The following is a 57671-nucleotide window of genomic DNA, read 5'->3' as shown; positions in this document are numbered from 1 at the left end:
CCGTAGCTTCGTAGACGCCCCATCGCCGTCGAAACGGAGCAGGACATTGCTTCTCTGAGGTCCGAGACACCGACCACCGCCCTCACCCGCGGTCCGCTGTCTCCCCCGCGTTGCACTCACCACTCACGCAACCTGGAGGCCTCCATGAGTCCTGCTCCCACCTTCATCACCTGCTCCGACCTGTCCTTCGACTGGCCCGACGGAACGCCCGCCTTCGAGCGGTTCCAGTTGACCGTCGGCCCCGGCCGTACCGGCCTGATCGGGCGCAACGGCTGCGGGAAGTCCACCCTGCTGAAGCTCATCGCGGGGGAACTTGCCCCGAGCGCCGGCCAGTTGGCCGTTGCCGGCACGGTCGGCCACCTTCCGCAGACGGTCACCTTCGACACCGCCCTACGGGTCGACGAGGCACTCGGCGTCCACACCGCCCGGGCCGCCCTGCACGCCATCGAGGCGGGCGAGGCGACCGAGGCGAACTTCGCGGCGGTCGGCGACGACTGGGACGTGGAGGAGCGGGCCCTCGCCACGCTCGACCAGCTCGGTCTCGGCCGGATCGGCCTGGACCGCACCACCGGCGAACTGTCGGGCGGAGAGTGCGTGCTGCTCCGGCTGGCCGCTCTGCTGCTGAGCCGTCCGGACGTCCTGCTGCTGGACGAGCCCACCAACAGCCTCGACCTGCGGGCCCGGCGCCGGCTCTACTCGGCCGTCGAATCCTGGTCCGGGGTGATGCTCCTGGTCAGCCACGACCGGGAGCTGCTGGACCGGGTCGACCAGATCGCCGACCTGCACGAAGGCGAAATCCGCTGGTACGGCGGCAACTTCACGGACTACGAGGAGATGCTCGCGGCCGAGCAGGAGGCGGCCGAGCGGATGGTCCGGGCCGCGGAGGGCGACGTACAGCGACAGAAGCGCGAACTGGCGCAGGCGCACACGAAACTGGCCCGGCGCAAGCGGTACGGCCAGAAGATGTTCGAGTCCAAGCGCGAACCGAAGATCGTCATGGGTGCCCGCAAGCGTGCGGCGCAGGAGTCGGCTGGCAAGCACCGCATCATGCACACCGAGAAGCTGGCCGAGGCCGAGGAACGCCTCGACCAGGCGGAGCTGGCGGTGCGCGACGACGCCGAGATCCGGATCGCACTGCCCGCCACCCAGGTCCCGCCGGGCCGCCGCGTGTTCACCCTGAGCGGGTTGCACCCGGTCCACGGCGGGGCCGTGGCGGGCGAGTGGGAGCTGCGCGGTCCGGAGCGGATCGCGCTGGTGGGGGCCAACGGCTCGGGCAAGACCACCCTGCTGCGCACGATCGCGGGGGAACTCGCCCCGCTGTCGGGCGAGTCGGTGACCCACGTCCCGGCCCGGTTCCTGCCACAGCGGCTCGACGTACTGGACGACGAGCGCTCGGTCGTGGAGAACGTGGCGCGGTTCGCCCCGCACGCGACGAACAACCTGATCCGGGCGCGGCTCGCGCACTTCCTGTTCCGGGGTGCGCGGGCGGACCGGCCGGCCGGCACGCTGTCGGGCGGCGAGCGGTTCCGGGCGACGCTGGCGGCGCTGCTCCTCGCGGAGCCGGCTCCGCAGCTGCTCATGCTGGACGAGCCGACCAACAACCTGGACCTGGCGAGCGTACGGCAGTTGACCGGTGCGCTGGATTCCTACGAAGGGGCGCTCGTGGTGGCGAGCCACGACGTGCCGTTCCTGGAATCCATCGGCATCACGCGCTGGCTGCTGCTCGACGACGGGCTGCGGCCGACGACGGCCGAGGAGGTCCACCGGTCGCTGTGGCACGACTGACGGGCACGACTGACGGGTTAGCGCGGCATGGGCAGTAACGCCCAGGACTTGGTGCCCCCCATCGGGGTGAGCACCGGAGTGAGTCCCCAGTCCCCGCCGCAGGACTCGACCACCGCCGCGAGCAGCCACATCCCGCGGCTGCGCCGGCGCCGGCACTCCTCGCTCGCCTCGGGCGAGGAGTGCGCCGGGTGCTGGTCGAAGACGACGATCCGCAGGGCGTCGAACTGCCAGCGGACTTTGAGCACCATCTCCTTGTCGGGCGTGAACCGGTAGGCACAGGCCACGAGTTCGGAGGCGGCGAGGGACGCGGCGTCGCACAGGTCGGGCAGTCCGTGCCGGTCGAGCAGGGACCGCAGGGCGCCACGGGCGCTGCCCGCACAGTGGGCGCCGCCCGGCAGACCTATGGAATAGCTGAGTTTCTCCGCCCCCGGCGGGGCCTGCCGGAACTCGTGGACCGACCGCAGGCCACGAAGAGTGCCCGTCATCGTGCTGCTCCAAGGTGCTGAGGTGCTGAATGCGTGGATGGCCGTGTGGTCATACAAGAGCTGGAGGTCGCCCCGTGTGAGACTTGCGCTACCGACCGTAGCGCAACGTGGTGCACAGTGCTACTACTTGTACGACGACTTGATGATTTCTCATGGCATTTCCGGACTCGTGAGGCGCTCCCACATGCCCCGGCCGGAGGAGAGGGGACCCGTGCCACCGAGGAGTACGCCGACCGCGCGCCAGCAGCGCCTGGGCTCCGAGCTGCGCAAACTCCGCGAGCAGTCGGGCATGTCGGTGCAACAGGCGGCGGCGCTCATGGGGGTGGATCGCACCCGGATCCCCAACATCGAGTCCGGCCGGATCGCGATCAGCGCCGAGCGTGTCCGCACCCTCGCCTTCAACTACGACTGCCCCGACACGGGGCTGGTCGACCTGCTCGCCTCGATGGCCCAGGAGCGCGACAAGGGGTGGTGGGAGCAGCACCGGGGGATGCTGCCGCCCGCACTCCTGGACATCTGCGAACTGGAGCACCACTCCGTCGGGTTGCACACCGCCGTGACCACGCACATACCCGGACTGCTGCAGACCGAGGCGCACGCGCGGGCCGTTTTCGACACCGCCGACCCGCCGCTGCCCGAACCCGACCTGCAGGCGCGGCTCGCCCTGCGGATGCACCGCCAGCAGGTGTTCGTGCGCGAGGCACCGCCGCTGTACGAGGCGGTCGTGCACGAGGCGGCACTGCGCATGCAGTTCGGCGGCCCGAAGGTGGCGCGGGCGCAGCTCGAACACATACTGGAGCAGTCGGAGCGGGCGCGTACGACCGTGCGCGTCATTCCGTTCACCGCCGGCGGGTTCCCCGGCGCCGGCCAGTCCTTCACCTATGCGGCCGCCACGATCAGCGAGCTCGACACCGTACAGCTGGACAGTTCGCACGGCTCGATGTTGCTGGATTCGCAGATGAAGCTGCTCCGCTACCGGGGCCTGCTGGAGCGGCTGCGCTCCCTGGCGCTGCCGGCCCGCGACTCCCGCGATTTCATCCGCGCCATCGCACAGACCCTCTGACCGGACCGACCGGCCGGCCGGCCGACTGACCACAGAGCCGGATCCGACGAGGAGACGAGAGAACGACATGGGCACGACGACCACGACCGCGACCACCCCGGCGACCCCGTCGACGACGGCCGGCATCACCTGGGACGAGGCATTCTGCAGTGAGGGGGCGAACTGTTTCCGCTTCGGGCGGGATGCCGAGGGGAAGGCGTACATCGGCACCACCGAGTCCGCCGCCTACGTCACCGACTCGATCGACGCGCTCCGTGCGCTGATCTCGGCCGTCAAGGCGGGAGCCGCGGACCACCTACTCGCGTGACTTTGGTCCTTTCAAACCACACCACGCCCCCCTCAAACTGCGCAGATAACGGGACGTAACCGGACAGAGTCACCCTTGGGGCTTGGCTGGTCTTGATGTCGCGCTTAACCTACGACTCCGTAGGCTACGGAACCGTAGGTAATTCGCTTTGCACTCAGGAGTACCCGTGACGATCACCTCTCCCCACCTCGGCAGCTCGGAGGCGTGGACGGACGCCAAGCTGCTGTTCGCGCTGGAAGAGGTGGTCGAGAAGGAGCTCAACCGCCATCTGACGGTCACCAAGGACTGGATGCCCCACGAGTACGTCCCGTGGAGCGACGGCCGGAACTTCCCCGGTTTCTTCGAGGACGGCGAAGCCTGGGACCCGGAGCAGTCCAAGGTCACCGAGATCGGCAAGATCGCGCTCGTCGTGAACCTGCTGACGGAGGACAACCTCCCCAGCTACCACCACGAGATCGCCTCCCTTTTCGGCCGCAACGGCGCCTGGGGCACCTGGGTGCACCGCTGGACCGCCGAGGAGGGCCGCCACGGCATCGTGATGCGCGACTACCTGCTGGCCTCGCGCGCCGTGGACCCGGACAAGCTCGAAGCATTCCGGATGCAGCACATGTCGGAGGGTTTCGAGTCCGACAACCGCCACTCGATGCTGCACTCCGTGGCGTACGTGGCCTTCCAGGAGCTCGCGACCCGCATCTCGCACCGCAACACCGGCCACCAGTCCGGTGACCCGGTCTGCGACCGCATGCTGGCCCGCATCGCGCAGGACGAGAACCTGCACATGATCTTCTACCGCAACCTGCTGGGCGCGGCCTTCGAGCTCGCCCCCGACCTCACCATGCAGGCCGTGCGGGACGTCGTGGTCGACTTCCGGATGCCCGGACACGGGATGCCCGGCTTCGAGCGGATGGCCGCGCAGATGGCGATCGGCGGGGTCTACAACCTGCGGATCCACCACGACGACGTGCTGAGCCCCGTGATCCGCTTCCTGAAGATCATGGACATCGACGGCCTCGGCCCGGACGGACAGAAGGCCCAGGAGGAGCTCGGTCTCTTCATGAACGGCCTGGACTCCGAGGCCCGCAAGTTCGACGAGCGGCTGGCCGCCCGCGCGGCCCGCAAGGCGGCCCGCCAGGCCTGATCCGGCCCCCGCGCCGCGACTGACCGGTTTCCGCTCGCTCGGGCGGGTGACGACGATTGCCCTGGCAGAGCCCCGCTCTGCCAGGGTTTCGCGTCATGACCGCCATGACACCGCTGCAGGTCGAGATCGACCAGCTGGCCCGCCTCACCAACGCCCTGGACACCTCGCTGACCGCCCTGCGCGAGGCCCGGCGGGAGCTGGAACACGTACGGGCCGACCAGCTGGGCACGGCGGACCTCGACGCCGCGTGCGACGGCTTCCAGGACAGTTGGGGCCACGGCACCAAGGAGCTCGCCGGGCGGATCAAGGCCGTACGCGAGGGCGTACGCCGTAGCGCCGCCGAGTACGCGGAGCTCGAAGAGGCCATCCGCGCGGCCTTCCGGCAGGCGGCCGGGTCCCGTGGCTGACTCCCCGGCCGCCGACTCCGCGGCCTCCGACTCCCCGGCCTCCGACTACTCCGCGCTCGGCTTCGACCCGGCCCCGGGGAGCCCGTTCGCGGTCCTGGCCCTGGCGAAGAAGCTCCGCTCCTCTGCGGACCGCCTCGCGGAGACCTCCCGCGTCGTCGACGCCCTGGTCTCCCACAGCTCGGCCTGGCAGGGCGAAGCCGCCACCGCCTTCCGCGCCTCGCTGTCGCGCGAGCTCCCCCGCCACCTCCACGCGGCCCACACCTCCCTGGCGGAGGCCGCGCGCCGGCTGACCGGCTGGCACGACACCCTGGCCGCCCACCGCACCCTGGCCGCCCGCTACGCCTCCCGGGCCGCCGCGGCCACCACCGACGAGGCCCTCACCGACGCCCGCCGGCTGGCAGCCGAGCTGGCCTCGGAGCACTCCGCGGCGGCCCGCCGGGTGGCGGACACGCTGACCGCCACGGCCCGACGGCTGGCGCCGAAGGAGCCCGGGGTACTGGAGTCGGTCTGGAACAAGATCGTCGATGATCCGGCGGACGCCCTCTCGAACGCGGCGGCCATTCTGGGAGCGGCCGGTGCGGCCGTCGCCCTCTTCTTCCCGCCGGCCGGGATGGCGATCATGCTGGTCGCGGGCGGGCTCTCGCTGGCCGCCCTGACCGCGCACCTCGCTGACCCCGGCTTCCGCAAGCCGCTGACCGAGGGTTTCACCCGGGGCAAGTTCGACGCCGCGTTCTGGAAGAACAGCGTCACGCTGCTCGGCGACGGCCTCGGCGCCGTCCCGGGCGTGGCCGCCGTCGCCACGGGCGCGAGGGCCGGTACGGTCGCCGCCCGCGCGGCCATGGCGGTCCCGGAAGCCGGCGCCCTGGCGGGGGTCTCGCCGGGCGCGGGTGCGTTCGCCCGCACCACGTGGAACACGGCGGACGAACTGCGGAAGGTGGAGAGCCCGCTCACCTCGTGGGCCCTGCGGTCCTCGACACCCGAGGTCAGGGAGCGGGTGGGGGTGGCCGTGGCCGCCACCGGAGCGGCCACGGCCACCGCCGACTACACGGGCGACAACGAATCCGTGGATCGCGGCTCCACGGCGGTGGACGGCACCCGGCTCGTCGTGGAGGACGGTCCGACCACGGCCGCGAGGACGGCCCGTCTCTGGACGCTGGTGCAGCCGTGAGCAACCGCTCCGTCCCGCCGATCTGGTTCAGGCTGCCGCCCGGCTTCCACGACCTCGGCCCCGAGGACCGGGACGCCCTGGAGGAGGTCGCCGAAGCCCTGGAGGCCCTGGGCGGCGACTCCGGGCGCGGTGCGGATGGCGGTCCGGGGGCGGATGGCGGTCCGGGTGCGGACATCGGCGCCGGGGCCGGTGCGGGTGTCGGGGCCGGTGCGGGGGCGCAGCTCGGCCGGCTGATGGACCGCCTCGACGAACTCGCCGCTCAGCCCGGCCTGCACCTGGTCCACACCGCGGTCGGCCTCCACCCCGAGGGCCCGGAGACCGTCTCCACCTCGCTGTTCTCCCTCGCCGTGCGGCCCGCCGCAGACGCGGGCGCGGGGGCCGGTGCGGCGCGGGTGGCCCTGGCCCTGGCCCGGTCCGCCCTCGGGAGCGGCTCGACGCGCAGGTACCTGGACCTGGCCTCGGGCCTCCCGTGCGCGCTGGTCTCCGGGGTCCTGCCCGTCGCCGGCACCGACCGGGGACTGTTCCAGGCCAGGGCCGTCACGGCGCATCCCGACGGGCGCCACCTGCTGCTGCTCGACCTGACCAGCGCGGCGACCGAGCACGCCGACGCGTACACCGCCATCCTGGAGGCGGTCGCGCACACGATCGCCTTCGCCGATCCCGCCCCCCGGCCGACCGGGCCGCCGGGTGGTGCCGGGACCTCGCGGATCCTGGAACTGCTGGAATGACGCCGCCGCCGTGCCGAGGGCCGCGCGGCAAGGCCGCCGGGCGGCCAGGGGCGCAGGTCGGTCAGGGGCGTAGCGCGGTCAGGAGCGTAGGGCGGTCAGGAGCGCCGGCGCAGGGCCTGGCGTTCGGCTTCGGACAGGCCGCCCCAGACGCCGAAGCGTTCGTCGTTGGCCAGGGCGTAGTCCAGGCAGGGTTTGCGGCCCTCGCAGGCCCCGCACAGCCGCTTCGCGTCGCGCAGGGAGGAGCCGGGCTCCGGGAAGAAGAATCCAGGGCCCGTCTGGGCACAGAGGGCGAGCTCGTACCAGGACGGGACGGCGGTGACGGTATCGGTATCGGTGGTGTTCATCGACATGCCGCAGAGCCTGTCCGGCGGCGATGGACGTCCGATCAACGCCTGATCAACAGCCACAGAGTGAACGACCGTGCGTGCGATGACTTCGGTACCATGACCGCATGGCAGACGGACGCGTGGAGCGCGGGAACCAGACGCGGCGGACGGTCCTGGAAAGGACGATGAGCATCGCCTCGATGGACGGCCTGGAAGGACTGTCCCTGGGGAAGATCGCCACGGATCTGGGGCTGAGCAAGAGCGGCGTGTTCGCCCTCTTCGGTTCCAAGGAGGAGCTGCAGCTCGCCACCGTGCAGGCCGCCCGGGCCGTCTTCGTCGAGCAGGTCGTACGGCCCGTATGGGACCAGCCCGCCGGGCTCGCCAAGGTGTGGCGGCTGTGCGAGAGCTGGCTCGGCTACTCCGGGCGCCGGGTCTTCCCCGGCGGCTGCTTCTTCTACTCCGCGTCCGCCGAGTTCGATTCGCGCCCCGGGCCCGTCCACGACGAGATCGCCAAGATCCGCGGCGACTGGACGCGGTACATCGAGCGGCTGCTGGACGAGGCCCGGCTGGCGGGCGGGTTTCGCGCGTCGGCCGCGGAGATGGACGTGAACGTCAACGCGGACGCGGACGTGAACGTCGACGCGGACGTGGACGTCGAGCAGCTCGCCTTCGAGATCATGGCGATGATGGAGCTGGCCAACGCGCACTCCGTGCTGCACGAGGACACCACGGCCTACGACCGGGCCGCGCGGGGCATCCTCTCCCGGCTGCGCGCGGCGACGGCCGCCCCGGAGGAACTCCCGGAGCGGCCGCCCGTACTCGTGTTCCCGGCCGCCGGCTTCTCCGCCGCCGACGCCCCGGCCGTCAGCCTCCCGGCCGAGCCGGCTTCGCCGGACCGCTGAGCCGCATCGAGGCGCCCGCGGCCGCCGAACCCAGCGCGGTGAACGCGATCAGCAGGAAGACTCCGCGCCAGTGGTCTCCCGGGCCGGACCCGGTGAGCAGGGCCGCCGTGCCGGCGACGCCGAGCGCGCCGCCGAGCTGGCGGGCCGTCATCAGCAGGCCGGTACCGGCCGCGAAGCGCTGCGCCGGGAGGCCGGCCGAGGCCGTCGTCGACAGCGCGGTCACCACGACCCCGATGCCGAGGCCACCGAGGAGTCCGGCGGGCAGGAAGATCTGGGCGTACGAGGTGGACTCCCCGGCCCAGCCCCACAGCAGCAGGGCGTTGGCGGCGAAGAGCAGCGATCCGACGGTGACGGCGGCCCCTTGGAAGCGGGCGGGGACCCGGCGGCCGACGACGAGCGCACCGCCCATGGCGAGCACGGCTCCCGGTGTGACGCCGAAGCCGGCTTGCAGGACCGAGTAGTTCCAGCGCTCGATGAGGTAGGACGGGCCGGTGAGCAGCCATGCGTACATGGCGGCGCCGAAGAGCAGGGCGCCGATGTTGGCGCGGGCGAACAGCGGGTCGCGCCACAGGTCCCGGTCGACGGCCGGGGCGGGATGGCGGTGCGAGCGGCGCAGCGCGAGGGTGCCCGCCAGAGCGCCGCCGATGACCAGGGCGAGCACCCTCGCATCGGTCCAGCCCCACTCCGCGCCCTGGGAGAGCCCGGCCACCACTCCCCCGATGCCGAGGGCGAGCGCCGTCGTACCGACGGGGTCGGGGAGCCGGCGTCCCGTGCGCGGCTCCCGGGGGATGACGCGGGCGGCGGCCCAGCCGACGGCCAGGCCGAGCGGGACGTTGATGAGGAAGAGCGCACGCCAGTCCCACCACTCGACGAGCAGTCCGCCGATGCTCGGGCCGATGGCGGCGGCCAGTCCGCCCGCCGCCGACCAGACTCCGAGGGCGGCCGCCCGGCGGGCGGGCGGGGTGTGGGCGAGTACGAGGCCCAGCGCCGCGGGGATCATCCCGGCGGCGGCCGCTCCCTGGAGGGCGCGGGCCAGGATGAGCAGCTCGGCGGTGGGGGCCGCGCTGGCGGCGAGCGAGGTCAGGGTGAAGGCGAGGACCGAGCCGAGGAACAGGGTTCGGCGGCCCAGGGTGTCGGCGAGCCGGCCGGCCGCGGCGAGCAGGGCGGCGAACAGTACGGCGTAGGCGCTGACGATCCAGGTCAGGCGGGCCAGCGACACCTCGGGAAAGGCCCGGCGCAGGTCGGGGAAGGCGACGTTGACGACGGTGGCGTCGAGGAAGGCGAGAAAGGTGACGGCACTGGCCAGCGCAAGCACCCGCCCGCCTCCGGGGCCGCCTTCGACCCGTTGCCATCCGGAATCGGGCGCGGAGACCGACTCGGGTGGGCTGACCGCCTCGGGTGGGCTGACCGCCTCGGGTGCGGTGGGTTCGGGGCGGGTGGCGGTCATCGGGTGGCTCCCGCGGCCCCGGTCGGGCCGGCCGTACGGGGCTGCGACCGGGTCGCGCTCAGGAACTCGACGGTGGTCGCGATGACGTGTGGGTCGAGGAGGATGCGGCGGTGGCCGAGTCCGCTCGTCTCGATCAGCCGGGCCCTCTCCCCGTACGCCGCCGCGAGGGCGCGGGACTGGCCGGGGGCCGCCGTGTCATCGTCCGCGTCGTGCACGAGCAGGATCTCGGAGGGGATCTCCTCGGGGTGGTGGCACGAGTCGAAGCGGGGCCAGATGTCGGGCTCCGACGGGAAGAGCCGGCGCTGGATGTGGCGCCGCAGGGCGTCCTCGACGGCCTGGTTCACGCCCAGCATCGAGCGGAACCGCGCGGCGAGGAAGTCGAAGTCCGAGATGGCGCCGATACCTGCGATCCGGTCGGCCCGGATCCCGTCCCGGAGCGCGAAGAAGGTGGACACCACCCCGAAGGAGTGGGCCAGGACGGCCGAGAAATCCCCGTACCGCGCGTGCAGTCGGCGGATGATCTCGCGCTGGCGCAGGATGGTGGTGGCCCGGCCGCCGGACGCGCCGTGACCGGGTGCGTCGAAGGACACCACGGTCCGGCCCTCGGCCAGCAGGGCCTCGATGAACCCGGCGAAGCGCGAGGCCCGCGAGCTCCATCCGTGTACGAGGAGAACCGGCCGGTCGCCGTCGCCCCAGCGGTACGTGGTCACGGGTATCCCGTCCACGACGAGCCGGCCGGTCACGGCCCGGGCCATGACCTCCGCTTCGCCCGGCTTCACCTTCGGCCGGCCGAGCGGCCGCACGAACAGCGCGAACGCCACCCGCCCGACCGGGCCCGGGGCGACCCGGGCGGTGATGTTGAGGGTCGTGCTCAGGAGTGAAGCCGTGGGGTGCATGCCCGGTTCTCCGGATCTCCTCAGGGTGGCCAGACGGCGCTGGCGGGTCAGGGTGATGGAGAGATATTAGCACGATCGTTCGTGTTGTTATGGATGGGTCGCGCGCGGTCGGCCTACCGGCCGGATTCGGGGGGGGTAGCCCCACCCCGGGCCGGGTGGGCCGCAGGATGTCCCCGACCCCCGGCCGCCCCGGATCCTGGTACGGCTCAAGGGACTTCGGCGAACGGGGACAGCACGATGACCGACACAGGCACCGACACACGCGGCACACGCGCAGGCACACGCAGAGGCACAGGCACGGGCAAGGCCACGCACCGGCGCGCGGCCGCCACGGCGCTGCTCCTCGCCCTCGCGGTCACCACCGCCGGCCCCGCCGCGGCCGCCACCGCCACCGCGGGCCGCCCGCCCGCCGGGCCGGTCGGGATCTGGCAGCTCGACGGCTACGGCACCGTGCTCCGCGTGGAGTCCGGACGGCTCCAGGAGTACCAGGTCACCGGAATCAGCTGCCTGCCCGGCGCGAGCGCGCGGCGGGTCCCGGACAGCGGGAGCGCCGCCGCCTACCGCTACGCCACCGAGGACGACGAGGTCCTCACCGTGCGCCCCGGATCGGTGCACGTCGAGGGCTCGGTCGGCGACCGTGCGACCCGCCGCCTCGGCGCCCTGCCCGAGCGGTGCCGCGAGACCCAGGAGCCCGGCCCCGCCGCGGACCCGGTCGCCACCTTCGACGTGTTCTGGCAGACCTTCGCGGAGAACTACCCCTTCTTCGCCGCCAAAGGCGTCGACTGGAACGCGGTACGCGAGAGCCACCGCCCCCGCGTGCACGCCGGCACCACCGAGGACGAACTCTTCGCCGTCTTCAAGGAGATGCTCACCCCCCTGCACGACGCGCACGTCCGCCTCGCCGGCGGCGACCGGCGCTTCGGCGAGGTCCGCCCGGGCACCGTGATGCCGACCCTCGAACTCGAAACCCGCGTCAAGGCGTACATCCAGGAGGTGGACCTCGGCGGACACGCGCCCCAGGAGTTCGCCCAGGGCCGCATCTCGTACGCCGACCTCCCGGACGGCCGCGGCTACCTGCGCCTCTCCGGCTTCGGGGGCTACACCGAGAGCGGTGACTTCGCCTCCGAGAGCGCCGAGCTCGACCGTGCCCTGGAGAGCGTCTTCACCGCCGAGCGCACCTCCCGCCTGCGCGGCCTGGTCATCGACCTGCGCATCAATGGCGGCGGCTCCGACGAGCTCGGCCTACGCCTGGCCGCCCGGCTCACGGACCGCCCGTACTTCGCCTACGCCAAGCGCGTGCGCAACGACCCCGCCGACGCGACCCGGTTCACCCGCCCGCAGCCCCTGTACGTCCAGCCCGCGCGCGGCCCCCGCTACCCCGGGCCGATCGCCGTGCTCACCGGCGGCTCCACCCTGAGCGCGGGCGAGACCTTCACCCAGGCCCTCCTGGAGCGCCCCGGCCGGACGGTGCGCATCGGGGAGCCGACACAGGGGGTCTTCTCCGACGTCCTCGGACGGACCCTCCCCAACGGCTGGGAACTCGGCCTGCCCAACGAGCAGTTCCTCACCCGTACCGGGAAGACCTTCGACGGTCCGGGCATCCCCGTCGACGTCCGCACCCCGGTCTTCACGCAGGAGGAGTTCGACGCACACCGCGACTCCGCCTTCACCACCGCCCTACGACGCCTCCCCCGGACCTAGGTGTATTGATCACGAGCGTTGTTGACACCTGGCAGGTCTTGAACATGGCGAAGACCTCCGGTGTGGTGGGAGCTGTCTAGGAACCCATTGCACAACGGAGGTCTTCGTGTCCCACCGTAATGCCCGGCTGACTGTCTTCGGTAGGCGCCTGCTGGTCGATCGGGTCGCATCGGGACGTCCGGTCGCCCACGTAGCAGCCGAGACGGGCATATCGCGGGCCACTGCCCACAAGTGGGTGCGCCGGTGGCGGGCCGAGGGCGAGGCGGGTCTTCACGACCGGTCCAGCCGGCCTCACAGGACGCCGCACCGGACCCCGGCCGCCATCGAGGCGAAGGTCTGCGACCTGCGTCGGACCCGCAAGCTGGGCCCCGCGAGGATCGGCCCGGTCCCGGGCCTGCCCGCCTCGACCGTCCACCGGATCCTGACCCGCCACGGCCTGAACCGGCTCGCCTGGTTCGACCGCCCCACCGGCACCGTGATCCGCCGCTACGAACGCGACCGCCCGGGCGAGCTGGTCCACATCGACGTGAAGAAACTCGGCCGGATCCCCGACGGCGGCGGCCACAAAGTCCTGGGCCGCCAGGCCGGCCGCACCACCCGCTCCGCCATGGGCTTCGACTACGTCCACTCCGCCGTCGACGACCACTCCCGCCTCGCCTACAGCGAGATCCACCCAGACGAGAAAGCCGCCACCTGCGCGGCCTTCCTCACCCGCGCGGCCGCGTTCTTCCTCTCCCAGGGCATCACCCGCATCGAACGGGTCCTGACCGACAACGCCTGGGCCTACCGCAAAGGCCTGGCCTGGAAGAACGTCCTGGCCGACCTCGGCGCGACCGGCAAACTCACCCGCCCCTACCGGCCCCAGACCAACGGCAAAGTCGAACGCTTCAACCGCACCCTGCTGGACGAATGGGCCTACCTACGGCCCTACACCTCAAACGACGAACGGACAGCAGCCCTGACAGACTTCCTCCACACCTACAACCACCACCGCTGCCACACCGCACTCGACGGCAAACCACCCATCAGCCGCGTCAACAACCCTGCAGGTCAATACACCTAGGGCCTGCCGTCAAACTCCCGTTCACTCCTCGTGCTTCGCGCGGCTCGGCTGGACCCGCTTGGGCTCGCCCGGCATCTTCGGGTAGTCCGGCGGGTACGGCATGTCGCCGAGGCCGTGGTCGTGTTCGTGGCGGTCGGCCAGTTCCAGCGCGGCGTCCAGGGCGAAGGCGTGCTCGTCCATGTCCGCGTGCAGATCTCCCAGTTCCGCGAAGCGGGCCGGCATCGTCACGATGTCGAAGTCGCGCGGCTCCGCCTCGTCCAGCTCGTCCCAGCGCAGGGGTGCGGAGACCGGGGCGTGCGGGCGCGGACGGACGGAGTAGGCCGAGGCGATGGTGCGGTCGCGCGCCGTCTGGTTGTAGTCGACGAAGATCCGCTCGCCGCGCTCCTCCTTCCACCAGGCGGTGGTGACCTTCCCCGGCATCCGGCGCTCCAGGTCCCGGCCGATCGCGATGGCGCACCTGCGGACCTCCGTGAAGGTCCAGCGCGGGGCGATCGGCACGAACACGTGCAGGCCCCGGCCACCTGAGGTCTTGGGCCAGCCGCGCATGCCCAGCTCCTCCAGCAGGACGCGCAGTTCGTGGGCGACCGCGACCGCGTGGTGGTAGTCGGTGCCCGGCTGCGGGTCCAGATCGATGCGCAGCTCGTCGGGATGGTCGGTGTCCTCCCGTCGGACCGGCCAGGGATGGAAGGTGAGGCACCCGAGGTTGGCGGCCCACAGGACGGCGGCCGGCTCGGTCGGGCAGATCTCGTCGGCGGTGCGGCCGCTCGGGAAGGCGATGTGGGCGGTGGGGATCCAGTCGGGCAGGTTCTTCGGGGCCCGCTTCTGGAAGAAGGACTCGCCCTCCACCCCGTCCGGGAACCGTTCCAGGGTCGTGGGCCGGTTGCGAAGGGCGCGGGTGATCCCGTCCGCGACCGCGAGGTAGTAGGCGGCCACGTCCCCCTTGGTGAGGCCGCGCTCGGGGAAGTACACCTTGTCCGGACTGGACAGCCGGACGGCACGGCCGCCCGCCTCCAGCTCGATCGCTTTGCCCGCTGCACCCATGTGCGCCACGGTAGGCGGACCCGCGCGGCCCCGCACACCGAGCGTGCACGGGCGTACCACCCCAGAATCGGAGACATGGATCTGCCGGTCATGCCACCCGTGAAGCCGATGCTCGCCAAATCCGTGTCCACGATCCCACCGGGCATGCAGTACGAGGCCAAGTGGGACGGCTTCCGCGCGATCGTCCACCGGGACGGGGACGAGATCGAGCTGGGCAGCCGCACCGGCAAGAGCCTGACCCGGTACTTTCCCGAGCTGGTGGAGGCGTTGAAGGCCAATCTGCCCGATCGCTGCGTGGTCGACGGCGAGATCGTCGTCATCCAGGGCGGGCGGCTCGATTTCGACCGGCTCAGCGAGCGGATCCATCCCGCCGCCTCCCGGGTGAAACTGCTCGCCGAGACGACCCCGGCCTCGTTCGTGGCCTTCGATCTGCTCGCGCTGGGCGACGAGGCCCTTCTCGACACGCCGCTCGCCGACCGTCGTGCCGCCCTGACCCGCATGCTCTCCACCGCTCGGCCCCCCGTACACCTCGCGCCCGCGACCACCGACCCCGCACTCGCACAGGAGTGGTTCGAACGATTCGAAGGCGCCGGGCTCGACGGGATCGTCGCCAAACCCCTCGATCTCCCCTATCGGCCCGACGCCCGCCTCATGTTCAAGATCAAGCACGAGCGTACGGCCGACGCCGTCATCGCGGGTTTCCGTTTCCACAAGAGCGGTCCGATTGTCGGATCGCTGCTCCTGGGGCTGTACGACGCCCACGGCACCCTCCAGCACGTGGGTGTCTGCGCCGCGTTCCCGATGAAGCGCCGCGCCGAGCTGATCGACGAGCTCGAACCACTCCGGATGCCCGACCCCGAGGGGCATCCGTGGGCCGCCTGGGCCGAGGAGTCCGCCCACGAGAGCGCCCGGCTGCCCGGGGCACAGAGCCGCTGGACCGGCAAGAAGGACCTGTCCTGGGTGCCGCTGCGCCCCGAGTGGGTCTGCGAGGTGGCGTACGACCACATGGAGGGCGACCGGTTCCGGCACACCGCGCAGTTCCGCCGCATGCGGCCGGACCGGGAGCCGCGGAGCTGTACGTACGCCCAGCTGGAGGAGGTCGTCGGCTACGACCTCGCCGAGGTGCTGAGCACGAAGGCGACCTGAAACCCGCCGGCGGCCGGGCTCCCACCGCATCGCACCCGGCCGTCCCGGACGTAAGGTCACAGCCGGGCCGCACCGCACGCCGCCCCGGCACACCGTTCCACCGATTCACCGATTCACCGAAGGACACCCATGAGCACAGCATCCGGCGCACCCACCGGACGCGCCGTCCCCCGTCCCCACGCCGTCGTCGGAGTCGGTGTGGTCGTCGTCGGCCCCGACGGCCGGGTGCTGCTCGGCCAGGCGCACGACGGGCGCTGGGAACTGCCGGGTGTTCATTAGGCAAGTCCCTTGTCGGGACGCTTGTTGTCGGGCTCCGGCCGATGCTGTGGTGCGTCCCGATAAGGTCCCCATCCGCCCCGTATGCGGATGAGCGGAAGCGGATTCAGTGTTGATCGACACGGTGGCATGGATACGGATCGAGAAGGTCACCTGGTTCGCCGCTCGGGCACGGCACCCCGGGAAGGCAGTGCGGCCCTCTGGACGGATCTTGTACTGATCAGGCTGGCGGCGAACAGGAGGACCGCCCCCGTATAGAAAGGGGTTCGCAGTCCGAAGGCGTGGGCGGTGAAGCCGGCTGCCACGGCACCCAGTGCGGTGCCACTACCGATGACCATCTGGTAGGCCATGGCCACGCGCCCCAGCAGTTCGGCAGGCACAAGTGACTGGCGCAGCGACACCGCAGTGACGTTCCATGCCAGGCTCGCCGCTCCGTATGCGGCGATCCCCATGCCGGCTATGGGCCCGGAGGTCGCAGCGCCTGCGGCGGCGGCAGCGATGGCAGTGCCCACAGCGGTCAACCTGAGGACCCGTGGAGTGCCGAAGCGTGCGGTGAGGCGTGGGGTCGACATTGCCCCGACCACGCCGCCGAGCGCGAAGGAGGCGACCAGCAGGGCGAAGCCTAGATCGCTCAGGCCAAGAGTTTGCCGGGCGTAGAGCACCAGGATGGCGATCAAGCCTCCGCCGACGAGGTTGGTGATCCCGGATGCCAGGCAGAGCCGGCGCAGCAAGTGGTGCCGCCAGAGCCACCGGACCCCCTCGGTCGTGTCACGGCGCAGGGCCGTCCACGTCTTCGGTGCCGGCTGGGAACGGGGCTGGAAGTTCCCGCGGAGGATGAATACCAGTGCGGCAGCGGTGGCGAAGGACACCGCGTCGACGGCGAAGGGTAGTGCGGTGGCGATGCCGAACAGCAGCGCGCCCAGCGGCGTTCCGAGCAGAGTGTCGGTGATCAGGGAGCTTGCTTGCAGACGCGCGTTGGCCCGGGTGAGCCCGCTGGGTGCAACCAGTGCAGGGACCATGCCCGCCCAGGCGCCGCTGTAGAGCGTCTGCCCACAGCCGAGCAGGAAGGCGACGAGACTCAGGAGCGGAATCGTCACCATGTCGGCTGCCACCGCCGCGGCGAGCGCCCCGACAAGCAAGGCCCGGGCCGCGTCGACGAGCCACAGGATGCGGCGGCGGTCGAACCGGTCCGCCAGAACACCGGAGAGCAGGCCGAGGAGCAGCCAGGGCAGCTGCTCCGCCAAGGACACCATCGCGATCTGCCGCGGATCGGCGGTCAGTTGCGCCGCGAGGAGCGGCAGAGCAACGAAGCTCATGCCGTCACCGAGGCTGGATACCGTGATCGAGGCCCAAACCCGATTGAAGCTCGGCCCGAGTCGTGTGCGGGGTATCCCCCTACCGAATAACATGAACTAGACTCTGGTTCTGGTTTTGGAAGGTGTCAAGGAGTCAGATGGCTGAGCAAGTCCACACACCACAACAACAGCGCAGCCGGGAGAAGGTGGCCCTCATTCTTGAGGCGACGGCCAGGCTGCTGGAGACGACTTCCTACGACGAGCTGGGCACCAAGCTCATCGCTGCCGAAGCGGGAGTCTCGGTCGGCGTGCTCTACCGGTACTTCGCCGACAAGGAAGCGATCGTCGCCGCCCTGGTCCGGCGCTGGCTTGAGATGGACGTGCGGATCACCGAGCGGATCACCGAGGAGCCCTTGCCGCCGCGCTCGCAGGAGCTGCTGGAGAAGCTGCTCGCCGCCTATGCGGACCGCTTCCGCACGGAGCGCGGCTACCGCCGTGTCTGGTACTACGGGCCGCGTATCGACGCGTTGCGTGCGTACGGCCGGCAGACGGACCTGCAAATCGCCGGGAGTGTGCACAAGGCACTCGTCCGCGGCTATGCGATGCCGGACACCGAGCAGTTCCGGCGACGCGCTCGACTCGCCGTGGAGGTCGGGGGCAACCTGCTCGACCTTGCCTTCCGCGAGAGCGCCGAAGGCGACCCCGAGATCCTCGCCGACGCCGCTCTCATGATGGACCGCTACCTCTTCGCACCGTCTCCCGACTCAGGGTTTCCAGGAATCGGGTGAAGTCGACGTCCAGCTTCGGCCCCTACGCCTCCGGCTGGATACCGAGCTCGTGCGTGGAGTACTCGCCAAACCAGTAGATGTGCTCGGTCAGGTACGGCGAGATGTGGGCCAGATCTTCCGGATCGATCTCTCACCCCGCCTCCAGCAGCTGCCGCACGATCTTCCCCGCCGTACGGCCTGGTGTCGCTGGAAGCCCGTCCTGCCGCTGAACGGTCGAGCAGCGGATGAGATGCGTTTCGCCGGGGTGGCCCTGGTGCGGCGGATTCAGACCCGTGAGCCTGGACGCCGCCGTGCCGGCAGGGTGGTGATGCGTGCGGGTCCGGAGCCCTCATGCACCGCGTGCAGTTCCAGGTCGAGTTCGGCGACGAGGCGACGTAGGGCCGCGGTGATCTCGCGTTCCTTGGACAGTGCGGTCGTGGCATCCGCCAGCTTCTGCTTCAGCTGGGCGTTCTCGTCGGCCAGTGACTGAGCAATCGCAGGTGTGCGCTGTTGGGCTCGAACACGGTACTGGAACTCCTCGACAAGGTCCTTGTGGTCACCGTAGACGACGTCCCGGCGCAGACCAGACTCGCGCAGCAGCTCGGTCACGGTGAGACGACCGGACTCCGATCGCAGCGGGGTGCCTTCCAGGAGGCGGTCGGCGGCTGCTAGGAGCGCGGAGCGTTCGGCGCTGAGGTCTCGGGGACGGCGTGTGGTCATGCCGGAGCTCCTTCGGTGCGGTGCTGCTCGTGGCGGTGGACGAGAGAGGCGACGCGCTCGGCCTGCGCCGCAGCCCGGTCGCGCAGGGGCCTGGGTACCAGTGGATCGGACGCGGTCGCTTCCAGGGAGCGGAGATCTTGCTTGCGTCGGGCGATATCCCGGTCGGTGTAAGCGAGGTTGGTGCAGCTGGACCGGCATTCGCCCTCGTCGGGGCCGACCGGTTCGGGAAGGCCTTGGGCGAGGCCAGAGGCGCGACAAGCGGCTGTCTCAGGGCGCCAAACGCAGGTCATGCCCTCGCCGTGGTGCACCTGGGGGTCCGTACCGGCCAGCAGGCGCGCAGCACTGCGGGGGCTGATGACCGTACGGCCCGGGAAGTCGGCCGTGCCAGTGATTCTGCGGCGGTACTCGTCGGCGGACGGTCCGCTGACGTGCTCGTCTGCCGCGAGCCGCTGGGCGTCATCGGTGATCTGCTCCAGGACGAGCTCGAGCTTCTCGACGGCGACGTCCTGGAGCCACTCGGTGTCCGGTGCGCCCGCGTAGTTGAGTGTCACCTTGGTGTCGACGTGACCGTACTGGAGGGCGGCGGCGATCAGCCCTCGCGGGCGGCGGACGATGAACCGGGCCAGAGTGCGGCGGAAGCGGCTGGCGTTCAGGTTCCCGGCGGGGTCATTGGGGATGGGCGCGCTGCCGTCTACGCGGCGGACGGTCTGGTTCACCCAGGCAGCGAAGTCGGCGATATCCCGGTTGATCGAGTGACAGGTACGGGCGTGCGTTGTGGACGGACGGACGGAGCCCGCGCGGAGCTGCGCCGGGAAGAGGTAGGGCTGGTCGTGCAGGGACTCCAGCAGGGCGATGGCCTCGTGCACGACACCGACGACCACCCACGGGCGTGTGGGTTCGGCTGATTCCGGGGTGTCCGGGGCGCGGTCGTAGCCCTTGCCTCGGTGGCCCTGGACGACGAGCTGCCCAGTCGCCTCGTCCGTGCCGCGGCAGCCGCGACGCAGCGCCAGTACCTCGCCGGGGCGCATTCCGGAGAGATAGCAAACGACGGTGAACAGGGCCCCGGTCAGGCGACGCCACAGTCCGGGCAGCTCCCCGACGCTGAGGGGAGTATCACGCCAGGGGCGTCCCTGGACCTGCCCTGTGATGGCGCCAACCGTACTCTGCGGGGCGACGTCCAAACCCTGCTGAGCCAGCCACCGCTTCTGGGCCAGGCTGAATGCGCCCTTGTCGTCCAGACCGACGAGGCGGAGCACATGACCGTAGTTGATCTGGGAACCGTTGGGGCCAGGGCCCCCAGGCAGAGGAGTGCCGGTCCGACCGCAGAAGTCCGCATAGGTGCGAAGGCGGGGTCCTGCGGTTCCGGAGTAGATGGCTTGGGAGGGGTGCTCTCCCTGGCAGAGTTGGACGTACTCGTGCCAGGCGTCGCGGATGTCCGGACCGATCTGCTCCACCATGAGCAGTGACCAGGCGAGCAGCGCCTCCATCGTGTCGTCGTGGATACGGGGGCGCTTGTTCTCGCCGCTCGCCGCCCGGAGGCCGACGAGCTGGTTGGCGGTGGTCCCCGTCCAGGGAAATCCGGTGGTGAGGCGGCATGGGGTGGGAAGTACGTCACGGAACAGCCAGAGGGTACGTACCGCGCTCAGGGCGTTCGCCTTCTGCCGGGGCGACGTGGTCGTCCCGATGACGTGGCGCACGTAGGCATCGAGGTCATGGTCGGTGACCTCGCCGATCTGCCCGAGGTTCTGGCTGTGCATCCAGTGGGCGAACAGCCGCAGGTCGCGGACGAGCACGGGCATCGAGCCGATTCCGATGTACTCGGCGGACCGCTGGCGTCCGCCCGGCTCCACGGGCTGGGGATGGTCGAGTGCGGCCAAGAGGACGGCTCGGAACTGCTGGCGGAGCGCTTCCGGGAAGACATGCAGGTTGAGGTTGCCGACATCCGTGTGGGCGTCGCGGTGGGCGGGGCGGATGTTCCAGACGTCGTCGCCGAAGTGGGACAGGCGGGCGGTGTCCGTGCCGAGCCTGACGGGCCGGTTGCGCAGTACGGGAACGTCGTCGTCCGGCCAGGGAACGTGGACCGGGATGGCCGGCACCGGAACAGGAAGGTGGGCTGGGTAGGTCATCGCAGGTCGGTCCGTCCGTCCAAGAGCGAGACGATGAGAGCGTGGTGCCGATCGGTGATCGATGCGCGTGCGTGGGCGTGCTCGGCCCCGCTGTAGTGGCTGAGGATGTCCCGTAGCCGGGCCAACGGCGTCGCGTAGCGGGCCGCCCACAGCCGCGGGTCGATGTTGGACCGCAGCGCCTTCAGCTGGTCGTGCAGTGCGATCTGAACCGGAAGGTGGTGCGGCAGCGCTCGCGCGTTCGGACAGTTCAGGCAGGCGTGGAGGAACGATGCCGGACATGCTTCTCCGGCAGGAGCGTGTGGGCTGTCCAGGTGATCCCGGCAGGCGACGACCGCGGTGTCCCGCTCGGCAGCGAGCATGCTCCTCAACGTCTCTGGGGCGACACCGGCCTGCGCGGCCGCCGTGGGCAGGTCCTCGGCCGCCAGGGCGAGCAGACGGGACGGGAGCACGACGACCTTGGCGGCCTCGCGGGCCTTGTCGACTTCACCCTGCAAAGCTTCGGCGACCACGTACTGGCTCTGATCTCGGACGGTCTGGCTGCGGCGCAGGTAATGATCGCGCAGGGTCCGTGCCGTGTGCGACACGGGACGGCGCTGTGACTCCAGAGCGGTCTGACGGACGCGACGCATGTCGATACCGGGAGGCCCGCCCTCCTCGGTCCGGTTGGTGGTGGGGAAACCGCGGGTTCGTGCCCAGCGCTCCACGCGGACCTCCTCCGACCACAGAGAGTTCGGCTTGGCCGGATTGGCGAGTCGTCGGTGGACGAAGGCACCGGGCATGCCACTGATCAGCCGAGCGGGCGCGGTCAGCTCCACCAGGAGTTCATAGACCCGTAGCGGAGAGTGGAACAGCACTTCGTCTCCCGGAGTCCGTTCCAGCATGCTCCGGAGGGACACGGGAAGATCCTCGACCGCTGCCACCCGGTGCTCGCGCTCCGGGCCGCGCCGGGGCTTTCGCTGCTCCACCAGCGCGACCGCCACTTCCTCGTCACCGATGCCGTCCGATCGCTGATGCAGCGCGGGCCACCCCGCGACCGTGCCGAGGTTCTCCGCCGTCAGCACGGACAGGAGAATGGCGAAGGCGGTGGCCTCCTGCTGCGACAACGTCAGCATGCGCATTACCGTGGCTACACCGCCGCACCGCTGGACGGCCGGAGCGCCACCCCCGTCACTCCGGCGGGGCAGGTCGCCGGTCCGCACGAACAGATCCAGGAGCTGGGCCAACTCGGCGTCGTGGCCATCGCCGACCTCACCCGCACGAAACCGCTCCAGCAAACGGGTCCCGGCCCGGATCCGGTCCCGGCATAGGCGGATGTCCCGCCGCAACGCGGTCATGATCTGCTGCCACTCGCCCTCGGGGTACGCCGTGACCTGCTGTGACGCCTGCTTGACGGGCAGCCGGGTCTCGAACAGCTCACGTCGGGCGGATTCGGGGAGCTCCGGGCAGTCGCGCAGCACGATCCGCAGACGGCCCGTGCAGGTACGACGGGTCTGAGGGTCCTCATACCGGGCCATGAAGGCCCTGATGTGCTCGGCCGTGATGTCCGCCGGGCGTCCCGGCGACAGTTCGCACTGAGCGAGGGCGTGGGCGAAGTCACGGACGACCTGGTAACCGGTACGGAATGACGTCGCGCGCTTCACCCCGCTGCGGGCGCCCGCCCGCTCTGCCAGCCTCCGGACCAGCCAATTCCTTACCGGCTCGGCGACCGGCAGGTCGGAGCAGTCGAATCGGACGCTCCGCCCTGTGCTCTCCTCGTGGAACAGCACCACCGCCCCCGACACTCCGTCGGGCAGTCGCTCGGGCGGGGACCAACCGGACGGCGGAAGCGCCGCCCGGCGCCCGCCCCTCACTGCGTTCGCCCGGCCGCGACGGCCGGCCCCATGACCGACCCACCGTGACGTGCGAAGATCCGCACCAGCGTGTCCACCCCTGAACTCTCGTCGTCGTCCAGGAGCGCCATCAGGTACGAGACCTGCAGGCCGGTGAAGGGCTCCAGGTAGTGCTCCCGCGTAGTGTCGGGATGTCGATGCCCAAGCAGCACGGCCAACTGCAGCCAGATGTCGCCGAGCTGTTCGCGGAAGTCCTCGATCTCGTCGGGCGAGAAGCCCTCCAAACGGCGCTCCTCGACGAGCGACAGGATCGAGAACCACTTCAAGGCAAAGGAGTGCCGGCACATGTGGGGCGTCGCCCACAGGGGACACTCGCGCCGCATCTGATCCCGCTGCCCCTCGTTCAGCCGCCCGTTCGGATCGGTCCTGCCCAGCCATGCTTCGGCCACCCGTCGGTTCGCGGCATCGAAGGTGTCTTCCCAGCTGTGCGGTTTCTTCGGTAGGCCGTTCACCGACAGCCACACACACAGCGGCTCCAGGCCCTGCGTCGTCCGGCGGAACAACAGCCGGCGGTCGTCCGGCGCCAGGTCGTCCAGGGCCACTGATTGCGAGCCGCCCGCAGCGGCCACATGCACCTGCCGGGTACGGGGATCGTGGCCGATCACGATACGCACGCCGCTGAGCCGCTCGTACCGACCGTGCCGCTGTGCCCGGCTGATCACCTCGGCTCGGGATCCCTCCAGTGGGTCCAGGTAGCCCTCGACCGACCGCAGTACCTGCCGGGGAATCCAGTACGCCCGGCCGGCGCGGCCACCCTTGACGCACTTGGCCGCGAGCCACGCCGTGCCCATCCGCTCGCCGCCCGAGACCGGGAGTTCGACGTCGAGGATGCTCGCCCACTCACGCAGCCGAAGCCCGGTCCCGTACAGGCCGTCGGCGAAGGCCGCGTCCCGGTCCTCGTTGAACCTGCCGGCCTGCCGCCCCGCGCGCCGCAGCCCGTCGAAGCCGTATCCGCGTAGCCCGATGTCGCGCCACTGCTCCAAGGCATCCCGCAGCAGCCACTTCACCTGACGGCTCGTCGAACCCGCCGGACGCAGCGGGTCACGGCGCCCCCGGCCGTACGCCTGTCGTGTCGCTGCCTCGTTATCGGCACGCACGGTCGCGACCGGGTTCGCGATCCCGAACCGGGAACTAGCCCACGTGTAGAAGCTGTTGAGGCCGGCACGGTCGGTGTCGAACGAGGTGGCCCGCACCCGCTCCGCGTTCCGGGTGTCGGTGATGCGCCAGTCCTTGAACGCCTCGACGTCACGGACCGTGGCCCGGTCCCATGTCGTATCGACGGCGTTCAGGAAGTCCAACCACACAACGAGCGTGTACGCGTAGCGCCGCCAGGTTCCCGGCTGCGAGGTGGCCATCCGGCCTTCCCGGAAGAAGAGGTTGATCCGGGAATCGGGGCGGCCACTCGGCGGCAGGAGGATGGGCGTGCCGTGGCGGGCCCCGTTGCGGGCGGCTCTGCCATGCAGATCGCCGAGATCGGGGAGCTCGGGATCTTTCGCGGCAGGCGGTGGGACGGTGAAGTCGTAGAAGTCAACGGTCCAGTGTTCCAGGACGTTCACGTGCGCAGCTCCGGGATGAACGAGTAACGAAGCGACAACCGAGAGTAGCCTAGAGAACCGGCGGCAAGGTCGACCCGGGGGAGGGCTTCGAACAGGCCGCCGCCCGCGAGCTGGCCGAGGAGACCGCGCTGCGCGCGGCCCCCGAGGAGATCCGGATCGTTTCCATCCTGCTCGACGCCGATTCCGGCCTGACCCAGCTGACGGCCGCGGCCGTCACCTCGGCCGCCGAGGGCACCGCCACGATCACCGAGCCCCACAAGATCGCCTGCTGGTCCTGGTTCTCCCCGGCCGAGATCCCGGCGGCCCTCTACGCCCCGTCCGCGGCGGCCCTGCGCGCCTGGCGGCCCGACCTGGCGCCGCATCTCCCGCATGTACCGTCGTACGACTATCCGACCACCGTCACCCCGGACCCCGCGGGCGGCCCGGGCCTTCGCTGACAGCCTGCCGCACGCCGACTTCGCGCTACCGCCTTCGTGCAACCGCCTTCGCGGTGGCCGGTGACCCTTCCACGCTCTGCGGGGCTGATCCCGTCCGTACTCCGGCCGGCCGGAGTACGGACGATCAGACTGCCGGCCGGCGCGGCGCGGCGGCAGGCCCCTTAGGTCACCGTCACCACCGTCGCCGCGGTGACGGCCGCCATCGCCAGCCGCATGTCGCGGATCGCGGCGCGGACGCTCTCGGCCGCCCACTGTCCCTCGGCCATCTCCGCCGTGCGCGCCTCCACCTCCTTGCGCGGGGTTCCCGGGAAGGCCAGGGCCTGCAGGCCGGCCGCGTGGATCAGCGCGACGAGGCTCGCGGTGCGCTCGTCCGGCTCCGCGCCGTCGATGACCGCGGAGGCGAGCCGCTCGCGCAGTTCGCGCTCGGCCGTTCCGTCGGCCTCCGGGTAGCGTCGCACCGGGAAGACTCCGAGCGCCTTGCGCCGCTCCTCCACGACCACGCCGCGCCCGCTCAGCCGCTCCACGGCCGCCCCGATGGCCTTGGCCTGGTCCTTCGTCAGCCAGTCGGTGACCCGGCGCTTGCTCCGGCCGCCCATCCAGGCCCGTATCGACTCGGTCCGGCCGTCGAGCAGTTCCTCCCCGGTGGGCGAGGTGTCCACCAGTTCCAGGTACTTGCCCGAGACCCGTACCCGCTCCGCGAGGACCAGTTCGAGCAGGAGGGCGCCCGCCACGGCCCAGCCCACCGACTGCCGCTGCTTCACCGACCCGGACTCGTCGTCCAGCGACAGCAGTGTGATCTCCTCCGCCAGTGTGATCCCCATGCCCGCCATCCCCGTACCCCCACACCTTTGGAAACGTAGAACTCGTACGTCTCGTAGAACCTGTCTCCTGGCCAGACGTCCACACCCGGCGGGAAGTTCCCGGCTCCGCCCTACGGCCGCCCCGCCATCGCACGCGGGGCGAAGTTCCCGTCGCCCAGGTCCTCCGCCAGCAGCCGCTTCGCGATCGCGTCCGCGGCGGCCCGCAGCTCCGCGCTGCGCGGACGGCCCCGGTCCTTCTCCAGCTGGTCGCCGAGCCACGTGGCCCACGCGTCCGAGATGACGCCCGCTTCCCGCTCGCCCGCCGGGGTCTGCGTGTAGAAGCCGTTCTGCCGCGTCATGTAGCCCTCGTCCACCATCCGTTCGAAGACCGGCAGCAGCACCTCCGGGGGCAGGTGGCGGCGCGACGCGATGAGTCCCAGGCTCGCGTAGCCGACGGTGCGGGTCATCAGGTCCACCTGCATGACCGCCCACGCACCCGCCATGTCCAGCCGGGTGTCCGAGGAGTTCACGATCCCGCGGGCCGTCTCCGGTCCCATGCTCCGCACCAGCTTGCCGACCGCCAGTTCCAGCAGCTTCGCCGAGTCCCCGGAGGCCGTGGCGGGCGAGCCGAAGCCGTCGCCCATGTCCGTGGAACCGGCCCGCGCGCTGTCGCGCAGCTTGACCTGCTTGAGGAACAGCGCGACGACGAATCCGACCACCGCCACCGGCACGGTCCACAGGAACACCGTGTGCAGGGTGTCCGCGTACGCGTCGATGACCGGCCCGGCCGCCGCCGGATCGAGCCCGTGCACGCCCTGTGGGCTCTGCGCCGCCGCGCCCAGCTGTGCTGGGTCCTGGCCGGTGGCGCGCGCGGCCTCCTCGACCCCCTTCGCCAGCGCGGGCTTCAGGGTGTTGGCGTAGATCGTGCCGAAGACGGCGGTCCCGAAGGCGCTGCCGAGGGTACGGAAGAAGGTGACGCCCGAGGTCGCGGTGCCGAGGTCGGCGTAGTCCACGGTGTTCTGCACGGCGATGGTCAGCACCTGCATGCACAGGCCGATGCCGGTGCCGAGGACGAACATGTACAGCGATTCCAGCCAGGCGTTGGACTGCGGCCCCATCCGCGACAGCAGGTAGAGCCCGAGGCCCATCACCGCGCAGCCGACGATCGGGAAGATCCGGTAGTGCCCGGTCTTGCTCGTGACGTTGCCGCTGAAGACCGATGCGATCAGCAGGCCGATGACCAGCGGCAGCGTGCGCACTCCGGAGACGGTGGCCGAATCCCCGTCCACGTACTGCAGGTACGTCGGCAGGAAGGTCATCGCGCCGAGCATCGCGAAGCCGACGACGAAGCTGAGGACGGAGCAGACCGAGAAGACGGGATTGCGGAACAGCCGCATCGGCAGCATCGGCTGTGCGGCGCGCATCTCCACCAGGCAGAACAGTGCGAGTGCCACGGCGCCGGCGGCGAAGAGCCCGACGATGAGGGGAGAGCTCCAGGCGTACTCGTTCCCGCCCAGGCTCGTGGCCAGGATCAGCGAGCTCGCGCCGATCGCGACCATCGCGATGCCCAGGTAGTCGATGACCGGTTTGCCCGCGGCGCGCACGGAGGGGATCGTCTTCGCGGCGGCCACCACGACCAGGATGGCGATCGGCACGTTGACGTAGAACGCCCAGCGCCAGGTCAGGTGGTCGGTGAAGAGTCCGCCGAGCAGCGGCCCGATCACCGTGGCGACGCCGAAGACGGCGCCGATCGCGCCCTGGTACTTCCCTCGTTCGCGCAGCGGGACCACGTCGGCGATGAGGGCCATCGCGGTGACCATCAGCCCGCCGGCGCCGATGCCCTGGATGCCCCGCCACACGATGAGCAGGGTCATGTTGCTCGCGAGGCCGCACAGGAACGAGCCGGTGATGAAGACGATCGCGGAGATCTGGAAGACCAGTTTCCGGCCGAAGAGGTCACCGAACTTGCCGACGAGCACGGTCGCGACCGTCTCGGTGAGCAGGTACGCGGTCACGACCCAGGACATGTGGTCCCCGCCGCCGAGGTCCGCCACGATCGTGGGCAGCGCCGTGCCCACGATCGTCTGGTCCAGGGCCGCCAGCAGCACGCCGAGCATGACCGTGCCGAACACGATGTTGCGCGATCGCCGGTCGAGCACGGGTGGCGCCGCTGCGGATATGGCGGGGGCTGCACCTTCGGCTGTGGTCACACCTCGCACTCTCACAGCGCCCCCGTCCGGCCGCATGCGGCGTTAGCCCGTCCGGGCGGCCGGGACGCGGGGGCCGTCGACGCACGTGAACAGGCCGTCAGTACGGGTGGCCCGGCCGCAGCCGCCGGCGCAAGTGAACCCGGCCGCCGGCCGTCAGCGCAGGTGAACACGGCCGCCGGCGCAGGCGACCCGGCCGCCGGCCGTCAGCGCAGGTAGCCCAGCCCCGGATGCTCCGCCGCGTACCCGGCCACCAGCCGCCGGGCCACCGCGACCGAGTCCACCAGCGGATGCAGCGCGAAGGCCTTGACGGCGTCCGCCCGCGATCCGCTGGCCGCCGCCGCGAGGACCTCCCGCTCGGCGGCCTTGACCGAGGTCACCAGGCCCACCGCGTGCAGCGGCAGCGGATCGACGGCGACCGGGTGGGCCCCGTTGGCGTCGACCAGGCAGGGCACCTCGATGACGGCCTCGGCGTCGAGCACCGACAGGGTCCCGCGGTTGCGGACGTTCAGGATCAGGGTGGCGCGCTCGTCCCGGGCGATGGCGCGCATCAGGGCGAGGGCCACCTTCTCGTACCCGCCCGACTCCAGATCGCTCTCCTCGCGCTCGCCGACGCCCGCGACCTCGCGGTTCTCGGCCATGTACGTCGCTTCGCGCTCGGCCCGGGTGCGGTCCCAGGCGGCCAGCGCCGCACCGGGTGCCGGATCCGGCCGCCCGGCCTCGGCGTAGAACCCCCGCTGCTGGTCGCGCAGGAACGCCCCGCGGGTCTGCTTGACCTCCTGGTAGGCCCGTACGGTGTCGCGGTTGAAGTAGTAGTAGTGCAGGTACTCATTCGGGATCGCGCCGAGCGAGCGCAGCCACTCGGCCCCGAACAGCCGGCCCTCTTCGAAGGATTCCAGCGCCTGCGCGTCGGCCAGCAGCCGCGGCAGTTCGTCGCGCCCGCCGATCCGCAGCCCGCGCACCCAGCCCAGGTGGTTGAGGCCGACGTAGTCGATCCAGGCGTCCTCGGGCCGGGCGCCGAGCAGCCGGGCGATCCGCCGCCCGAGCCCGACCGGCGAATCGCAGATGCCGATGACCCGGTCCCCGAGCTCCTCGGCCATGGCTTCCGTGACCACCCCGGCCGGGTTGGTGAAGTTGATCACCCATGCCCCGGGGGCGGTACGGGCCACCCTGCGCGCGATCTCACGGGCCACCGGCACCGTCCGCAGGCCGTACGCGATCCCGCCCGCGCCCACCGTCTCCTGGCCCAGCACTCCCTCGGCCAGGGCGATCCGCTCGTCGGCGGCCCGCCCCTCCAGTCCTCCGACGCGAATGGCCGAAAACACGAAGTCGGCGCCGCGCAGGGCCTCGTCGAGATCGGTGGTGGCCGTGACGGCCGGGGCGTCCGCGATCCCGGCGGCCTGGTCCGCGAGCACCCGTGCCATGGCACGGAGCCGGCCGGAATCCTCGTCGTACAGGGTCACGTGTGACACCCTGCCCTCGGCGTGATCGCCGAGCAGGGCTCCGTAGACGAGCGGTACCCGGAATCCGCCCCCGCCGAGGATCGTCAGCCGCACGCCCTTACCGCCTTTCGCAGTGCACCAGTGCCAGGGTGTCGTGGCACCAGTCTCCCCCGCCGGATCAGTCCACCGGCGACGGCACGGCCCTCAGCCGCGGCAACTGGTGCGGCTGCGCGCCCGGACCGCCCGGCAGCGGACCCGTCGGCCGGCCCTGCGGCGTCGAGAGGACCAGCGTCATCCGGGTCAGCCCCATGCCGTCGAGCATCGGGCCGGATTCCGCCACCATCCGGCAGCGCACCAGACCCCAGCCCGGGTCCGGGTGGCGCACGGTGCGCACGGCGCCGTCCTGTTCGGCGGCCCCGGCCCCGTGGGTCGTCAGCCAGTGCGGCACTCCGTACCGGTAGGCGGCCTCCATGAACGGGTCACGGGCCACCTCCTGACGGATGCTGCGCAGCCCCTCGTCGTCGGGGGCGGCGGCCAGTGCGGTCGCGAAGCGTGCCAGCAGCGGTACGCACCAGGCCGGTTCGTGGTCCTCCAGCACGGCCGCGGCGTCCGGGTGGAACAGCACGAAGCGCAGGAAGTTGTCGTCCGGCAGGGCGGTCGGATGCGGGCGTACCGACTGGAAGAGCCGGTCGAACGCCGAGTTGGTCAGGGCCACGTCCCAGCGGTGGTCCACGAGGAAACTCGGGTAGGGAACGGCCTCCATGAGGGCCGCGTAGTCACACAGGTAGTCGCGCTGCGCCGGATCGTCGGGCAGCCGGCTGTCCTCGGCCGCGCGCCAGGTGGGCGGCGGGTCGCGGTCGACCATGATCCGGAAGAGCCAGAAGCACTGCCGCTCGCTCATCTCCAGGGCCTCGGCCAGGGCGAGGAGCTTGCGGTCCGTCCACTCCTTGACCAGGCCGCGCTCCCAGTTTCCGTACGCGCGAACGCTGATGCGCAAACGCGCCGCCAAGTCTTCCTGGCTCAGCCCCAGTTCCTCCCGGCGCTGGCGCAAAATCTCCTTGCGTCGCTCCGACCGCACGGCGCCGCGTGCGGACTCCTCGCCCGCGAGGCGCTCCCCACCGATGTGGGCGAGCCCTTCGGACGGGCCCACCGCTGCGAGATGTGGCACCGAGGGCTCCCCCCATCTTTATTACGGTCTGGATCTTCATTTCCGTGTGGCGATCCTGCTACCGACTTCATTCGAGTGTCAACTATTGTGGCAATTCCAGCCTCTGGGCAGCTCGATCCCGCCACAGATGTGGCACGTTCTAGCCGTACGGACAGAGACCGGATAGATTCCTGGAGCCGACCACGTGCCCGTACCCCGACCTCGCGCGATCTAGGAGAACCACTGGTGACAGACGGCTTCCCGGCTCCCGTCGCGGTGGCCAACACGCTCCTGGCGGCCACCGTCACGCGGGTCGCCGAACTCGCGGGCAAGCTGGGCCGCGACCCGAACCAGGTCTTCGACCTGCGCCGCCTCTCCGAGGCCTCGGGCGTACCCGCCGACGTGGTGCGGAGCCTGCTGGACGGCCGGCCCGCCGGTGAGCCCGATCTCCAAACCCGGTTCCTCCAGCGCCTCGACCTCCTGCGGCGCACGCGCGTCAAGCCCAACGGCCGCCGCTACACGCAGCAGGAGATCGCCGACGGCGCCGCCATGTCGCGCCAGCAGGCCGGGGCCCTGATCAACGGCGACAGACGGCCGACCATGGAACACTGTGACGCGATCCAGCGCTTCTTCGGGGTGCATGCCGGATTCCTCACCGCCCACGACGCAGACGCGCTCACGGACGCCCTCCAGCGCACCGAGCAACAGCTGCTCCAGGACTTCGCGGGCCGCGCACGGGAAACCGCACCCGCCCCGGCCGCTTCGACGGGCGATCCCCTGGCAAGACTTCTCCAGAACCACGGCGTACGGGGCATCGCCTGGCGCGCCGCCCAACTGCCCAGCGACAAGCACCGGGACAAGGTGACCGAATGGCTGGACATGCTTCTCGAAAGCGTCAAACCGAACGAATCCTGACCCAGTCGAAAGTCTGGGTCTGATCCTTGAGTCCTGATCCGGATCCGCGCCGACGGGGAGAACGGTGAGCATAGGCAGAGCGCAGCGGCGGTTGTGCGGGGAGCTGGTGGCAGGCATCAACCTGACCGCGCCCGTGGAGCCCCTGGACCTCTACGCCGCCCTCTGTGAGGGCATGAGCAAGCACCGCGGCCGCCGGGTGGAGTTCCGGATGGCCTCGTTCCCGCCGGGGACGGCCAGCGGACTGTGGCTCGACATGGCGGACCGCGATCTGGTGGTCATCGAGGAACGCACCGCACCCGACCACCAACTGGTGATCCTCGGGCACGAGTTGTGGCACATGAAGGCCGGACACTGCAGCCACCACGTCGACGGCGCCGCCGTCGCCGCGCGGCTGCTGTCGGACGAGGCCGACATCGGCGAGACCGTACGCCGCGTCGCCGCGCGCACGCGCGCCGACGTCCATGAGGAGACCGAAGCGGAAACCTTCGGTCTGCTGCTGGGCAGCCGCTGCCGGACCTGGCTGGCCGGGTCGGGCAGCCATCGGGCCCCGGCACAGCGGGACCAACTGGCCGGCCGCATCGAGGCCGCGCTCGGATACCGGGGGCACAGGAACGACCATTGAAAGGCCAGGACTACTACACACCGGCAGCCGCGATGGCGATCGCACTCGCCTTCAAACTGCCGACGCTACGGAAGAACTGGCGCGATCCGCTCCTGCGGTCGGTCTGCGCCCTGCTCACCCTGGCCGGCGCGATCTTCATCTTCGCCGCCCCGCCCACGATCGCGGCGGTCAACCGCTGGACCGGCATACCCAACTTCTCCGCCCCGCTCGTCTACTGCCTGATCACCGCCTTCAGCGCCGCCTGCCTCGTACTGATCGTCAACTGGCGCGGCGGCCCACCGGAGGAGACCCGGCGCGTCTCGCGGGCCTGGATCCTCGGCTACTCCGCCGTGATCGTGGCGCTGACGGTGCTGTTCTTCCTCGGTGACACCCCGGTCGAGCGGCTGCGGGACTTCGACACCCACTACGCCAACACCCCCTTCATCCGGGAGCTGATCGCCCTCTACCTGGTGGCCCACAACGTGGCCGCCTTCGTGATGGTCGCGATGTGCTGGCGCTGGTCCCTGCAAGTGCGCGGCTGGCTCCGCGTCGGCCTCGTGATCATCGTCATCGGGTACGTCTTCAACCTCTGCTACGACGCCACCAAGATGACCGCCGTCGTGGCCCGCTGGACCGGCCACGACCTGGACTGGCTGAGCACCTCGGTGGCGCCGCCCGTCGCCTCCATCGGAGCCAATGTCAGCGCCGTCGGCTTCGTGCTTCCGCTGGTGTTCCAGCGGCTGTCCGACCGGTGGCAGTACTGGTCCAGGTACCGGCGGCTGGGCACCCTGTGGCACGAGGTGCGCACGTCCGGCCCCACGGGCGTCCCCGGCGTGCGGATGGCCTGGTGGTCCGCCGCGGAGCTGCGGATGATCCAGCGCGAGTCGGACATCCACGACGGCTTCCTGCACCTCGGCCCGTACTTCGACCCGTCACAGCGGGACGACGCCCTCGCGCGGGCCCTCGGGGCCGGGGCCGACGAGGACACCGCACGGGCCGTCGCCGACGCGGCCATGGTCGCCGCCGCCGTGCGCGCCCGCGCGGCCGACCCCGAGGGGCGGGTCATCGGGGCCAGCGAGGAAGGGGCGCCGCCGGTCACCGACGGCCCGCGCGACCTCGTACGGATCTCGCACGCCCTGCGCAACTCGCCGGTGGTGGCCGAATCCCGCCGGCAGGCGGCGCTGTCGGGGCGCTGAGCCCGCAGGGCCCAACCCCGGGTACGCCGCCCCGGGTAGGCCGCCCGGGGCACGCAGCCGCCGTTCGCTCAGCGCCCGGCCGCGGCCAGGGACAGGGACGGGAACAGGTCCTGGAACGGCGCCGCCGAGTCGATCCCGTCCCGCCCGAAGGGCGCGTCGAAGCTCCACACCATGAACAGCAGGAACACGATCAGCGCGCTGAACAGCCCCGCGAGCAGCAGCTCCCGCCCCGAACGCCGGATCTGCAGGGTGAAGATCAGCCCGACGGTGACCAGCCCGCCCGCGACCAGCCCCAGCCAGACCACCCCCGGCAGCGTGGACTCGTCGCTCTGCGTCCGCTCGTGGCGGGCGTCGTCGGCGGCCGCGATGTGGTCCAGCAGCGGCTGGTAGGCCTGGGCCTGCAGCTCGTTGCCCGGGCTCTGGTGGGTGACGTCGCTGCGCAGCTTGCCGAGGAGTTCGCCGCTCTCCGGGGACACCGGCGCCCCGGAGGTCAGCCGCGGCCAGTCCACGCTGACGGTGTGGGACACGTACGCGTCGACCTCGCCGCGGATCCGGTCGCGGACCGCGGCGGGGTAGACGTCGGCGCGCTGGGTGACCTCGTACAGGGACTGGGCCTCGCGGCGCACGCTGTCCTCGGCGGCGCCGCGCGCCTCCCAGACGCCCGCGATGGCCAGGCCCAGCACGATCGCGTAGACCACGCCGACCATCATCACCATGTACTCGAGGACGTCGGGGGTTTCGCTGGTGTCCTCGTCGTCGTCGACCCGGCGGTGCCGGATCGCGGTGAAGGCGAGGACGAGGGCGCAGACGAGCGCCATGGCGATGGCCAGGACCAGCCATTCGGACACGAGGATTCTCCGTAGGTCGAAACGATCGGACTGAACGTGGCGGCGCGGCTAGCCGCGGCTCCTGGAACGGGGCCGCAGCGCGACGGCCGCGAGCACCGCCGGGGTCGTGACGACGACCATGAGCATCAGGGTGGACATGCCGTCCGGGCCGCGTCGCGCCAGGGCCGCCGAGTGGTACGGGCGCACGTGGAAGCGCCCCGCCGCCCCCGCCACCGCTGCGACCGGCCGCGGAGCCACCGCTCCGCCCGGAGCCGGCCGCGCACCCCCGGGCTCCCGCGCCGCGGCCGCCCGCGGCTGCGCCGGCGCGGGCCTTGCCTGCGCCGTCGGCCCGGGGGCGGGCTCCGCCACCGCGCCGGGCGGCGCCGGGGCGGGCCCCAGCCCGGGGTGGCGCACCGTCGGCCCGGCCGGGCCGGGCAGCAGCACCCGGGCGGTCGGCCGTACGGGCGCAGCCGGAACCGGCGTCGACGCCGGGGGCCGTAGCAGGGGCGGCTGCGACCCGGCCGGAACGCACACGTCGACCCGGGCGCCGCGCCCGTGGCCGTCTCCGGCGACCGCCACGTGACCGTGCAGCGGGCAGAGCGCCGCCACCAGGCCGGCCCCGGCGAAGTACTGCCAAGCGGTCACCGCGCGTTCTCCCGATTCCGCAGCAGGGATGAGGGCTACTCCTGAAGAAACGATCACGGCGGTGGTTCGATACGCGTCGGACAGGTCAAGATCCGCCCTCGGCGGTCCACTTCGCCTCACACCGGGTCCCGGCCGGGTGCCCGCCCGGCCCGGACCCGTACCGGCGGGCGCGCCCCCGGGCACCACCCCACCGCGCCGCCGCGCGCCCCGGCCCCCGCACACCCGCGGCCGGCGTTCACCCGCCCGGCCCACTCCGCCACGGCGCGGCCCGCTCCCCCCGCCGATGATCGGAGAACCCGATCCCGCAGCTCAGCGGGGTCGCCCCGGGGAGCACAGGGACGGTGGCAGGTGGACGCGAACGGCTCGCAGACCCTCGAAGCACAGGTCGACGCCCTGATGGACGGCCTCCGGGCCGATCTGGAACGGCTCGCGGCGATCCCCTCGGTCGCCTTCCCCGGATATCCGGCGGAGCCGGTCCTGGAGGCGCACGACCTGATCGTCTCCCTGCTGCGCGAGGCGGGCGTCCCCGCCATCGAGCGGATCGACCTGCCCGACACCGCCCCGGTCATCTACGGCGAGATCCCGCCCCCGCACCCGGACGCCCCGACCGTCCTGCTCTACGGGCACTACGACGTCCAGCCCGCGGGCAACCCGACCCTGTGGCTGTCCCCTCCCTTCGAGCCGACCCCCGTCCCCGGCGTCCCCGGCGCCCTGCGGGCGCGCGGGATCGCCGACGACAAGTCGAACGTGATCGCGCACCTGGGCATGCTCCGGGTCTACGGCGGCCGCCCGCCCGTCGGGATCAAGCTGGTGATCGAGGGACAGGAGGAGTACGGCAGCCCCTTCGACGACTATCCGCCCACCGATCCGGACCGGTTCGCCTGCGACGCGATGGTCATCGCCGACCTCGGCAACCTGCGTCCCGGCACCCCGACCCTGACCACCGGTCTGCGCGGGGCCTGCGAGGTGACGGTGGAGGTGCGCACCCTCGCGGAGGCGCGGCACAGCGGCGAGTTCGGCGGAGCCGCCCCCGACGCCCTGCTGGTCCTGCTCCGGGCACTGGCCACCCTGCACGACGAGCACGGAGACGTGGCGGTGCCCGGGCTGCGCCGCGATCCCTGGGAGGGAACGACCTATACCGAGGAGGAGTTCCGCGAGCTGGCCTCCGTCCGGGACGGACTGCCGCTGATCGGCACCGGCTCGCTCGGCGAGCGGCTGTGGAGCGGGCCCGCCGTCACCGTCATCGGGCTGGACGCCCCGGACGTGGCGGGCGCCGCCTCCGCCGTGGTCCCGTACGCGCGGGCCAAGCTGAACCTGCGCTTCCATCCGCTCCAGGACGCGAAGGAGGCCCGGTCCGCGCTCGTCAAGCACCTGCGCGCGCAGCGCCCCTTCGGGATCCCGCTCAGCGTCACCCCGGGCGACACCGGCCCCGGCTTCGAGGCGCGGACGGGCGGACCGGCGTACCGGGCGGCGCTGACCGCGCTGAAGGAGGCCTGGGGCACCGAGGCCTCCTACGTGGCCACGGGCGGCTCCATCCCGCTGGTGAACGGCCTCGCGCGGGCGGCTCCGGGCGCGGAGGTCCTGCTGTTCGGCGCGCAGGACAGCATGTGCAACCTGCACGCGCCGAACGAGCGGGTGCTGCTGTCGGAGGTGCGCAACACGGTGGTGGCGATGGCCGCCTTCGTCCGGGAGTACGCGGCCGACTTCGGCGCGGCCGGTTCCCGTGACACCGTCCGGGACCGCTCGGGAGACGCCCGGTGACCACAGCGACCCCGCCGCCGGCAGCCCCGCCGCCCCCGCCGGCCGCGCCGGCCGCGCCGGCTCCACCGGAGGGTCCGGCGCCCGCGCGGAAGTTCTCCTTCCCCAGCGCGCTGACCATCCTGGCCATCGTCACCGTCGCGATCTGGCTGCTGGCCTTCCTCGTCCCGGCCGGCGAGTACGACCGGGACGACAGCGGCTCCCCCGTCGCCGGCACCTACCACCGGGTCGACGGCACCCAGAGCTTCACCGATCGCCTGAACGACCTGTTCCTCTCCCCCGTCAACGGGCTCTACGGCCTCCAGGACCCCAAGACCGGCCAGGTCGGCCCCACCTTCAGCGGTGATCTGTACGGCAGCGCGGGCGTGTTCCTCTTCGTGCTCGCCATCGGCGCCTTCATCACCGTCGTGTTCGCCACCGGGGCCCTCGACCGCGGCATCGCCCGCCTCGCCCACCGGCTGCGCGACCGCGGGGCCCTGCTGATCGCCGCCGTCATGGTGGTCTTCTCGATCCTGGGCACCGTGGAGGGCTTCGCCGAGGAGACCCTCGGGTTCTACGGACTGCTCGTGCCGATGATGCTGGCCCTGGGCTACGACCGGCTCGTCGCCGTCGGCGCTGCCATCCTCGGCGCGGGCATCGGCGTGCTCTGCTCCACGGTGAACCCGTTCGCGACCGGCGTGGCCTCCTCGGCGGCCGACATCTCGCTCGGGGACGGGATCGGGCTGCGCTTCCTCATGTGGATCGTCCTGACCACCGTGACCGTCCTCTACGTGATCCGGTACGCGCGACGGGTCCAGAAGGACCCCTCCAAGTCGATCTGCGGATTCCTGCCCGGGGACCGGGAGCAGAAGGCCACCGGCGCCGAATACCCCGAGGGCGAAGAACCGGAGCTGACCCGGCTGCACAAGATCGTGCTGGTCCTGCTGGTCCTCGTCTTCGCCTTCATGATCTTCTCGGTGGTGCCCTGGTCGAGCGCGCTCACCGGCAAGGCGGACGCGACCCCGTACGTCTGGGAACTGGACTGGTCCTTCGCCCAGTTGGCGGCGCTGTTCATCTGCGCGGCCGTGCTGATCGGCCTGGTCGCCCGGATGGGCGAGGCCAAGCTCAGCTCCACGATCATCCAGGGCGCCGCCGACTTCATCTCGCCCGCCCTGGTCATCATGCTGGCGCGCGGGGTCACGGTCATCATGAACAACTCGAAGATCACCGACACCGTGCTGAACTCCATCGAGGGCGTGGTGAAGGGGACTTCGTCCGGGGTCTTCGCGATCATCGTCTTCCTCGTGAACCTCCCGCTCGCCTTCCTGATCCCCTCCACCTCCGGGCACGCCACGCTCACCATGCCGATCCTGGCCCCGCTCGCCGACTTCGCGGGCGTCTCCCGCGCGCTGATGGTGACGGCCTGGCAGTCGGCGAGCGGATGGATGAACCTCTGGGTCCCCACCACCGCGGTCACCATCGGCGGTGTGGCGCTGGCCAAGGTCGGCTACGACAAGTACCTGCGCTTCGTCTGGCCGTTGCTCGCCATCCTCTTCGTCATGATCTGCGGGTTCCTGGCGCTGGGAGCCGCGATGTGACGCCGGCGGCGTGCGCACGTGCGGAACGCGCGCAGGGGCGCGACCCTGGGGTACCTCCCAGCGGTAGCTGGGAGATGGGTCGCGCCCCTGTGTGAGGTGCTGCTCGAAGGCCGGTCCGGCTAGGCCTCCGGGTTGCCGCCGAAGCGCTCGCGGTACGACTCCAGGTCCTCTTCGGTGACCCTCGGGAAGAGCACCGGCGGAACCGTGAACGCAGTGCCCGCCGGCACCGCGTCGAGGGACGCGGCCTGCTCCGGGGTGACCCACGTGCCCGTGTCGTCGGCGAGGTCGAACGCGGAGCGCATGGCGCGCGCCGAGGCCGGGATGAACGGCTCGGAGACCACCGAGTAGAGGTGGATGAGGTTCATCGCGGTGCGCAGGGTGAGCGCGGCGCCCTCCAGGTCGGTCTTGACCTCGGTCCAGGGCGCCTTCTCGTCGAGGTAGGCGTTTCCGGCGGACCACAGGGCGCGCAGCGCGGCCGCGGCCTTGCGGTACTGGAGCGCGTCCATGTGGCCCTCGTACTCGGCCAGCAGTTCGGCGATCTGCGCGCCCAGCTTGGCCTCGACCTCGCCCGCGGGGCTGCCGGCGGGGACCTCGTCGCCGAACTTCTTGCGGGAGAAGGTCAGTACGCGGTTGACGAAGTTGCCGAGGGTCCCGCCGAGGTCCTTGTTCACCGTGGCGGCGAAGTGCTCCCACGTGAAGGAGGAGTCGTCGGACTCGGGCGCGTTGGCGATGAGGAAGTAGCGCCAGAAGTCGGCCGGGAGGATCTCCAGCGCCTGGTCGGTGAAGACGCCGCGCTTCTGCGAGGTGGAGAACTTTCCGCCGTAGTACGTCAGCCAGTTGAAGGCCTTGACGTAGTCGACCATCTTCCACGGCTCGCGGACGCCGAGCTCGGTGGCGGGGAACATCACCGTGTGGAACGGGACGTTGTCCTTGGCCATGAACTGCGTGTAGCGGACGTCCTCGGCCTCGTACCACCAGGACTTGTAGTCGCGGTTCGCCGGGTCGGCGTCCGCCCACTCCTTGGTCGAGGCGATGTACTCGATCGGCGCGTCGAACCAGACGTAGAACACCTTGCCGTCGGCGGCCAGCTCGGGCCACGTGTCGGCAGGGACCGGGACGCCCCAGTCGAGGTCGCGCGTGATGGCGCGGTCGTGCAGGCCTTCGGTCAGCCACTTGCGGGCGATCGAGGACGCGAGCTGCGGCCACTCCTCCTCGTGCTCCGCGACCCAGGCCTCGACCTCGACCTGGAGCTTGGACTGGAGGAGGAAGAGGTGCTTGGTCTCGCGGACCTCCAGCTCGGTGGAGCCGGAGATGGCCGAGCGGGGCTCGATCAGGTCCGTGGGGTCCAGGACGCGGGTGCAGTTCTCGCACTGGTCGCCGCGGGCCTTGTCGTAGCCGCAGTGCGGGCAAGTGCCCTCTACGTAGCGGTCCGGCAGGAAGCGGCCGTCCACCGGCGAGTAGACCTGCCGGATCGCGCGCTCCTCGATGAAGCCGTTCTTCTCGAGCTGGCGCGCGAAGTGCTGGGTGATCTCGCGGTTCTGCTCCGAGGAGCTGCGGCCGAAGTAGTCGAAGGACAGCTCGAAGCCGTCGTAGACCGCCTTCTGGGCGTCGTGGGCCTGCGCGCAGAACTCGGCGACCGAGAGACCGGCCGCCTTCGCGGCGAGCTCGGCGGGGGTGCCGTGCTCGTCGGTGGCACAGATGTAGAGGACGTCGTGGCCGCGCTGGCGGAGGTACCGGGAGTACACATCCGCCGGAAGCATCGACCCGACCATGTTGCCCAGGTGCTTGATCCCGTTGATGTAGGGAAGCGCGCTGGTGATCAGGTGTCGAGCCATCCTCGGATGCTCCATTTCATATATGCCGGTACGACGTGACGTGCGGTTCATCGTATCGAACCGCCGAAACGCCACGCCCCGCATTTCTTCTGGGTGGACTGGGGTACAACTCAAAACCGGGGGGTGCAAAACAAAAGCGAGGACTGTGACCACTCCGTCACGGCCCTCGCGCTGCGGCCATGGTACAGCGGGCCGGGCAGCCCCCGAACCGCCGTCCACCCCCGGTGGGACACCGTCCGCGGCGGCCGCGGACGGGTGCTCCGGCGAGCGGCGGCGGCGAGCCCGGGGCCGCGGGCGGCGCGGGCGCGGGGCCGCCCCGGCGGTGGGCCGTCAGTCGCGGCCGCCCCGGCCCCCGTCGACGGCGGTGATCCGGACGCCGCTCGCGAGTCTGCCCGTCAGATCGGCCGCGGGGCCCTGCGGACCGGCGACGGGGACGGCCAGGGTCCGGCCGGCGGCCTCCGCGCGGACGGCTCCGGCCGCCGTGATGCCGACGACCTCCCTGCTGCCGGCCGCCAGCAGGTACCAGCGATCGGCCGGCGACCTCCACCGGGTGCCCGCGAGCAGGTGCTGCCCGAACCGTCCGCACGCGGCGGTGTCGCGGGACCGCGCCACGTCCTGCGGGGGTCCGGCGGGCAGCCGCAGCTGGACCAGGACGTCACCCGGACCGGCCCAGCCGGAGGCCCGGGTGCAGGTCCAGACGGCCCGGCCCGCGCCGTCCGGGAGTTCGGAGCCGGCGAAGTCCCAGACGTTGACGGCCCGTACCGATCCGGCGCGGTGCTCCCGCAGCCGGCAGGCGACCGGCGCCCACGCCGCCCGCGCGGCCGGACCGGTGGCCTCGCGCGGCTGGCGTGCGGCCACCGCCCCGGGACCGGCGGGCAGCGGCGTGTAGGTGAGGTGTACGGGGGTCAGCGCGCCCAGGTCGGCGAGGACGAAGGCGTGCTTCTCCACGATGCGGGCGGAGGAGGTCAGCTCCAGCACGGGCCACGCCGCGCAGGCTCCGGCGGCGCCACCGGCACTCTCGGCGCGGCCGGCGCCGTCCATGATCGGCACCGCGGTCTCCGCGGTGACCCCGTCGGCGGAAACGGCCAGCGGCTTGGTCCCCTCCCCCGTCCGGAGCAGGTCGCGGGTGCCGGCCCGGGCGATCCAGGGCGCGAGCAGGTACCTGGCCCGGCCCCCGTCCGTACTCCCGTTTCCCGGGGTGCGGCTCAGGGTCAGCGCGGCGGCGGTGGTCACGTTCGCCTCGTCGGTACGGGCGAACGCGAGCTCCCGGCCGCGCGGCCCGCCGGTGCCACCGGGGCCGCCAGGGCCTTCGGCGGGTTCGCCGTATCGCACCACCCGGTCCCCGTCGAGCAGCAGCACGACCGCCCGCCCGGCGACGTCGCCCGCGTACAGGAGCTGCGGCGCGCGCAGCGGCGCGTCACCGGCCGTCCCCGGCGCGGCCGTCACCGCCACCTCCCGGGGCCGGGCGGACCAGGCGGCGAGGGCGCGGGCGAGCAGGCCCCGGTCGGCGGTGCGGGCGCCGCGGGCGGGCCAGGCGGTGAAGTCGACGCGGGCGGTGTCCGCCCAGACCTCGGCGGGAACGCGGACCAGCCGGGCGGGGTCCAGCGCCCCGGCGACGGCCGGTCCGGCGAGCGGCGAGGCCTCGGGGCGGGGCGGCGACCCGTCGGTCGCGAGGATCCCCGCGACCAGGGCCAGCGCGGCCGCGGCGGTCCAGCCGGCCCGGGTCCGGCGGCGGCGGCGCAGCAGGTCGGTGGGGCGGGCACTGACCACGGCGGCATCGAACTCGACGCCGCCCGGCCCCCGCAGGAGCGTTTCCCCAGCCAGATCCCCGGCACGGGCAGGAGTGCGTGGGGCGGTACCGGTGCCGCGCCACACCCCCGGCGCCTGCGAGCCCGGCCCCGCTCCCGGTCCCCGCCCCCGCCCCTGCCCCTGCCCCGGGGCCCACTCCCGCCAAGCGGCCAGCGCCTCCCGTACGGCGTCCGCGGGGTCGGCCACCCCGGCCTGCCCGAGGAGCCGGGCCACCGCTTCCTCGGGCAGGCCGTCCATGCCGTGCAGGACGAACGCGGCCCGGACCGGCCCCGGAGCAGCGCCCAGCGCCCGGGCGGGCTCGTCGATCCCGCCCGCCGGGGGCCACAGACGCAGCCCCCAGACGAAGGGCGGCACCGGCGGCCAGCCGAGCCCGGCCGCGGCGAGGCGCGCCCGGCCGGACGGGGCGAGGCTCGCGCGCAGGACCCGTACGCGCACCTGGGTCAGGGGGCCGCCGGGCCCGCCGGGCCCGGCCGGAGCCTGGGTACTGCCGCGCCCGCCGTGCGGGAGCGCTCGCTGGACCGCCTTGTGCGCGAGGAGTACCCGGCTATGGCGGCCCAGGGTGACCGGGAGCGTCACGTAGGCGAGCCGTACCAGTTGGGGGTAGTACTCGACGAGGACGGCCTCGGCCTGCTCCACGGCGGTGGAGCCGAATCGCTGTGTTGTACCCACCCTCCGACAAACGAGTGAATCTTGGGATGGTCACACGCCGTACCGTCCGGCGAGGAACGAAACGGACGCACAGGAGAACGGCATATGCGTTTGCGCTGGTTGAGCGGGTGTGCGATCGACATCGATCATCGCGTGATCATCACCGAACGTAATTCTTCCAGCTTGCGTCTCTGCGCCCTCTGAGTGCGCCCGCGCTGATTTCCTTGCCCCGCACACGGGATGGGGTGGAGCGGTGAGCGATGGCAGCGGTCTTCCTGAGGAGTCCGGTGGCGGGGCCGTGGGTCTGCCGAGCCGGCGACGGCGGCCGGCGCCCATGAGCCAGTGGAACGCGACGGCGCGCCTGTCGTACTGGGCCTTCCACGCCGACCGGCGCCCGGCCTACATGCGGTTCGCGTACCTGCAGCTGGGCTCGGACGCGGCGGCCGAGGAGGCGGTCGACGCCGCTTTCGACTCGATCATGGGCGAATGGCTGCGGATGCTGCACATGGACCGGCTCGACGCCTACGCGTGGACCGTCCTCAAACAGCGGCTGATCGACCGCCAGTTCCGCCGCAGCCCCGTTCCTGAGCCGATGGACACCAGTGCCTTCGAGGCCGCGCTCAAGGAGGCCCACGCGGAAGCCGACCAGTACGAGGTGCTCACCGACACCATCCGCTTCTACTCCGCCGTCTCCCGGCTCGCCGAACGGCAGCGAGACGCCGTGCTGCTGCGGTACGGGCTGAAGTGCACCCCCGGCGAGGCCGCCGCGATCATGGGTGTGGACGAGGCCACGGTCCGCTCGCAGCTCGGCCAGGCCCAGCGGCGGCTCGCGCGGCTGCTCGACACCTCGGCCGAGTCATGAACCGCAACACGAGCCGCGGAACCCGTCGCGAGGACGGCGGACTCCCGCGTTCCCTCGAGCAGTTCCTGGCCCGGGCGAGCGTGCGCGACCGCTATCCGCACTACGACCTGGGCGCGGCGGAGGCTCGGTTGCTGCGGGGTGCCGACGCCGCGGCCCCGGCGTCGGCACCGGCCTCCGCACCGGCTCCCAGGCGCGGCGCAGCCCACGCCCGGCGCCGCACGCCGGGCTGGAGCGACCCCCTGCGCGATCTGCCGCTGGACGCCGAGCGGGCCGGACGCGACCTCAAGGCCGCCTGTCTGGCCTCCGTGTGCGCCACGGGGGCCCGGGAGCGGCTCGACGCCTTCGAGAGCGGCGGCCACGCCGACCTGCCCGGAGCCGTGGTCTTCGGCTGTCTGCTGCACCTGGCCGGACTGCGCGAAGGGGCCCGGTTCTGGTGGCAGTTCGCCGCCGGATCCGGGCGCAGCCGGACCACGCACGCCGCGTACTGCCTCTTCCTCGACCACTCGCGGCGCGGCGAACACCACGACGCCCGGGTCTGGGCTCGGGAGCTGGGCCGGCGCCGTTTCCGGCCGGGCGGTCGCCGGGAGCTCCGCGAGGTACGGCTGTGCGCGCAGGCGGCCGTCCTGCGCTACGTGGACCAGCTCGACGACCCCGACCTGGGCCCGGTGCCGCTGCCCAGGCCCGGGGTGTCCCGGGCGCTGGACGCCTTCCGGCCGCCGGCCGCTCCGCCGAGGCAGACGCGGTCCGGTGCGCCCCGGCCGGGAGCACCCCGGCTGGGGGCGGGCCCGCTGCGCCACCCCGCTGTGACGGCGGCGGCCCGCGGGACCGTCGTCCAGCCCGGCGGGGGCGAGGCCCTGGCGGCGGCGCGGCGCGCCCTGGCCGTCGTACGGGTCCTGCAGCGGCGGCCGCTCGGGGTACGGTCCGGGCGGCTCGGGCGGGAGGCCGGCCTGGCCGAGGCGGAGCTCGGGCCGCTGCTGTCGATGCTCTGCGAGGAGGGGTACGCGTACCGCCCCGGCGTCGGGGTCTACGCCCCCGGGCCGGCCCTCGACCGGCTCGCGGCCCCGGGCGGCCGGGGCCTGGCGGGCCAGTTGCAGCGCACGCTGGCCCTGGCGCGGGACAGCGCGGGCGCGGCCGTGTACCTGAGCCGGTACGCGGAGGGGGAGGTCCGGATCACCCAGATGGCGGACGGGCCGGGAGCCCCGCCGGTGCGGGAGTGGGTGGACTTCCGGGACGCGGCGCACGCCAGCGCCGTGGGCAAGTGCCTGCTGAGCCAGCTCGACCACGACGGCCGCGCCGACCACGTGGCCCGGCACCGGACCGCCCGGCTCACCGAGCGGACCATCACCGACAGCCGGGCCCTGTTCAGCGCGCTCGACGCGGTGGCCCCGGGGGCCCCGGTCTTCGACCTCCGCGAGTACGCCCCCGGCGTGGTGTGCGCGGCGGTGCCCCTGGCACTCGGCGACGCGGCGGGCAGCCTCGCGCTCTCGCTGCCCGGCGGGCACGCGCACCGGCTGGGCCGGGCCACCGAGGCGCTCCGGCGCAAGGCGGTTCCGGTGCTGCTGGCGCTGCTGCTGGCGGGGGCCATCCCGCCGGACGGCCCGGACGGTTCGCAGGGTCCGAACGACGCCGACGGTACGGAGGCCATGGACGCCGTGTTCGCAGCCGACGGCCGGGGCGGGGCCGTCCCGAACGACGGGCCGGCCGATCCGCAGTCCCCGCGGGGCCCTGCCCGGCCGGAGCCGCCGCCGATGCCGGTACCGGTCACGGCGGAAACCCTGCGCCAGCTGCGCAGCCTCTTCCGGACGCCGCTGACCCGGGCCACGGCCGGGGCGGACGGCCCGCACCTGGTCAGCGACAGCGCCTCGGAGGCCGCGTACCTCTTCGACGCACCCGAGGGCGACGGAGTCCCGGGCCTGGCGCTCCCGCGCACCTTCGCCCCGCTGGTGCCCGGCAGCCTGCGCAGGACCGACGGGCTCGACGGGCTGGTGGTCCTGCGCACCTGACCGGAGCCGGCGGGAGGGAGAACGGGTTCAGGGGGTGACGGAGCCGGGTGCGCCGGGCACGAAGGTGGCCACGGCGGTGTCGAAGTGACGTTTGGCTTCGGCGAGTTCACCCACCGGGGCGGAGACCCAGATGTCGTACATCCGGCCGTTCTGGTCCCAGCAGAGGTCGTAGGTGTGCCGGGCGCCCTCGGCCGGGGTGAAACCGTTCCAGGTGAACTCCCACAGCGCCGCCGGAAGTTCGTGGTGGGTCGTGGAGACGACCGTGCCGGCGCGGTAGCCCGGGTCGATGTCCGGGCCCATGGCGTGGGCCTGCCGCATCACGCCGAGCGGACCTCCGAGCACCGGCATCTTCACCCGGATGCCGATGCGGAAGGCCCCGTCCGGGGAGACGTAGAAGACCCGTTGGTCGTCGGTGGCCCGCTGGTACCCCTCGGGCACGGCGATGGCGAAGCCCTGCGGGTCGGCGAAGGTCCGATAGCCGGAGGGCGGCCCGCTCGGGGTCACGCCCACCGCACTCGGTGCGGCGCCGGCCCCGCCCGGGGGCGAAAGCGGGGTCGGGGTCGCGGAGCCGGCGGGGGCCGCCACCCCGCTCCGTGATCCGTGCCCCGACCCCTCCCCGCCGAGCAGCGAACGCAGCGGGTCGACGCCCACCACCACCCCGGCCGCCACCAACACGGCGGCGGCGGCCGCGATCAGCCCGAGGCGCAGGCCCGACCGCATGGCGACGCGCTGCCGGGCCGTCGGGCGCGGAGCCGCGGCGGGGGCCGTCAGCCCCTCGGAGGCGGAGTCGGAGTCGGAGGCGGGCACGCCCGCGGGCGCGGCCGCGGCCGCGGAGGTCGGCATCCCGTCGGCGGGCGCAGGCACACGGTCGGCGGGTGCACGGTCGCCGCCGCCGGGCAGGAGGCTGCCCCCGGCCAGGTACCCCGACAGCAGCCGGTCCGCCTCGGCCGCCGCCATCCTTCGCTCCGGGTCGCGTTCCAGCAGGCCCCGGATGACCGGCAGGAGCGGCCCGGCCTGGGCGGGCGGGCGGATCTCCGCGGAGACGACGGCGTGCAGGACGCCGCCCAGCGAATCGCGACGGAAGGGGGACTCCCCGGTCAGCGCGGTGCACATGAGCGTGCCGAGCGACCACAGGTCGGCGGCCGGTCCGGCCTCGGCTCCCTGGATCCGCTCGGGAGCGGTGTACTCGGGCGAGCCGACGAAGGCGCCCGTCTGGCTGATGGTGGTGGCCCCGGAGAACCGGGCGATGCCGAAGTCGGTGAGCACCACCCGGCCGGTCCCCGACTCCATGAGGACGTTGGCCGGCTTCACGTCCCGGTGGAGCACGCCCCGGCCGTGCGCCGCGGTCAGGGCGCCGAGCAGGGCGAGTGCGGTCCTGGCCGTCTCGACCGGGGTGAGGGTCTTCCCGGCGGAGATCAGGTCGGCGAGCGAAGCACCGTCGACCAGTTCCATGACGATGCAGGGCCGCCCGCGGTGTTCGACGACGTCGTGGACCACGACGACATGGGGGTGCCGCACGTGCGCCACGGCCCGCGCCTCCCGCAGTGCCCCCGCGGCCACACCGTCCCCGTCGCCCTCACCCGCGTGCAGTTCCTTGACGGCGACCGGACGCCCGAGCAGCTCGTCGGTGGCCCGCCAGACGGTACCCATTCCGCCCCGGCCCAGCCGGTCTTCCAGGCGGTACCGCCCGGCCACCACGACACTGCCGCGCACCTCGTCCTGTGCCACCGCGCTCCCCCTCACCCGATCCCGGAGCCATGATGCCGTAGCCCGCTCCCCCGGCGGCCTGAGCACGGCGCACTCTAGAATCGCGTCGGGCGGCACCGGCACAGCTCTATGGGGGGCACACGTGGAACCCACAGCCATCGGGCTCAAGTTGGCGACGGCCGTGATCGGCCCGCTCGTCCGGAAGTTCTTCGTCACCGACGGCCCCGGGGCGGGACTGGTCGACAAGCCGGTCCGGATCTCGGGGTACGTCTCGTTCAAGGGCGAGAAGCGCACCCTCACCGAGTCCGATGTACGGGCCCTGTCCGACACCCTCGTCCGGCAGGCCCTGAGTACGGGCGAACGCCGGATCCCGGCGGACGAGCGCGAAGCCGTCACCGACGCCCTCGCCACCACCCTGCACGCCCTCGGCGACCTCACGATCACGGACGTCGACGCGGTCCGCCTCGGGCCGGAAGCCTTCGCCCGCGAACTGCGCCGCGCGGCCGACCGCCCGGAGCGCCACCTCTCCGCCGACGCCACGCACTTCTACGAGGCCCTGCTCGGCGTCGCCTCCCTGCACATCCTGGAGTTCTTCACCCAGCGCAAGACCTTCACGGCGCATGCGCTGGTCGGGCAGACCCGAGCGGTGGACGAACTGACTTCGAAGACGAACGAGTTGATCCGGCGCACTCCGCTGCCCGACGCGGCGGACGCCGCGTTCGAGGCCACGTACCTGCCGTACGTGGCGAAGAAGCACTCCAAACTCACCATCTACGGCATCGACCTGAGCAATTCGCCCGCGCGCTGGCCGCTGGACGTGGCGTACCTGAGCCTGGAGGCTGCACCGCTGGGGCGCACGGAGATCTCCTGGGACGCCTACGAGTCCGCGGACGATTTCCTCGCGGTGCAGCGGACTCTGGAAACCCAGCCCGCCGATCAAGCGCTGGCCCGCACCCCCCGCGTCCTCCTGCGGGGCGAGGCCGGTTCGGGGAAGACCACGCTCGTCCAGTGGCTGGCGGTCACCGCCGCGCAGCAGGACCGCCCGGACCGGCCCGCGTACCTCCGCGACCGGGTCCCCTTCGTGCTCCCCCTGCGCACCCTCACCCGCCACGGCGAGCGGTTGCCGGCCCCCAAGGACTTCCTCGCCGCGATCGGCTGCCCGCTCGCCGGCTCCCAGCCCGCCGGATGGGAGCACCGGGTGCTGACCGCCGGCCGGGGGCTGGTCCTCGTGGACGGCATCGACGAGATCCCGGAACCGGAGCGGGACCGGACCCGCCGCTGGCTGCGGGACCTCATCGACACGTACGACGACGACGGCAACCGCTGGCTGGTCACCTCACGCCCGTCGGCCGTCGGCCAGGACTGGCTCACCGCGGAAGACTTCGGCGAACTGGCACTGTCCTCCATGGGGCGCGCCGACACCGCCACCTTCATCAGGCGCTGGCACGCGGCCGCCCGCGACGGGTCCGAGTCCGCGGCCGAACTCGACGTGTACGAGGAGCAGCTCCTCACCGCCGTCGCAACGAAGGCCGACCTCGGCAGGCTGGCCACCAACCCCCTGCTGTGCGGCCTGATCTGCGCGCTCCACCGCGACCGGCGCGGCTATCTCCCCCACGGACGCAAGGACTTGTATGAGGCAGCGCTGTCCATGCTGATCAGCCGCCGCGACCGGGAACGGGACATGAAGGTCCCCGACCTCCGGGAGGAGCCGCAGCTCGAACTCCTCCAGCGGCTCGCGTACTGGCTGATCAAGAACGGCCGTACGGAGATGGACCGTTCCCAGGCCGAGGACATCATCGGCCGGGCCCTGCCCGCCGTCCCCGAGGCCGCGGCACTGGGCGGGGCGTCGGCCGTCTTCGACCACTTCCTCCAGCGCAGCGGCCTGCTCCGCCAGCCGGCCCCGGGAACGGTGGACTTCATCCACCGCACCTTCCAGGACTTCCTGGGCGCGCGGGCGGCGGTGGAGGAGGGCGACTTCGGCCTGCTCGCCGCGCACGCCGCGGACGACCAGTGGGAGGACGTCATCCGCATGGCCGTCGCCCTGGCCCGGCCCCGCGAGCGGGTGACCCTCTTCGAGGACATGCTGACCCTCGGCGACCGCACCGAAGACCGCCGCGTGTACCTCCTCGCCGCCGCCTGCCTGGAGCACGCCACGACCCTGGACCCGTCCGTCCGCGAGGCGGTGGAGGAACGCACTACCAGGCTGATCACGCCGCGCGACGAGTTCAGCGCCCGCGCCTTGGGCACTTTGGGTCCACTGATCCTGGACCTCCTGCCCGGCCCCGACGGCCTGGACGAATCGGACTGCTACTACACCGTCATCGCTGCTTCCAAGGTCGCGTCCGATGCGGCCATACCCTTCCTGGCCGGCTACTCCGGGCACCCCTCCCTCAGGGTGCGCAGCCAGCTCATGTGGGCCTGGTCGCGGTTCGACAGCGCCCGGTACGCCGATGAGGTCATCGCACACCTCGACCCTGACGGTCTCGACTACAGCGTCACCTCCGACGCACAACTGCTCCATCTGGAGCGCCTGAACCTCCGCGCGGACTCGCTGGACGTCAGGAACGCCGTGTCCGTGGAGACGCTCACGTCGTACCTTTCCCGACACAAGATCACGAAGCTCCGGCTGACGAGTCACCCGCTGACGGATCTGGAATTCCTGCGGGCCCAATCGGGGCTCGCATCGTTCTCAGCCCTCCACTGCCCCGCGCTCACGGACCTTTCCCCTCTCGACGAGCTTCCGATCAGGCGCCTGGCCATCGAGGGCTCGCCCACCATGGACCTGAGCCGGCTGAACCGCCTGACGACGCTGACCCACCTATGGCTCTACAACGGCGTTTCGCTGTGCCGGTCCCCGGAATCCCTTCCCCCGCGCGCGCCCCTGCACGCCCTGAACAGGGTGGAGGGAGCCGTGTCGGAGCGGGACCTGAAGGGACTCTCCCGATTCGCCGCCCTGACGTCCCTCACTCACCTATCCGACCGGATCTCCGCCGAGGACTGGCAGGAGATGACAGAGCTGCCTGCGCTCCGGACCCTCGCGCTGGAGGCCGTCTCGCTGGAGACCCTTCCTCCTGACGTCGTCCTGGCACAGGTCACCGCCCTCACCCTCCACGATGACGACGGCGTATCCGCGGCGCAGCTGGTGCTCGACCGGCTGCCGCACGCCTTCCCCGGCCTCGTCTCCGGGGTGTACTCAGGGACGCTCACGCCCTGCCTCGACGTCTCCACACTGGCGGACATCGTCACCCTGGAGGCTTTCGAGATCGACCTGCCCGCCAGAATGCTCGAGGGGGTCGCCTCACTGCCCTCCCGCATCACGGTCTCCCAAGGGCGCTGACCAGACCTTCGGTCAGTCCCGACCCACCCCGGCACCCACCCTCCGGGTAAGGTGCGGACCGTGGCTGATCGTCGAACGGCAATCATGGAAGGCGCCGCGCGGGTCATCGCCCGGCGCGGCGTCCGCGGCCTGCGCGTGGAGGAGCTCGCCGCCGAGGCGGGCGTGTCCACGGCCTTGATCTACTACCACTTCAAGGACCGCGCGGGCATCCTCCGCGCCACCCTGGAGTTCATCAACGACCGCGCCGGCCGCTACACCGCGGAGCGCGACCCCGCCGATCCGCCGCTCGACGCTTTGGGCGAGCTGGAGCAGACGCTCCTGCTGGAGTTCCAGGACGCCCCCGGGGTACGGGAGAACAGCACGGCCTGGGGAGAGCTGCGGGCCAGCGCGGTGTTCGACCCCGACCTGAGGGAAGACCTCGCCGGCGCCACCCGCGTATGGATCCAGGAAGTGAGCGAGCTGCTCGGGCAGGTCCGCCCCATGGCCGCGGCCGCCGCCCTCACCAGTGCCGCCGAGCGGCTGACCGCCCTGGTGGAGGGGCTGAGCTCGCGCTGGCTCAGCGGCAGCCTGCCCCTGGCGCACGCCCGTGAGCTGATGGTGTCGTCCATCGCCGCCGAGCTGGACCGCCTCGCCCGCACCGCCTGAGCCGCAGCCGCAGCCGCAGCCCCAGCCGCACCACCTGAGCCGCAGCCCTCGTAGGACGTCTCCTCCCTCAGTAGGGATCACGCACACCCTGCGTCTTGACTGAATTTTCAGTCAGTGACAGAGTTCTGGCCGTGGCCGCTCCCGGCCCGCACCCCCACTCGATCCGGAGGCCCCTCGATGCCCGACTCCCCCGACGACAGCCGCTCCCTCCTCGGCCGGTTCTTCGGCTCCGCCCCCTCCCGCCGGATCGTCCTGGGGGCCGCCGGACTCGGAGCGGCGGGAGTCGCGCTCGGGACCGCGGCTGCCGCGGTCCCGGGGGCGGTCCGGGCGCCGAGCGCGGGAGTACAGCGCTGGCGGGTGGACATCGATGACGTTCCGCACGCCCGCACCTGGATGTCCTGGCCCTCGCGCTCATCCATCTGGGGCGGCCGCGCACTGACCGGAGTCCAGGAGGACATCGCGCTGATCGCGAAGACGATCGCGCGCTACGAGCCCGTCGTCATGTGCGCCCCGGACGCGTACACGGCCGCCACCGCCCGCTCCTGGTGCGGCCCGGCCGTGACCGTGACCACCGCCATCGGCACCGACGACCTCTGGATGCGCGACATCGCGCCGGTCTTCCGCCGGGACGGCCGCGGTGGCCTCGACGCGATCGGCCTGAACTTCAACGGCTGGGGCAACAAGCAGGCCCACTCCTACGACGCCCACGTCGCGGAGAGCGTCGCCTATGAGGCCCATCTCCCCTTCGGCAAGACGGATTTCGTCGGCGAGGGCGGGTCGATCGAGACCGACGGCGACGGGACCGTGATGGCCACGGAGAGCAGCCTCGTCAACAAGAACCGCAACCGGGGCTGGAGCCGGGCCGAGGTCGAGGACGCCGTGCTCCACGCCTACGGGGCCGACAAGATGATCTGGGTGCCCGGCATCAAGGGCAAGGACATCACCGACGACCACATCGACGTGACCTCGCGCTTCATCCGTCCCGGCGTGGTCATGGTCCAGGTGCCACCGGCGAGCCGGGACGACATCTGGGCGCGCGATGCCCGTGAGCAGTTCTCGATCCTCTCCGCGGCCACGGACGCCCGGGGCCGGCGACTGACCGTCATCAAGGTCGACGGGCCCGACACCACGCGCTCGAAGAACCCCGAGTTCGTCGACTCGTACATGAACTTCCACGTGGTCAACGGGGCTGTCATCACCGCCCAGTTCGGGGACTCCGCGAAGGACGCGGCGGCGAAGCGTGCCCTGGCGGCCGCCTTCCCCGGCCGGACCGTGGTGCAGCTCGACGTCGACCGGCTGATGGCCGGGGGCGGCGGCATCCACTGCTCCACGATGGCCGAACCGCGCCCCTAAGGCCTGTCGTCACACTCCCGTCTGCCTCGGGCGACGACGGAAGTGTGACGACCGGCCCCAGCCCCCGCCGGTGCCGGGACCCGGCAGGACCGGCAGGACCGGCAGGACCGGCACCCGCAGTACACCGGGGCGGCCCACCCTTCCCTTCACAGATGAGGCCGTATGCGACTGACACCGACCGAGCGGGACCGGCTGCTGATCTTCACGGCTGCGGAACTGGCCCGCGCCCGCCGCGCGCGCGGCGTGAAGCTCAACGTCCCCGAGGCCACCGCGCTGATCACCGACACGGTGTGCGAGGCGGCACGGGACGGCCGCAGGCTGGCCGAGGCGATCACGGCGGGCCGCCACGTGCTCAGTGCCGAAGAGGTGCTGCCCGGGGTCCCCGACGTGGTCACCTCGATCCAGGTCGAGGCCGTTTTCGACGACGGTACGAGGCTCTGCGTCATCGACGACCCCTTCCGGCAGGAGGGTTCGCTCGGGGCCGATGCCCCCGGCGCCGGTCTGCCCGGTGACGGAGAGGGTTACGGGCCCGCCGCGCCGACGGTGCGGCTGGCCGTGCGGAACACGTCGAGCGTGCCCATCAGCGTCACCTCGCACTTCCACTTCTTCGAGTCGAACCCGCGCCTCGCCTTCGACCGCGCCGCCGCCTACGGCACCCGGCTCGCCGTACCGGCGGGCTCCTCGGTCCGCTTCGACGTCGGAGCCACCGTCATGGTGGAGCTGCTGCCCATCGGCGGGGCGCGCGTCGCCATCGGTTTCGCCGGTCTCGTCGACGGCCCCCTGGACGCGCCCGGCGCGCGCGAGGCCGCCCTGGCCAAGGCCCGGGCCACGGGATACCTCACCTCGTACCAGGACAGCGCGACTTCGCACAAAGAACAGGCACAAGGACAGGAGCAGGCATGAGCGGCAGCGTCTTCGACTCCGCGGGCTGCCACGGCCGCCCGGGCGCCGCCCCGGCGGACAGCACCGACCCGCACGACTACATGGCCGTCCACGGCCCCCGGGCGGGCGACCGGATCCGGCTCGGCGACTCCGGGCTCATCGTCCGCGTCGAGTCCGACTCGCAGAAGCCCGGGGACGAGTTCCTGGCCGGCTTCGGCAAGACGGCCCGCGACGGGCTGCACCTGAAGGCCGCCGCCGTCCGCGACACCTGCGACATCGTCATCAGCAACGCCCTGGTCATCGACGCCGTCCTCGGCATCCGCAAGACCAGCATCGGCATCCGCGAAGGCCGCATCCACGCCATAGGCAGGGCCGGCAACCCCGACACCCTCGACGGGGTCGAGGTCGTGGTCGGCACGGGGACGACCATCGTCTCCGGCGAGGGCATGATCGTCACGGCAGGCGCCGTCGACACCCACGTCCACCTGCTCTCCCCCCGGATCATGGAGGCGTCCCTGGCGTCCGGGGTCACCACGATCATCGGCCAGGAGTTCGGCCCGGTGTGGGCGGTCGGGGTCAACTCGCCCTGGGCGCTGAAGCACGCCTTCAACGCCTTCGACGCCTGGCCCGTCAACATCGGCTTCCTGGCCCGCGGTTCCTCCTCGGACCCGGCCCCGCTGATCGAGGCCCTGGCCGAAGGCGGGGCCTCCGGGTTCAAGGTCCACGAGGACATGGGCGCGCACACCCGCGCCCTGGACACCGCCCTGCGCGTCGCGGAGGAGCACGACGTACAAGTCGCCCTGCACACCGACGGATTGAACGAGTGCCTCTCCGTCGAGGACACCCTGCGGGTGCTGGACGGCCGGACCATCCACGCCTTCCACATCGAGGGCTGCGGCGGCGGCCACGTCCCCAACGTCCTGAAGATGGCCGGCGTGGAGAACGTCATCGGCTCCTCCACGAACCCGACCCTGCCCTTCGGCCGGGACGCGCTGGGCGAACACTTCGGCATGATCGTCTCGGCTCACGACCTGAAGGTCGACCTGCCCGGCGACGCCGCCATGGCCCGCGACCGGATCCGCGCCGGGACGATGGGGGCCGAGGACCTCCTGCACGACCTCGGGGTCATCGGGATCACCTCCTCCGACGCCCAGGGAATGGGCCGCGCGGGCGAGACCGTACGCCGCACCTTCGCCATGGCCGGGAAGATGAAGGCCGAGCTCGGCCCGCTGGACGGCGAGGGCTCCTACGGCACGGCGGAGAGCGGCGACGACAACGAGCGCGTGCTGCGCTACATGGCCAAGCTGACCATCAACCCGGCCATCGCCCACGGCCTCGCGCACGAGGTCGGCTCCATCGAGGTCGGCAAGCTCGCGGACCTCGTGATGTGGTGGCCGGAGTACTTCGGCGCCAAGCCCCAACTGGTCCTGAAGGGCGGCTTCCCCGCGTACGGGGTCACCGGCGACCCCAACGCGTCGACCGACCGCTGCGAACCCCTGGTACTCGGGCCGCAGTTCGGCGCGTACGGGGCCACCGCGGCCGATATCTCAGTGGCGTTCGTCGCGGAAGCGGCCGTCCAGAACGGCGACATGATGCCCACCCGGCGCCGCCGGGTGGCGGTCCGCGGGACCCGGGGCATCGGGCCGAAGCACATGCTCCGCAACAGCCGTACCGGCAGCGTCGACGTGCATCCCGGCACGGGCCTGGTGTCCCTCGACGGGGAGCCGCTGGTCTCGGAGCCGGCCGACTCCATCTCGCTCGGCCGGCTGTACTTCCTCTGAGCCGTGTCCGCCGGGGCGTCCGGGCGGAAGTCGAGCATGCAGAACACCTTGTCTTGACTTCCGATCCCCTCCCTAAAGGGAGAGGATTCCTACCACGGTCGGCTGACCGTCTCGGTGGGTTCCTGCTTCTTCGCGCTGTGCCGGGACAGGTCCCGGTCTTACCCGCGCTCGACAGGCTGATACCGCAAGTCCTGCGGCCTTGGCGACGTTGACCGCCGCATTGATGTCCCGGTCCAGCCACGCGCTGCACGCTTGGCACTGCCAGATGCGGACGTTGAGGGGCTTGGGGCCGTCCTTGACGCCGCACTGCGAGCACACCTGCGAGGTCGGCTCGAAGCGCCCGATGCGTACGAAGGTACGCCCGTACCGGGCGGCCTTGTACTCCAGCATCGTCACGAACGCCGACCACCCGGCGTCGTGGACGGACTTGGCCATGCGCGTGCGGGCGATTCCCTTGACCGCCAGGTCTTCCACTGCGACCGCTTGGTTTTCGCGGATCAGCTTCGTGGAGAGCTGGTGGTGGAACTCGCGCCGCGCGTCGGCGGCCTGCGCGTGAACGCGGGCGACCTTGATACGGGCCTTCGTCCGGTTGTTGGAGCCCTTCAGCTTGCGGGACAGACGGCGCTGTTCCCGCTTCAGCTTCTTCTCCGCCCGACGCAGAAAGCGCGGGCTGTCGATCTTCGTGCCGTCCGAAAGGGTCGCGAAGTGCGTCAGCCCCAGGTCGATTCCGACCTGTCCGGCCGACTCGGGCAGAGTCTCATCCGCGCCGGTCTCGACCACGAACGAGCAGAAGTACCGCCCGGCGGCATCCTTGATCACCGTCACCGTGGACGGGTTGGACGGCAGCGTGCGGGACCACTTCACCCGGACATCGCCGATCTTCGGCAACGACAGGTCACCGCCGGTCGTGATCTTCCAGCGGGCGTTCGCGGTGAACCGCATGGCGTGTCGGTTGTCCTTGCGGGACTTGAACCGGGGCGCACCCATCTTGGGGCGCTTGCCCTTGAGGCCGTCGAAGAAGTTGCGGTATGCGGTGTCGAGGTCCCGAAGGGATTGCTGGAGCACGACGGCGGACACCTCCCCGAGCCAGGCCCGCGCCTCGGTCTTCTTCGCCTCGGTGATCAGAAGCTTCGACAGGTCCCCGGCCTTCGGGAACGGTGCACCCTCGGAGCGGGCGGTCTCACGAGCGCGAAGTGCATCGTTGTAGACCACCCGCGAGCACCCGAACGCCCTGGCCAGCGCCGAGCGCTGCGGACCGTTCGGGTACATCCGGAAGGAGTACCTGAGCTGCATGAAAACGACCGTACTACGGCCGGTTTATGGCTGAATATCAGAACATCCGTACTGGTCGCCACTGCACATTCGTCCTCCACACCCACTTGGTCCCACGACCGGAGCCCCTGGGGCCGCCTGCCCATGACCGGAGCCCCTGCGGCCTCCGACCCGCGACCGGCGGCTTCAGGCGGACAGTTCCCCGTCGATCGCGTCGGCGAGGAGCCGGCGTGCGTGGTCCAGGGGCAGCGAGCCGCTCAGCCAGCGGACGCTGAGGCCTTCGAGGAGGGCCGTCAGGCGTTCGGCGGCGGCCGCGTGCTCGGGGGCCGTGCCGGTGGGGCGGGCCTGGGCGAGGAGGTAGGAGATCTCGTGGACCCAGCTGTGCGTGGCCTTGGCCACGTCCTCGCGCAGGTCGGGATCGAACACGGCGCTGGCCCTCAGCTCGCCCCAGGCGGTGCTGTTCTCCCGCACCTCGGGGGTTTCCTGGAGTTCGAGGAGCAGGGTCCGCTTCAGCTCGTCCGGGGGGCTCTCCGGATCGTCCGAGCCGTCCTCGCGTTCGGCGGTGTAGCGATCGGCGCGGTCACTGATGAACTCCAGCGTGCGGCGCAGGATCCCGGCGCGGTCGGTGAAGTGGTAGTAGATCAGCGAGGTGGACACGCCTGCTTCGGCGGCCAGCTCCCCCACGCGGAGTCCGCGCACGCCGCGCCGCGCGATCACTCGCGTGGCTGCTCTGAGTATTTCCGTTCGACGGTCTGACACGAGGGGTCACTCTACCCGTCGAGTCCGTCACCTGGGGCTTTTCCTGACCGTAACATCAGGCGCCCGTTTCCGGCATTAACTCCGTGATCATGCCGATTCAGGCGCCCCTCAGACCTTCTCCACACCCCGTCCGATACGCGGTGTGACCGATTCCGCATCAGCTTGGCCAGAACCATTGACTGAATTTTCAGTTCGGTGGAGGATGCGGGCACCCCTTACGAACACTGACTGAATTTTCAAACAGGAGTAGATCATGACGAGTTTCCGCATGCCGGCCGAGTGGACGGACCACGAGGGCTGTCTGATGGCGTGGCCGACCCGGCAGGAGCTGTGGGGCGACGTCTTCGACGAGGTGAAGGTCGAGTACGCCCACGTTGCCAACGCGATCGCCGCCTTCGAGCCGGTCACCATGGTCACCCTGCCCGGCAGCGGCGACGAGGCCCGTGCCCTGTGCGGTGAGGGGGTCGAGGTCATCGAGCTCCCGCTGGACGACTCCTGGTTCCGGGATTCCGGGCCGATCTTCGTGCTCGGTGAGGACGGCCGGCGGGCGGGCGTGGACTTCCGCTTCAACGCCTGGGGCGGCAAGCACTTCCCTTACGACACCGACGACAAGATCGCCGCGGCCCTGCTGGCGCACCTGGGCGTGGACCGCGTCGACTCCCCGATGATCCTCGAAGGCGGCGCGATCACGGTCGACGGCGAAGGCACGCTGATCACCACCGAGCAGTGCCTGCTGCACCCGAACCGCAACCCGGACATGACCAAGCAGGAGATCGAGGCCGAGCTGATCGCCCGCCTCGGTGTCACCAAGGTGATCTGGCTGCCGTACGGCGGCCTGCTGGACACCGAGACCGACGGGCACGTCGACGGCGTCTGCGCCTTCGTCGCCCCCGCCACCGTCGTCGTCCAGCTCCCGAGCGACCCGGCCCACCCCGACTACGAGCGCATGCGCGTCAACCGCGCCGTCCTGGAAGGGTCCACCGACGCAGCCGGC

Annotated in this window: 46 protein-coding genes and 2 pseudogenes (1 of these 48 running past the window's edge); 27 read left to right on the top strand and 21 right to left on the bottom strand. The window is 71.7% G+C overall.

Annotated features, from left to right (window positions below; all coding sequences use genetic code 11):
- Positions 1 to 144: 144 nt before the first annotated feature.
- On the top strand, positions 145 to 1785 hold the full coding sequence (locus OG247_RS35825) for an ABC-F family ATP-binding cassette domain-containing protein (RefSeq protein ID WP_327256120.1): 1641 nt from the start codon (positions 145 to 147) through the stop codon (positions 1783 to 1785).
- A 17-nt stretch (positions 1786 to 1802) separates the two neighbouring features.
- Here OG247_RS35825 and OG247_RS35820 read toward each other — a convergent pair whose 3' ends face one another.
- The gene (locus OG247_RS35820) at positions 1803 to 2270 is read right to left on the bottom strand and encodes an ATP-binding protein (protein ID WP_327256119.1); all 468 of its coding nucleotides are present in this window, start codon (positions 2268 to 2270) and stop codon (positions 1803 to 1805) included.
- 211 nt (positions 2271 to 2481) lie between these two features.
- Here OG247_RS35820 and OG247_RS35815 point away from each other — a divergent pair, with 211 nt between their 5' ends.
- The 6 genes from OG247_RS35815 (at position 2482) to OG247_RS35790 (ending at position 7081) form a co-directional block, all read left to right on the top strand.
- The gene (locus OG247_RS35815; protein ID WP_327256118.1) at positions 2482 to 3333 is read left to right on the top strand and encodes a helix-turn-helix domain-containing protein; all 852 of its coding nucleotides are present in this window, start codon (positions 2482 to 2484) and stop codon (positions 3331 to 3333) included.
- A gap of 67 nt (positions 3334 to 3400) precedes the next feature.
- On the top strand, positions 3401 to 3640 hold the full coding sequence (locus tag OG247_RS35810; protein ID WP_327256117.1) for a hypothetical protein: 240 nt from the start codon (positions 3401 to 3403) through the stop codon (positions 3638 to 3640).
- 166 nt (positions 3641 to 3806) lie between these two features.
- Entirely contained in the window at positions 3807 to 4778 is a 972-nt protein-coding gene (locus OG247_RS35805) for an acyl-ACP desaturase (protein ID WP_327256116.1), read from the top strand.
- Between the two features lie 95 nt (positions 4779 to 4873).
- On the top strand, positions 4874 to 5185 hold the full coding sequence (locus tag OG247_RS35800; protein WP_327256115.1) for a hypothetical protein: 312 nt from the start codon (positions 4874 to 4876) through the stop codon (positions 5183 to 5185).
- Complete coding sequence (locus OG247_RS35795) at positions 5178 to 6353, top strand: hypothetical protein (RefSeq protein WP_327256114.1); 1176 nt, start codon at positions 5178 to 5180, stop codon at positions 6351 to 6353. Before OG247_RS35800 ends, OG247_RS35795 begins: the two co-directional genes overlap by 8 nt.
- Positions 6350 to 7081: a hypothetical protein gene (locus OG247_RS35790; protein ID WP_327256113.1), complete on the top strand. Its 732-nt coding sequence runs from the start codon at positions 6350 to 6352 to the stop codon at positions 7079 to 7081. Before OG247_RS35795 ends, OG247_RS35790 begins: the two co-directional genes overlap by 4 nt.
- A gap of 95 nt (positions 7082 to 7176) precedes the next feature.
- On the opposite strand, the gene OG247_RS35785 is transcribed toward OG247_RS35790, so the two are convergent.
- Positions 7177 to 7431 carry a WhiB family transcriptional regulator gene (locus OG247_RS35785; RefSeq protein WP_327256112.1) on the bottom strand — a complete coding sequence of 85 codons (255 nt, stop codon included), beginning with the start codon at positions 7429 to 7431 and terminating at the stop codon, positions 7177 to 7179.
- A gap of 101 nt (positions 7432 to 7532) precedes the next feature.
- Here OG247_RS35785 and OG247_RS35780 point away from each other — a divergent pair, with 101 nt between their 5' ends.
- Positions 7533 to 8309: a TetR/AcrR family transcriptional regulator gene (locus OG247_RS35780; protein ID WP_327256111.1), complete on the top strand. Its 777-nt coding sequence runs from the start codon at positions 7533 to 7535 to the stop codon at positions 8307 to 8309.
- Here OG247_RS35780 and OG247_RS35775 read toward each other — a convergent pair.
- Together OG247_RS35775 and OG247_RS35770 are read right to left on the bottom strand one after the other, a co-directional pair.
- On the bottom strand, positions 8272 to 9756 hold the full coding sequence (locus OG247_RS35775; RefSeq protein ID WP_327256110.1) for an MFS transporter: 1485 nt from the start codon (positions 9754 to 9756) through the stop codon (positions 8272 to 8274). The genes OG247_RS35780 and OG247_RS35775 overlap by 38 nt on opposite strands.
- Positions 9753 to 10652 (bottom strand): alpha/beta fold hydrolase, encoded by a 900-nt coding sequence (locus OG247_RS35770; RefSeq protein WP_327256109.1) that lies wholly within the window; start codon positions 10650 to 10652, stop codon positions 9753 to 9755. The genes OG247_RS35775 and OG247_RS35770 overlap by 4 nt, the downstream gene beginning before the upstream one ends.
- 237 nt (positions 10653 to 10889) lie before the next feature.
- Here OG247_RS35770 and OG247_RS35765 point away from each other — a divergent pair, with 237 nt between their 5' ends.
- Together OG247_RS35765 and OG247_RS35760 are read left to right on the top strand one after the other, a co-directional pair.
- Entirely contained in the window at positions 10890 to 12353 is a 1464-nt protein-coding gene (locus OG247_RS35765; protein WP_327256108.1) for a S41 family peptidase, read from the top strand.
- A 106-nt stretch (positions 12354 to 12459) separates the two neighbouring features.
- Positions 12460 to 13416, top strand: a complete 957-nt coding sequence (locus tag OG247_RS35760; protein WP_327256107.1) for an IS481 family transposase — start codon at positions 12460 to 12462, stop codon at positions 13414 to 13416.
- 21 nt (positions 13417 to 13437) lie between these two features.
- Here OG247_RS35760 and ligD read toward each other — a convergent pair whose 3' ends face one another.
- Positions 13438 to 14457: a non-homologous end-joining DNA ligase gene (ligD, locus tag OG247_RS35755; RefSeq protein WP_327256106.1), complete on the bottom strand. Its 1020-nt coding sequence runs from the start codon at positions 14455 to 14457 to the stop codon at positions 13438 to 13440.
- A gap of 75 nt (positions 14458 to 14532) precedes the next feature.
- Here ligD and OG247_RS35750 point away from each other — a divergent pair, with 75 nt between their 5' ends.
- Both OG247_RS35750 and OG247_RS35745 read left to right on the top strand, forming a co-directional pair.
- Positions 14533 to 15603 (top strand): ATP-dependent DNA ligase, encoded by a 1071-nt coding sequence (locus tag OG247_RS35750; protein ID WP_327256105.1) that lies wholly within the window; start codon positions 14533 to 14535, stop codon positions 15601 to 15603.
- Positions 15604 to 15732: 129 nt separating this feature from the next.
- Complete coding sequence (locus OG247_RS35745) at positions 15733 to 15882, top strand: hypothetical protein (protein ID WP_442813500.1); 150 nt, start codon at positions 15733 to 15735, stop codon at positions 15880 to 15882.
- Positions 15883 to 16028: 146 nt separating this feature from the next.
- Here the strand turns inward: OG247_RS35745 and OG247_RS35740 are convergent, their stop codons facing one another.
- The gene (locus tag OG247_RS35740; RefSeq protein ID WP_327256104.1) at positions 16029 to 17288 is read right to left on the bottom strand and encodes an MFS transporter; all 1260 of its coding nucleotides are present in this window, start codon (positions 17286 to 17288) and stop codon (positions 16029 to 16031) included.
- 44 nt (positions 17289 to 17332) lie between these two features.
- Here OG247_RS35740 and OG247_RS35735 point away from each other — a divergent pair, with 44 nt between their 5' ends.
- Complete coding sequence (locus OG247_RS35735) at positions 17333 to 17962, top strand: TetR/AcrR family transcriptional regulator (protein ID WP_327256103.1); 630 nt, start codon at positions 17333 to 17335, stop codon at positions 17960 to 17962.
- Between the two features lie 264 nt (positions 17963 to 18226).
- Here the strand turns inward: OG247_RS35735 and OG247_RS35730 are convergent, their stop codons facing one another.
- From OG247_RS35730 to OG247_RS35715, 4 genes are all read right to left on the bottom strand, one after another.
- The gene (locus tag OG247_RS35730; RefSeq protein WP_327256102.1) at positions 18227 to 18661 is read right to left on the bottom strand and encodes a hypothetical protein; all 435 of its coding nucleotides are present in this window, start codon (positions 18659 to 18661) and stop codon (positions 18227 to 18229) included.
- Positions 18658 to 20787 (bottom strand): integrase, encoded by a 2130-nt coding sequence (locus tag OG247_RS35725; RefSeq protein WP_327256101.1) that lies wholly within the window; start codon positions 20785 to 20787, stop codon positions 18658 to 18660. Before OG247_RS35725 ends, OG247_RS35730 begins: the two co-directional genes overlap by 4 nt.
- The gene (locus OG247_RS35720) at positions 20784 to 22556 is read right to left on the bottom strand and encodes a hypothetical protein (protein ID WP_327256100.1); all 1773 of its coding nucleotides are present in this window, start codon (positions 22554 to 22556) and stop codon (positions 20784 to 20786) included. The genes OG247_RS35725 and OG247_RS35720 overlap by 4 nt, the downstream gene beginning before the upstream one ends.
- A gap of 77 nt (positions 22557 to 22633) precedes the next feature.
- A complete protein-coding gene (locus tag OG247_RS35715; RefSeq protein ID WP_327256099.1) occupies positions 22634 to 24232 on the bottom strand; it encodes a site-specific integrase in 1599 nt (532 codons plus the stop codon).
- A 71-nt stretch (positions 24233 to 24303) separates the two neighbouring features.
- Here OG247_RS35715 and OG247_RS35710 point away from each other — a divergent pair.
- A pseudogene (locus tag OG247_RS35710) lies at positions 24304 to 24669 on the top strand (NUDIX domain-containing protein); the annotation flags it as partial.
- A gap of 161 nt (positions 24670 to 24830) precedes the next feature.
- On the opposite strand, the gene OG247_RS35705 reads toward OG247_RS35710, so the two are convergent.
- From OG247_RS35705 to OG247_RS35690, 4 genes are all read right to left on the bottom strand, one after another.
- The gene (locus tag OG247_RS35705; protein WP_327256098.1) at positions 24831 to 25490 is read right to left on the bottom strand and encodes a GOLPH3/VPS74 family protein; all 660 of its coding nucleotides are present in this window, start codon (positions 25488 to 25490) and stop codon (positions 24831 to 24833) included.
- Between the two features lie 110 nt (positions 25491 to 25600).
- Entirely contained in the window at positions 25601 to 27679 is a 2079-nt protein-coding gene (locus OG247_RS35700) for an MDR family MFS transporter (RefSeq protein ID WP_327256097.1), read from the bottom strand.
- 203 nt (positions 27680 to 27882) lie between these two features.
- On the bottom strand, positions 27883 to 29232 hold the full coding sequence (locus OG247_RS35695; protein ID WP_327256096.1) for a 6-phospho-beta-glucosidase: 1350 nt from the start codon (positions 29230 to 29232) through the stop codon (positions 27883 to 27885).
- A 64-nt stretch (positions 29233 to 29296) separates the two neighbouring features.
- Positions 29297 to 30286, bottom strand: coding sequence for an MmyB family transcriptional regulator (locus tag OG247_RS35690; protein ID WP_327256095.1), 990 nt, complete (start codon positions 30284 to 30286; stop codon positions 29297 to 29299).
- A 225-nt stretch (positions 30287 to 30511) separates the two neighbouring features.
- Between OG247_RS35690 and OG247_RS35685 the strand changes: the two genes are divergently transcribed.
- From OG247_RS35685 to OG247_RS35675, 3 genes are all read left to right on the top strand, one after another.
- The gene (locus tag OG247_RS35685) at positions 30512 to 31180 is read left to right on the top strand and encodes a helix-turn-helix domain-containing protein (RefSeq protein WP_327256094.1); all 669 of its coding nucleotides are present in this window, start codon (positions 30512 to 30514) and stop codon (positions 31178 to 31180) included.
- Positions 31181 to 31244: 64 nt separating this feature from the next.
- Positions 31245 to 31802, top strand: coding sequence for a toxin-antitoxin system, toxin component (locus OG247_RS35680; RefSeq protein WP_327256093.1), 558 nt, complete (start codon positions 31245 to 31247; stop codon positions 31800 to 31802).
- The gene (locus OG247_RS35675) at positions 31799 to 32977 is read left to right on the top strand and encodes an MAB_1171c family putative transporter (protein WP_327256092.1); all 1179 of its coding nucleotides are present in this window, start codon (positions 31799 to 31801) and stop codon (positions 32975 to 32977) included. Before OG247_RS35680 ends, OG247_RS35675 begins: the two co-directional genes overlap by 4 nt.
- A 68-nt stretch (positions 32978 to 33045) precedes the next feature.
- Here OG247_RS35675 and OG247_RS35670 read toward each other — a convergent pair whose 3' ends face one another.
- Both OG247_RS35670 and OG247_RS35665 read right to left on the bottom strand, forming a co-directional pair.
- Positions 33046 to 33825, bottom strand: a complete 780-nt coding sequence (locus OG247_RS35670) for a bestrophin-like domain (RefSeq protein WP_327256091.1) — start codon at positions 33823 to 33825, stop codon at positions 33046 to 33048.
- A gap of 48 nt (positions 33826 to 33873) precedes the next feature.
- Complete coding sequence (locus OG247_RS35665; RefSeq protein WP_327256090.1) at positions 33874 to 34449, bottom strand: hypothetical protein; 576 nt, start codon at positions 34447 to 34449, stop codon at positions 33874 to 33876.
- Positions 34450 to 34797: 348 nt separating this feature from the next.
- Here OG247_RS35665 and OG247_RS35660 point away from each other — a divergent pair, with 348 nt between their 5' ends.
- Positions 34798 to 36210, top strand: a complete 1413-nt coding sequence (locus OG247_RS35660) for a M20/M25/M40 family metallo-hydrolase (protein ID WP_327256089.1) — start codon at positions 34798 to 34800, stop codon at positions 36208 to 36210.
- Positions 36207 to 37784: a YfcC family protein gene (locus OG247_RS35655; RefSeq protein WP_442813498.1), complete on the top strand. Its 1578-nt coding sequence runs from the start codon at positions 36207 to 36209 to the stop codon at positions 37782 to 37784. Before OG247_RS35660 ends, OG247_RS35655 begins: the two co-directional genes overlap by 4 nt.
- Positions 37785 to 37903: 119 nt before the next feature.
- Here the strand turns inward: OG247_RS35655 and metG are convergent, their stop codons facing one another.
- Both metG and OG247_RS35645 read right to left on the bottom strand, forming a co-directional pair.
- Entirely contained in the window at positions 37904 to 39619 is a 1716-nt protein-coding gene (metG, locus tag OG247_RS35650; protein WP_327256088.1) for a methionine--tRNA ligase, read from the bottom strand.
- Positions 39620 to 39949: 330 nt separating this feature from the next.
- The gene (locus tag OG247_RS35645; RefSeq protein WP_327256087.1) at positions 39950 to 42097 is read right to left on the bottom strand and encodes a hypothetical protein; all 2148 of its coding nucleotides are present in this window, start codon (positions 42095 to 42097) and stop codon (positions 39950 to 39952) included.
- A 313-nt stretch (positions 42098 to 42410) separates the two neighbouring features.
- Between OG247_RS35645 and OG247_RS35640 the strand changes: the two genes are divergently transcribed.
- Both OG247_RS35640 and OG247_RS44955 read left to right on the top strand, forming a co-directional pair.
- A complete protein-coding gene (locus OG247_RS35640) occupies positions 42411 to 42938 on the top strand; it encodes a sigma-70 family RNA polymerase sigma factor (protein ID WP_327256086.1) in 528 nt (175 codons plus the stop codon).
- 854 nt (positions 42939 to 43792) lie between these two features.
- A pseudogene (locus OG247_RS44955) lies at positions 43793 to 44512 on the top strand (IclR family transcriptional regulator domain-containing protein); the annotation flags it as partial.
- A 456-nt stretch (positions 44513 to 44968) separates the two neighbouring features.
- Here the strand turns inward: OG247_RS44955 and OG247_RS35630 are convergent.
- The gene (locus OG247_RS35630; RefSeq protein ID WP_442813497.1) at positions 44969 to 46669 is read right to left on the bottom strand and encodes a serine/threonine-protein kinase; all 1701 of its coding nucleotides are present in this window, start codon (positions 46667 to 46669) and stop codon (positions 44969 to 44971) included.
- A 121-nt stretch (positions 46670 to 46790) separates the two neighbouring features.
- Between OG247_RS35630 and OG247_RS35625 the strand changes: the two genes are divergently transcribed.
- The 5 genes from OG247_RS35625 (at position 46791) to OG247_RS35605 (ending at position 54646) form a co-directional block, all read left to right on the top strand.
- A complete protein-coding gene (locus OG247_RS35625) occupies positions 46791 to 49985 on the top strand; it encodes an NACHT domain-containing protein (protein WP_327256084.1) in 3195 nt (1064 codons plus the stop codon).
- A gap of 60 nt (positions 49986 to 50045) precedes the next feature.
- Positions 50046 to 50630, top strand: a complete 585-nt coding sequence (locus tag OG247_RS35620; protein ID WP_327256083.1) for a TetR/AcrR family transcriptional regulator — start codon at positions 50046 to 50048, stop codon at positions 50628 to 50630.
- A gap of 177 nt (positions 50631 to 50807) precedes the next feature.
- Entirely contained in the window at positions 50808 to 51983 is a 1176-nt protein-coding gene (locus OG247_RS35615; RefSeq protein ID WP_327256082.1) for an agmatine deiminase family protein, read from the top strand.
- Positions 51984 to 52145: 162 nt separating this feature from the next.
- Complete coding sequence (locus OG247_RS35610) at positions 52146 to 52886, top strand: urease subunit gamma (protein ID WP_327256081.1); 741 nt, start codon at positions 52146 to 52148, stop codon at positions 52884 to 52886.
- An 80-nt stretch (positions 52887 to 52966) separates the two neighbouring features.
- Positions 52967 to 54646: an urease subunit alpha gene (locus tag OG247_RS35605; RefSeq protein ID WP_327257750.1), complete on the top strand. Its 1680-nt coding sequence runs from the start codon at positions 52967 to 52969 to the stop codon at positions 54644 to 54646.
- A gap of 72 nt (positions 54647 to 54718) precedes the next feature.
- Here OG247_RS35605 and OG247_RS35600 read toward each other — a convergent pair whose 3' ends face one another.
- Positions 54719 to 55939: an RNA-guided endonuclease InsQ/TnpB family protein gene (locus OG247_RS35600; protein WP_327256080.1), complete on the bottom strand. Its 1221-nt coding sequence runs from the start codon at positions 55937 to 55939 to the stop codon at positions 54719 to 54721.
- Between the two features lie 165 nt (positions 55940 to 56104).
- Entirely contained in the window at positions 56105 to 56677 is a 573-nt protein-coding gene (locus OG247_RS35595) for a TetR/AcrR family transcriptional regulator (RefSeq protein WP_327256079.1), read from the bottom strand.
- 253 nt (positions 56678 to 56930) lie between these two features.
- Here OG247_RS35595 and OG247_RS35590 point away from each other — a divergent pair, with 253 nt between their 5' ends.
- Positions 56931 to 57671, top strand: partial view of an agmatine deiminase family protein gene (locus OG247_RS35590; RefSeq protein ID WP_327256078.1) — the 5' portion only. 273 nt of this gene lie beyond the right edge of the window; only the first 741 of its 1014 coding nucleotides appear in the window; the start codon lies at positions 56931 to 56933; the stop codon falls past the right edge of the window.

It is taken from the genome of Streptomyces sp. NBC_01244, from assembly GCF_035987325.1.
In the GTDB taxonomy this organism is placed as follows: domain Bacteria; phylum Actinomycetota; class Actinomycetes; order Streptomycetales; family Streptomycetaceae; genus Streptomyces.
This window is presented reverse-complemented; position numbering and strand designations above follow the sequence as displayed.

Excerpts from the sequence above, each read along its gene's own strand:
- OG247_RS35825 (WP_327256120.1), top strand. The coding sequence starts at position 145 with ATGAGTCCTGCTCCCACCTTCATCACCTGCTCCGACCTGTCCTTCGAC.
- OG247_RS35820 (WP_327256119.1), bottom strand. The coding sequence starts at position 2,270 with ATGACGGGCACTCTTCGTGGCCTGCGGTCGGTCCACGAGTTCCGGCAG.
- OG247_RS35810 (WP_327256117.1), top strand. The coding sequence starts at position 3,401 with ATGGGCACGACGACCACGACCGCGACCACCCCGGCGACCCCGTCGACG.
- OG247_RS35800 (WP_327256115.1), top strand. The coding sequence starts at position 4,874 with ATGACCGCCATGACACCGCTGCAGGTCGAGATCGACCAGCTGGCCCGC.
- OG247_RS35785 (WP_327256112.1), bottom strand. The coding sequence starts at position 7,431 with ATGTCGATGAACACCACCGATACCGATACCGTCACCGCCGTCCCGTCC.
- OG247_RS35780 (WP_327256111.1), top strand. The coding sequence starts at position 7,533 with ATGGCAGACGGACGCGTGGAGCGCGGGAACCAGACGCGGCGGACGGTC.
- OG247_RS35775 (WP_327256110.1), bottom strand. The coding sequence starts at position 9,756 with ATGACCGCCACCCGCCCCGAACCCACCGCACCCGAGGCGGTCAGCCCA.
- OG247_RS35770 (WP_327256109.1), bottom strand. The coding sequence starts at position 10,652 with ATGCACCCCACGGCTTCACTCCTGAGCACGACCCTCAACATCACCGCC.
- OG247_RS35765 (WP_327256108.1), top strand. The coding sequence starts at position 10,890 with ATGACCGACACAGGCACCGACACACGCGGCACACGCGCAGGCACACGC.
- ligD (WP_327256106.1), bottom strand. The coding sequence starts at position 14,457 with ATGGGTGCAGCGGGCAAAGCGATCGAGCTGGAGGCGGGCGGCCGTGCC.
- OG247_RS35750 (WP_327256105.1), top strand. The coding sequence starts at position 14,533 with ATGGATCTGCCGGTCATGCCACCCGTGAAGCCGATGCTCGCCAAATCC.
- OG247_RS35745 (WP_442813500.1), top strand. The coding sequence starts at position 15,733 with ATGAGCACAGCATCCGGCGCACCCACCGGACGCGCCGTCCCCCGTCCC.
- OG247_RS35740 (WP_327256104.1), bottom strand. The coding sequence starts at position 17,288 with ATGTTATTCGGTAGGGGGATACCCCGCACACGACTCGGGCCGAGCTTC.
- OG247_RS35735 (WP_327256103.1), top strand. The coding sequence starts at position 17,333 with ATGGCTGAGCAAGTCCACACACCACAACAACAGCGCAGCCGGGAGAAG.
- OG247_RS35730 (WP_327256102.1), bottom strand. The coding sequence starts at position 18,661 with ATGACCACACGCCGTCCCCGAGACCTCAGCGCCGAACGCTCCGCGCTC.
- OG247_RS35725 (WP_327256101.1), bottom strand. The coding sequence starts at position 20,787 with ATGACCTACCCAGCCCACCTTCCTGTTCCGGTGCCGGCCATCCCGGTC.
- OG247_RS35705 (WP_327256098.1), bottom strand. The coding sequence starts at position 25,490 with ATGGGGATCACACTGGCGGAGGAGATCACACTGCTGTCGCTGGACGAC.
- metG (WP_327256088.1), bottom strand. The coding sequence starts at position 39,619 with ATGGCTCGACACCTGATCACCAGCGCGCTTCCCTACATCAACGGGATC.
- OG247_RS35640 (WP_327256086.1), top strand. The coding sequence starts at position 42,411 with ATGAGCCAGTGGAACGCGACGGCGCGCCTGTCGTACTGGGCCTTCCAC.
- OG247_RS35615 (WP_327256082.1), top strand. The coding sequence starts at position 50,808 with ATGCCCGACTCCCCCGACGACAGCCGCTCCCTCCTCGGCCGGTTCTTC.
- OG247_RS35610 (WP_327256081.1), top strand. The coding sequence starts at position 52,146 with ATGCGACTGACACCGACCGAGCGGGACCGGCTGCTGATCTTCACGGCT.
- OG247_RS35605 (WP_327257750.1), top strand. The coding sequence starts at position 52,967 with ATGGCCGTCCACGGCCCCCGGGCGGGCGACCGGATCCGGCTCGGCGAC.
- OG247_RS35600 (WP_327256080.1), bottom strand. The coding sequence starts at position 55,939 with ATGCAGCTCAGGTACTCCTTCCGGATGTACCCGAACGGTCCGCAGCGC.